This window comes from Almyronema sp., assembly GCF_052168255.1.
GTDB lineage: Bacteria > Cyanobacteriota > Cyanobacteriia > Phormidesmidales > Phormidesmidaceae > Sphaerothrix > Sphaerothrix epifaneia.
Genome location: NZ_JBQLZL010000039.1, coordinates 1 through 57,671 on the forward strand (window position 1 = coordinate 1; position 57,671 = coordinate 57,671).

The 57,671-nt window shown below is 50.6% G+C and carries 47 protein-coding genes (1 of these 47 running past the window's edge); 29 read left to right on the forward strand and 18 right to left on the reverse strand.

The window, feature by feature from the left end; translation table 11 throughout:
* The first annotated feature begins 471 nt into the window (after nucleotides 1-471).
* Both ACTS3T_RS08675 and ftsE read left to right on the forward strand, forming a co-directional pair.
* Nucleotides 472-1,176 carry an LmeA family phospholipid-binding protein gene (locus ACTS3T_RS08675; RefSeq protein ID WP_377964060.1) on the forward strand — a complete coding sequence of 235 codons (705 nt, stop codon included), beginning with the start codon at nucleotides 472-474 and terminating at the stop codon, nucleotides 1,174-1,176.
* Nucleotides 1,177-1,456: 280 nt separating this feature from the next.
* The gene (gene ftsE, locus ACTS3T_RS08680) at nucleotides 1,457-2,185 is read left to right on the forward strand and encodes a cell division ATP-binding protein FtsE (RefSeq protein WP_377964249.1); all 729 of its coding nucleotides are present in this window, start codon (nucleotides 1,457-1,459) and stop codon (nucleotides 2,183-2,185) included.
* Between the two features lie 12 nt (nucleotides 2,186-2,197).
* On the opposite strand, the gene tatA is transcribed toward ftsE, so the two are convergent.
* The 5 genes from tatA to ACTS3T_RS08705 all read right to left on the reverse strand — a co-directional run bounded on the left by tatA (nucleotide 2,198) and on the right by ACTS3T_RS08705 (nucleotide 8,592).
* Nucleotides 2,198-2,380 (reverse strand): twin-arginine translocase TatA/TatE family subunit, encoded by a 183-nt coding sequence (tatA, locus tag ACTS3T_RS08685; RefSeq protein WP_377964062.1) that lies wholly within the window; start codon nucleotides 2,378-2,380, stop codon nucleotides 2,198-2,200.
* 73 nt (nucleotides 2,381-2,453) lie between these two features.
* Nucleotides 2,454-3,656 carry an aspartate aminotransferase gene (locus ACTS3T_RS08690; RefSeq protein ID WP_377964064.1) on the reverse strand — a complete coding sequence of 401 codons (1,203 nt, stop codon included), beginning with the start codon at nucleotides 3,654-3,656 and terminating at the stop codon, nucleotides 2,454-2,456.
* A complete protein-coding gene (locus ACTS3T_RS08695; protein ID WP_377964066.1) occupies nucleotides 3,653-4,804 on the reverse strand; it encodes an iron-containing alcohol dehydrogenase family protein in 1,152 nt (383 codons plus the stop codon). Before ACTS3T_RS08695 ends, ACTS3T_RS08690 begins: the two co-directional genes overlap by 4 nt.
* Before the next feature lie 150 nt (nucleotides 4,805-4,954).
* Nucleotides 4,955-5,491 (reverse strand): Ycf51 family protein, encoded by a 537-nt coding sequence (locus tag ACTS3T_RS08700; protein WP_377964068.1) that lies wholly within the window; start codon nucleotides 5,489-5,491, stop codon nucleotides 4,955-4,957.
* A gap of 173 nt (nucleotides 5,492-5,664) precedes the next feature.
* A complete protein-coding gene (locus ACTS3T_RS08705; protein WP_377964070.1) occupies nucleotides 5,665-8,592 on the reverse strand; it encodes a right-handed parallel beta-helix repeat-containing protein in 2,928 nt (975 codons plus the stop codon).
* A 321-nt stretch (nucleotides 8,593-8,913) separates the two neighbouring features.
* Here ACTS3T_RS08705 and ACTS3T_RS08710 point away from each other — a divergent pair, with 321 nt between their 5' ends.
* Together ACTS3T_RS08710 and ACTS3T_RS08715 are read left to right on the forward strand one after the other, a co-directional pair.
* Nucleotides 8,914-9,531, forward strand: coding sequence for a hypothetical protein (locus ACTS3T_RS08710; RefSeq protein ID WP_377964072.1), 618 nt, complete (start codon nucleotides 8,914-8,916; stop codon nucleotides 9,529-9,531).
* A 175-nt stretch (nucleotides 9,532-9,706) separates the two neighbouring features.
* The gene (locus ACTS3T_RS08715) at nucleotides 9,707-10,093 is read left to right on the forward strand and encodes a hypothetical protein (RefSeq protein ID WP_377964074.1); all 387 of its coding nucleotides are present in this window, start codon (nucleotides 9,707-9,709) and stop codon (nucleotides 10,091-10,093) included.
* Here the strand turns inward: ACTS3T_RS08715 and ACTS3T_RS08720 are convergent.
* Both ACTS3T_RS08720 and hmpF read right to left on the reverse strand, forming a co-directional pair.
* Nucleotides 10,090-10,305, reverse strand: coding sequence for a glycogen debranching protein (locus ACTS3T_RS08720; protein WP_377964076.1), 216 nt, complete (start codon nucleotides 10,303-10,305; stop codon nucleotides 10,090-10,092). The genes ACTS3T_RS08715 and ACTS3T_RS08720 overlap by 4 nt on opposite strands.
* 199 nt (nucleotides 10,306-10,504) lie before the next feature.
* A complete protein-coding gene (gene hmpF, locus ACTS3T_RS08725) occupies nucleotides 10,505-12,265 on the reverse strand; it encodes a pilus motility taxis protein HmpF (RefSeq protein ID WP_377964078.1) in 1,761 nt (586 codons plus the stop codon).
* A 593-nt stretch (nucleotides 12,266-12,858) separates the two neighbouring features.
* Between hmpF and ACTS3T_RS08730 the strand changes: the two genes are divergently transcribed.
* The 6 genes from ACTS3T_RS08730 (at nucleotide 12,859) to ACTS3T_RS08755 (ending at nucleotide 25,768) form a co-directional block, all read left to right on the forward strand.
* Complete coding sequence (locus ACTS3T_RS08730; protein ID WP_377964080.1) at nucleotides 12,859-14,127, forward strand: response regulator; 1,269 nt, start codon at nucleotides 12,859-12,861, stop codon at nucleotides 14,125-14,127.
* 230 nt (nucleotides 14,128-14,357) lie between these two features.
* Entirely contained in the window at nucleotides 14,358-14,723 is a 366-nt protein-coding gene (locus tag ACTS3T_RS08735; protein WP_377964082.1) for a response regulator transcription factor, read from the forward strand.
* A gap of 33 nt (nucleotides 14,724-14,756) precedes the next feature.
* Nucleotides 14,757-15,287, forward strand: coding sequence for a CheW domain-containing protein (locus tag ACTS3T_RS08740; RefSeq protein ID WP_377964084.1), 531 nt, complete (start codon nucleotides 14,757-14,759; stop codon nucleotides 15,285-15,287).
* Nucleotides 15,288-15,329: 42 nt separating this feature from the next.
* A complete protein-coding gene (locus ACTS3T_RS08745; RefSeq protein WP_377964086.1) occupies nucleotides 15,330-18,167 on the forward strand; it encodes a methyl-accepting chemotaxis protein in 2,838 nt (945 codons plus the stop codon).
* A 163-nt stretch (nucleotides 18,168-18,330) separates the two neighbouring features.
* Nucleotides 18,331-24,669, forward strand: coding sequence for a response regulator (locus ACTS3T_RS08750; protein ID WP_377964088.1), 6,339 nt, complete (start codon nucleotides 18,331-18,333; stop codon nucleotides 24,667-24,669).
* Between the two features lie 232 nt (nucleotides 24,670-24,901).
* Nucleotides 24,902-25,768, forward strand: a complete 867-nt coding sequence (locus tag ACTS3T_RS08755) for an NAD(P)-dependent oxidoreductase (protein WP_377964090.1) — start codon at nucleotides 24,902-24,904, stop codon at nucleotides 25,766-25,768.
* Between the two features lie 6 nt (nucleotides 25,769-25,774).
* On the opposite strand, the gene ACTS3T_RS08760 is transcribed toward ACTS3T_RS08755, so the two are convergent.
* Both ACTS3T_RS08760 and ACTS3T_RS08765 read right to left on the reverse strand, forming a co-directional pair.
* The gene (locus ACTS3T_RS08760; RefSeq protein WP_377964092.1) at nucleotides 25,775-26,542 is read right to left on the reverse strand and encodes an isoprenyl transferase; all 768 of its coding nucleotides are present in this window, start codon (nucleotides 26,540-26,542) and stop codon (nucleotides 25,775-25,777) included.
* 30 nt (nucleotides 26,543-26,572) lie between these two features.
* Complete coding sequence (locus tag ACTS3T_RS08765) at nucleotides 26,573-27,562, reverse strand: ferritin-like domain-containing protein (protein ID WP_377964094.1); 990 nt, start codon at nucleotides 27,560-27,562, stop codon at nucleotides 26,573-26,575.
* A 181-nt stretch (nucleotides 27,563-27,743) separates the two neighbouring features.
* On the opposite strand from ACTS3T_RS08765, the gene ACTS3T_RS08770 reads away from it, so the two are divergent.
* Entirely contained in the window at nucleotides 27,744-30,116 is a 2,373-nt protein-coding gene (locus ACTS3T_RS08770; RefSeq protein WP_377964251.1) for an NB-ARC domain-containing protein, read from the forward strand.
* Here the strand turns inward: ACTS3T_RS08770 and ACTS3T_RS08775 are convergent.
* Nucleotides 30,113-30,901, reverse strand: a complete 789-nt coding sequence (locus tag ACTS3T_RS08775; protein WP_462934911.1) for a lysozyme inhibitor LprI family protein — start codon at nucleotides 30,899-30,901, stop codon at nucleotides 30,113-30,115. The two genes, ACTS3T_RS08770 and ACTS3T_RS08775, sit on opposite strands and share 4 nt — an antisense overlap.
* Nucleotides 30,902-31,163: 262 nt before the next feature.
* Here ACTS3T_RS08775 and ACTS3T_RS08780 point away from each other — a divergent pair, with 262 nt between their 5' ends.
* The 3 genes from ACTS3T_RS08780 (at nucleotide 31,164) to ACTS3T_RS08790 (ending at nucleotide 33,545) form a co-directional block, all read left to right on the forward strand.
* Nucleotides 31,164-31,505, forward strand: coding sequence for a hypothetical protein (locus ACTS3T_RS08780; RefSeq protein ID WP_377964098.1), 342 nt, complete (start codon nucleotides 31,164-31,166; stop codon nucleotides 31,503-31,505).
* Between the two features lie 5 nt (nucleotides 31,506-31,510).
* The gene (locus ACTS3T_RS08785; protein WP_377964100.1) at nucleotides 31,511-32,830 is read left to right on the forward strand and encodes a recombinase family protein; all 1,320 of its coding nucleotides are present in this window, start codon (nucleotides 31,511-31,513) and stop codon (nucleotides 32,828-32,830) included.
* Nucleotides 32,831-32,960: 130 nt separating this feature from the next.
* Entirely contained in the window at nucleotides 32,961-33,545 is a 585-nt protein-coding gene (locus tag ACTS3T_RS08790; RefSeq protein ID WP_377964102.1) for a type I restriction endonuclease subunit R, read from the forward strand.
* Here ACTS3T_RS08790 and gntT read toward each other — a convergent pair.
* Entirely contained in the window at nucleotides 33,535-34,851 is a 1,317-nt protein-coding gene (gntT, locus tag ACTS3T_RS08795; RefSeq protein ID WP_377964104.1) for a guanitoxin biosynthesis MATE family efflux transporter GntT, read from the reverse strand. The two genes, ACTS3T_RS08790 and gntT, sit on opposite strands and share 11 nt — an antisense overlap.
* A gap of 110 nt (nucleotides 34,852-34,961) precedes the next feature.
* On the opposite strand from gntT, the gene ACTS3T_RS08800 reads away from it, so the two are divergent.
* Nucleotides 34,962-35,336, forward strand: a complete 375-nt coding sequence (locus ACTS3T_RS08800; RefSeq protein WP_377964105.1) for a DoxX family protein — start codon at nucleotides 34,962-34,964, stop codon at nucleotides 35,334-35,336.
* A gap of 59 nt (nucleotides 35,337-35,395) precedes the next feature.
* On the opposite strand, the gene ACTS3T_RS08805 is transcribed toward ACTS3T_RS08800, so the two are convergent.
* Entirely contained in the window at nucleotides 35,396-36,151 is a 756-nt protein-coding gene (locus tag ACTS3T_RS08805) for a HEAT repeat domain-containing protein (RefSeq protein ID WP_377964106.1), read from the reverse strand.
* A 124-nt stretch (nucleotides 36,152-36,275) separates the two neighbouring features.
* Entirely contained in the window at nucleotides 36,276-37,595 is a 1,320-nt protein-coding gene (locus ACTS3T_RS08810; RefSeq protein ID WP_377964108.1) for a tRNA nucleotidyltransferase/poly(A) polymerase family protein, read from the reverse strand.
* A 177-nt stretch (nucleotides 37,596-37,772) separates the two neighbouring features.
* On the opposite strand from ACTS3T_RS08810, the gene ACTS3T_RS08815 reads away from it, so the two are divergent.
* From ACTS3T_RS08815 to nblS, 6 genes are all read left to right on the forward strand, one after another.
* On the forward strand, nucleotides 37,773-38,054 hold the full coding sequence (locus tag ACTS3T_RS08815) for a Ycf34 family protein (protein ID WP_377964110.1): 282 nt from the start codon (nucleotides 37,773-37,775) through the stop codon (nucleotides 38,052-38,054).
* Between the two features lie 3 nt (nucleotides 38,055-38,057).
* Nucleotides 38,058-39,878, forward strand: a complete 1,821-nt coding sequence (locus ACTS3T_RS08820; protein WP_377964112.1) for a protein kinase domain-containing protein — start codon at nucleotides 38,058-38,060, stop codon at nucleotides 39,876-39,878.
* Nucleotides 39,879-40,093: 215 nt separating this feature from the next.
* Nucleotides 40,094-40,993 (forward strand): S66 peptidase family protein, encoded by a 900-nt coding sequence (locus ACTS3T_RS08825; protein WP_377964114.1) that lies wholly within the window; start codon nucleotides 40,094-40,096, stop codon nucleotides 40,991-40,993.
* A gap of 65 nt (nucleotides 40,994-41,058) precedes the next feature.
* Nucleotides 41,059-41,745 carry a rhomboid family intramembrane serine protease gene (locus tag ACTS3T_RS08830; protein WP_377964116.1) on the forward strand — a complete coding sequence of 229 codons (687 nt, stop codon included), beginning with the start codon at nucleotides 41,059-41,061 and terminating at the stop codon, nucleotides 41,743-41,745.
* Nucleotides 41,746-41,846: 101 nt separating this feature from the next.
* Nucleotides 41,847-43,028, forward strand: coding sequence for a transaldolase (locus ACTS3T_RS08835; protein ID WP_377964118.1), 1,182 nt, complete (start codon nucleotides 41,847-41,849; stop codon nucleotides 43,026-43,028).
* Nucleotides 43,029-43,151: 123 nt separating this feature from the next.
* The gene (gene nblS, locus ACTS3T_RS08840) at nucleotides 43,152-45,125 is read left to right on the forward strand and encodes a two-component system sensor histidine kinase NblS (protein WP_377964120.1); all 1,974 of its coding nucleotides are present in this window, start codon (nucleotides 43,152-43,154) and stop codon (nucleotides 45,123-45,125) included.
* On the opposite strand, the gene ACTS3T_RS08845 is transcribed toward nblS, so the two are convergent.
* Entirely contained in the window at nucleotides 45,103-45,456 is a 354-nt protein-coding gene (locus ACTS3T_RS08845) for a zinc ribbon domain-containing protein (RefSeq protein WP_377964122.1), read from the reverse strand. The genes nblS and ACTS3T_RS08845 overlap by 23 nt on opposite strands.
* Nucleotides 45,457-45,515: 59 nt before the next feature.
* A complete protein-coding gene (locus tag ACTS3T_RS08850; protein ID WP_377964124.1) occupies nucleotides 45,516-45,824 on the reverse strand; it encodes a TIGR03792 family protein in 309 nt (102 codons plus the stop codon).
* A gap of 303 nt (nucleotides 45,825-46,127) precedes the next feature.
* Here ACTS3T_RS08850 and ACTS3T_RS08855 point away from each other — a divergent pair, with 303 nt between their 5' ends.
* The 4 genes from ACTS3T_RS08855 (at nucleotide 46,128) to ACTS3T_RS08870 (ending at nucleotide 49,130) form a co-directional block, all read left to right on the forward strand.
* Nucleotides 46,128-47,369 (forward strand): HhoA/HhoB/HtrA family serine endopeptidase, encoded by a 1,242-nt coding sequence (locus tag ACTS3T_RS08855; protein WP_377964125.1) that lies wholly within the window; start codon nucleotides 46,128-46,130, stop codon nucleotides 47,367-47,369.
* A gap of 373 nt (nucleotides 47,370-47,742) precedes the next feature.
* A complete protein-coding gene (locus ACTS3T_RS08860) occupies nucleotides 47,743-48,066 on the forward strand; it encodes a phasin family protein (RefSeq protein WP_377964127.1) in 324 nt (107 codons plus the stop codon).
* Nucleotides 48,067-48,105: 39 nt separating this feature from the next.
* Nucleotides 48,106-48,663, forward strand: a complete 558-nt coding sequence (locus tag ACTS3T_RS08865; RefSeq protein ID WP_377964129.1) for an FKBP-type peptidyl-prolyl cis-trans isomerase — start codon at nucleotides 48,106-48,108, stop codon at nucleotides 48,661-48,663.
* Nucleotides 48,664-48,818: 155 nt separating this feature from the next.
* Nucleotides 48,819-49,130: a hypothetical protein gene (locus tag ACTS3T_RS08870; protein ID WP_377964131.1), complete on the forward strand. Its 312-nt coding sequence runs from the start codon at nucleotides 48,819-48,821 to the stop codon at nucleotides 49,128-49,130.
* Between the two features lie 33 nt (nucleotides 49,131-49,163).
* Here the strand turns inward: ACTS3T_RS08870 and ACTS3T_RS08875 are convergent, their stop codons facing one another.
* The 3 genes from ACTS3T_RS08875 to ACTS3T_RS08885 all read right to left on the reverse strand — a co-directional run bounded on the left by ACTS3T_RS08875 (nucleotide 49,164) and on the right by ACTS3T_RS08885 (nucleotide 53,646).
* A complete protein-coding gene (locus ACTS3T_RS08875; protein WP_377964133.1) occupies nucleotides 49,164-51,137 on the reverse strand; it encodes a TolC family protein in 1,974 nt (657 codons plus the stop codon).
* Nucleotides 51,138-51,238: 101 nt separating this feature from the next.
* Nucleotides 51,239-52,633, reverse strand: coding sequence for a TIGR03279 family radical SAM protein (locus ACTS3T_RS08880; RefSeq protein ID WP_377964135.1), 1,395 nt, complete (start codon nucleotides 52,631-52,633; stop codon nucleotides 51,239-51,241).
* A 41-nt stretch (nucleotides 52,634-52,674) separates the two neighbouring features.
* A complete protein-coding gene (locus ACTS3T_RS08885; RefSeq protein WP_377964137.1) occupies nucleotides 52,675-53,646 on the reverse strand; it encodes an undecaprenyl-diphosphate phosphatase in 972 nt (323 codons plus the stop codon).
* Between the two features lie 220 nt (nucleotides 53,647-53,866).
* On the opposite strand from ACTS3T_RS08885, the gene ACTS3T_RS08890 reads away from it, so the two are divergent.
* The 4 genes from ACTS3T_RS08890 to nadB all read left to right on the forward strand — a co-directional run.
* On the forward strand, nucleotides 53,867-54,586 hold the full coding sequence (locus ACTS3T_RS08890) for a DUF3120 domain-containing protein (protein ID WP_377964139.1): 720 nt from the start codon (nucleotides 53,867-53,869) through the stop codon (nucleotides 54,584-54,586).
* Between the two features lie 270 nt (nucleotides 54,587-54,856).
* Nucleotides 54,857-55,873 (forward strand): FHA domain-containing protein, encoded by a 1,017-nt coding sequence (locus ACTS3T_RS08895; protein WP_377964141.1) that lies wholly within the window; start codon nucleotides 54,857-54,859, stop codon nucleotides 55,871-55,873.
* Nucleotides 55,874-56,021: 148 nt separating this feature from the next.
* The gene (psbU, locus tag ACTS3T_RS08900) at nucleotides 56,022-56,450 is read left to right on the forward strand and encodes a photosystem II complex extrinsic protein PsbU (protein ID WP_377964143.1); all 429 of its coding nucleotides are present in this window, start codon (nucleotides 56,022-56,024) and stop codon (nucleotides 56,448-56,450) included.
* A 116-nt stretch (nucleotides 56,451-56,566) separates the two neighbouring features.
* Nucleotides 56,567-57,671, forward strand: partial view of an L-aspartate oxidase gene (gene nadB / locus ACTS3T_RS08905; RefSeq protein ID WP_377964145.1) — the 5' portion only. It continues 578 nt past the right edge of the window; 1,105 of the gene's 1,683 nt are visible here — the first part of the coding sequence; it begins with the start codon at nucleotides 56,567-56,569; the stop codon falls past the right edge of the window.

Sequence of the window (57,671 nt, forward strand, 5' to 3'; positions counted from 1 at the left end):
GTTGAGCTTTAATTTAAAGTCTGGCTAAAAAAGCCGGGAAGGCGATCGCTTTCCTGGCTTTTTTCAGTTCTGATCTTCTTTGTTTTCGCCGCGCTGGACTATCGCTCAAGGCAAAATGCAGAGGGTAGAAGCAAAGCTTTTCTATCAGCGGTTTTTAGCCGTTGCAGTGGCTACAGCAATAACGCTTTTGTATCAAGCTGGGGGTAATACCAATTCTCGATTTTGGATTTTCGATTTTGAATTGAACAGTCTTGGCTCTGCAGACGTTTCGTCAGTCTCATCTGTACCTTTCTTTTGAAGAAGTGGTCTAAATCTTGATTGCTTGTGGGCTGAAGTTCGCCGAACTTACTCAGGTTGACCAAAAAGGGATGAAAAGTCAGCCCTTAGCCTGAGGCGAGGACGAAGAACTGCCTTAGTGTGTGAAGGGAGGTCATATACTAGCCTCACGTTCTCGAAATCAAAGTGGCTGTCATGTCAGTGAAAAAAATTGTCGGTTGGATGCTGCTAGCGGTTGCTGTAGCGCTCTTTAGCAGTTGTATTCCCAATGGACTGGTTGAGCGAGGCATTGAGCGAGAACTGCCCCAGTACATTGGCCCAGCCGCAAATTACGATGTTGATATTGATGGGCTAAAAGTGCGATCGGGTGAGGCTGATCGAATTTTTGCCGTCGGAGAGCGGGTACAGCCGACAGGTGCTCCTGTGATCGATCGCCTCGAACTCGAACTGCAGCAGGTTAAATACAACCGGGCTGAAGAACGCTTAGACAGCGTTGGTAGCGCTCAGGCCACAGCGCGAATCTTGCCTGCCGACCTGGCTGATTTTCTAGAGAGCTACCGCAATGTCCGAGAAGCCGCGATCGCCTTACAGCCGCCTAACCAAGCTACGCTCAGCGTTCGCCCTGAGGTGGGTAACCTGTATGCGCCTGCAGGTATTACGGTGGCTATTACTGGGCAACTCGTGGGCGAGGGCAGCTTACTTAGCTTCAATGTTTCTGATGTCAGTGCTGCCGGAATTAGCTTGGGTTCAGAAGCGGCGCGACGTATCTCCCAGGTAATTAATCCGCTAGCCGACCTTTCGACGCTGCCGATCGCCTTGAATATCCAGAATATTCGGGTAGAATCCGCAGCCATTTTTCTAGAGGTCACTGCCGATCCCACCAGTTTTCAACTACCGTAAGCAAAGCTAGGTTATTCTATCAGTGCGATTCCATGCGATCGCGCCCCTTTTCAAATCGTTCAAATTGTTTAAAAGGTTGATAATTGCGCTGATTGCGCTTCAGTCCAGTAAAATAACGGCTCATAGCGTGCTTTGGGTGCCTTCACACGGCTTTACATATTTGTTTCACCCTAGCTAGTTCGACTTAGGTGTCTGTATGACTTTTGTCGCTCCTCGTTCTGATAGCAGCCAAACTCCCCTTGCCAAAAACGTTCGCGAAAGATTAGAACAGCGTCTCCAGATGGTCTATACACCAGATGCAGCCGCTCAGAACGAACCCTCAGAACCTCAGCCATCCGTGCCGCCGATGGTGGCGTTATCCAACATCAGTAAAACCTACCGCAACGGCAGCAAAGCGCTGGTCAACATCAATCTGGAGGTCAAACGGGGTGACTTTTTGTTTGTAACCGGGCCTTCAGGTTCAGGAAAATCTACCCTGCTCAAGCTGCTTTATGGGCAAGAGCGTCCCTCAGAAGGCGCAATCGTGGTCAACGACCATGACATGACTAAAGTAAGAGGCAATCGCCTAGCCAAGCTGCGCCGCCGCATTGGTGTTGTGTTTCAAGACTACAAGCTGATCCCCCGTCGAACGGTAGCCGAGAACGTAGAATTTGTTCTCTGGGCACAAGGGTTTACCCGTAAAGAAATTAACCGTCGCCTTTGGCCAACCCTCAAAATGGTTGGGCTACAGCACAAGGCTCGGTGTTTCCCCGATGAACTCTCCGGTGGTGAACAGCAGCGGGTTAGCATTGCCAGGGCTGTCGTCAGCACTCCACCCCTGCTTTTAGCCGATGAGCCGACGGGCAACCTCGATTCAGACAACTCTATGCAGGTGATTAGAATCCTCAAAAAGCTGAACTCGATTGGCATCACTGTCATCGTCACAACCCATAACGAACAACTTGTGAGAATGTCCAATCATCCTGTTGTCCAGCTTTATAACGGCTACCTCCATCAAGTCCGCCGATAATTTTCGGAGGCTTTAATCGTCATCGTCGTCCTCATCTAAAAACGTCTGCTCATCATCAGGGTTGTCTAATTCTTCTTTGAAGCCCCGTAGCGTTTTGCCCAAAGCGCTACCCAGTTCTGGAATCTTCTTTGGGCCGAAAATTAAAACCGCCACAATAATGATGATGCCAACTTCCGGCCAGCCTAAACCAAACATGAGCCTCCTGGGTTAAGTTTTCAACACTATACTGTGGAATTGGCACTCGCAGGTTAAGCGCCTTTGGGCTATCTCAAACACCTGCTGGCTCTGGCTGATAGCGAATATTGGCTTTACGCAAACGAGCCACCGCTTCACCGAGGCGATCGCAGTCGGCAATTAGGCTAACTCGCACATAGCCTTCACCGCCCCGGCCAAAAGCATTGCCAGGGGTGACCACAACGCCTGTTTGCTGTAGCACCGATAAGGCAAAGTCGGTTGAGCTAACGCCCAGCGGGCAAGGCACCCAAAGGTACATTGTGGCTTTGGTTTGAGGCACATCCCAACCCAAGCTAGCAAACGCCTGAATCAGAAAATCACGACGCTGACGGTAGCGCGTTTGAACTTCACTCAAGTAGACATCTGGGAGTTGCAAAGCCGTTTCTGCTGCCCGTTGCAGGGCAGCAAAGATGCCATAGTCTAAGTTGGTTTTGAGCGTTCGCAAACCCTGAATAATATGGCGATTACCGACGACAAAGCCAACTCGCCAGCCAGCCATGTTGTAGGTTTTGGAGAGGGTATGAAATTCCACGCCAATTTCTTTGGCACCCGGAATTTCTAGCAGGCTGGTCGGCTGGTAGCCGTCAAACGCTAGCTCAGCGTAGCAAAGATCGTGAACAAGGATAATTTCGTGCTTACGGGCAAAGGCAACCACCTCTTCAAAAAACTCACGCGGAGCGGTGGCTGCCGTTGGATTGCTAGGGTAGTTGAAGTAGAGAATTTTGGCGCGATCGGCCACCTCGTCCGGAATCTGAGCCAGATCGATTAGCCAGCCATTGTCAGGTTTAAGAATTAGATCGTAAATTTTGCCGCCTGCGATCGCGGGCCCGCGAAAATGAGCCGGATAAGCAGGCGAAGGCACCAAAACAACGTCTCCCGGATTGATGTAGGCCAGGGCTAAATGGGTTAACCCTTCTTTAGAGCCTAACAACGGCAGGGCTTCTCCTTCTGGATCGAGTTCGACGCCATAGCGGCGATGGTACCAAGCTGTAATCGCTTGGCGAAAACTGGCAGTGCCTTCAAAAGGCGGATAGCCATGATTGGCCACATCTTGAATAGCAGCCATTGCCGCTTCAACTACTGGGGTTGGGGTTGGGCCATCCGGATTGCCCATGCCCAAGTCAATCAGGTCAAGTCCCTGTTCGCGCGCGCGGGCTTTCAATTCGTCTAGTCGGGCAAATACATAGGGAGGCAAAGCGCTTAAGCGCTGGGCTGGCTGAATCCAATCGAGGCTCATGGCTGCACCTCCTGAGCGGTTTGAGCAACTTCACTCTGTAACCGAGAACGGCTGGCACTCACAGGTACCGTCGTTGAGACCATCGCCGCTACAAGCTGTTCCGGGGTAACGCTAAAAGGCAAATGGTGAATATCAGAACCCGGACGACAGGCCATCTCGGCAGCATAACGGAGTTCGGCCAATGAAACGTCAGCTAAACCCAGATCTTCAAGTGACTTAGGCAACCCAATCTGGTCATAAAACTGCGTTAACTGCTGGCGAGCCGAAGCGGCCAAAGAGTTTCCCTGCCCCATTTCCTCAAGTCGGAGCTGCACTAAAATGCCATAGGCCACTTTTTCGCCATGCAAGGCTGGGTGACTGGCAGCTAAATGGGTTAGCCCATTGTGGACAGCGTGAGCCGCTACTGTACGGCATTGCGCCCCACCTAAACCGCCAATCACACCCGCCAACAGCACCGATGCATCTACAACTTCGCGCCATTCAGCCCCGCCGGGTTCTTGCAGCGCTGCCTGAGATTTTTGAAAGAGCAAATCACGCAGCACGCGTGCCTGCTGCACCGCTGCCACAATCAGCGAGTTTTGCGCGTGGCCGCTGCTGACTGAGGCTTCGTACCACTTGGCTAAGGCATCACCAATGCCCGCCACCAGCGTTCGTTGAGGTGCTGTGGCAACCAGGTCGTAGTCTAGCACTAACAAACGGGGACACTGGGGCAAACCCACATCGTACTGAAAAGCCCCCTGATCGGAATAAACGTTAGAAAGGGCTGTCCAGGCTGCGCAGGTAGCCGCCGAGGTAGGAATCGTAACGACGGGTAACTGCTGCTGGTAAGCCAGCAGTTTAGCGGCATCTAGAGCCTTGCCGCCACCGACACCCAAGATGACATCAGCCTGGTGGTCAATAACAGCGGCTTGTAAGCTGCGTTGTGCTGACTCACTGCAGTCTGCCCCGTAAACCGCTCGCGCCACCGCTAAATTTGCCAGCGGCTGGCTCAGCCAAGGCTCGACTAGAGCCAACGTGCGATCGCCAGCGACTATCAGCGGTCTTTGCCCCAACCGGGCGATCGCATCACCTATATCCGCCAAGATGCCAGAACCGCGCAGCACCTGAGCTGGTGCAATGGTTAAAGGAGCCAATGTGAGCTGAGTCATACGCCAACGTTTACGCAAATGAGTGACACAGAGGATGAAAACAAGGCGATCGCAGATTTGGGCTAATGGCTATGCCTCAATCTTCGAGGTGATTAAAGTGACGCCCGTTACAAAGCCTTGAGAAGTGATCTTAGCGGCTAGAGACTCACTTTAACTATCCTTTGCGCTCAAGTCTGTCATTTTAGAGATTTGAGCTAGACGGCTCTGATCAATCCGGATGGTTTGAGGTGCTCCGGTTTGCTCATCTGGCACAGGCTGTAGCTGACCCAAATAAACCAAATCTGAAATCCCGTCTGGACGATGGACAATCGTTCGGGCGCGGATAGTGGGAATTTGACCGGGTGGGCCTAAACGTCCGGGCTTGAGTAAGTTACTAGCGGCTTGCTGCAGCGTTGCGGCTAGCTCGGATTCTGTAATGGTCTGCGGCACCTTGATCACAATTTGAGCAGCGCCAGAGTCAAACACGGTGGTATAAGGAATAGCCCCTGGAATGCTGGTTCGGGTAAACGGCTCAAAGCTCAATCCCAAAAATCCCACCGTCAAAACCCCCATAAAGCCCGTTGCCCCTACTAGCCGGAAACGAATGCCCCACTGCGCAACAAAGGCGATCGCGGTTATACCCGCCAGCACTAAGGTTAAAATTGCAGCCCATTGGGTAGCTTCTAAAAAATCAGCAGGAGTTGGCATAAGTCACACAGAAGAGTTCGAAACGCGCCGTGTTTTTGCAGGTCAAATTAAGACGCGGCTTTTCTTGATCCTATCAGTCAAAGCCCCCCTCGCTGTTCGGTCTTCGATCCAGGGCGCGGCCAGACTCAAGCGGCTAGACTTAAAAAGCTGTTTAGCCCTCAAGCTGATTGAGGTTACGGCGTATTGCACGTATTCGCAGGAACATTAGCGGCGATCGTTGCCATATTGTTAGTGTTGCCAGACAGCGGTTCTAGCTGAAACTGGCCGTTGTTGGTACGAATTAAGCTGGTGGTATCTTCGTTGACATTGTTTTGCACGCGTAGGCAAACTGTGCTGCCAATCGCCGTGCCATCGGCAACTGCTCTAATGTCCGTAGCGTTGGTGCTGAGTGTATTAGACTCAATCGCTACATCAGCTCTAGAAACACCTGCTACAGCGCCGCCAGCAGCATTGCGCTGAGCCTGAAGGTTAATCCCTTGGCCGCTGCCATGACCTTGAATCGTATTGCCTGTAATCAGCGCCCTAATCTGCGGATTACCCGCCAAAAGATTACCAACTCGCAGGTCAATGCCATCATCGACATTGTTGGCAATCAGGTTATCTGCAATAGTCAAGCTGGCGAGGTTGTTCACGCCTTCAACCGCAACTTGAATGCCGTCTCCCGCTAGGGGCGAATTGGTACCGTTACCTTCAATTTGGTTATTGGTGATGGCAATGTTGCCCGTAGCGGTTCCTCCAATCACGACCACAATGCCGTCCCCAGCGTTGTTATCGCTAGGATTAGCTCCCCCAATCGTATTATTGGCGATCGCTAAATTCAGATCCCCAGAGATATTGCCAACGGCAATAGCTTGGCCTTCAATCCGCGGATTACCATTGCCCGTAGCGGTTCCAATAACCGTGTTGCCCGCAATTCTGGCGGTTCCGGTGACTTGGTTAAGATAAATAGCGGCTGGGCGTGTCGTCGCCAGATTGTTCGTCCCTAAAGTAGCAATGCGGCTTAGCTGATTGTCTAAAATCTCGACATCTACCGCATCAAACACCCCAATGCCGACGTTGCTAGCATCAAAAACCTGATTCCGCTGAATCAAGGCTCCATCAGAACTGGTGAGCAAAATAGGGGCAACGCTAATGTTAAAAATCTGGTTATCTTGTATCAACAAATTATCGGCTGTCAGCGCATTAATTCCTTGCTGGGCATTAAAGAGCCGATTGTTTTGAATCACACCATCGGTTACCGTATCTAGCGCGATCGCGGTGGTATCCACCTGAGAAATGTCGTTTTCCTGCAAGCGCACGTCAGCCACGTCGCTGACTACAAGGCCAAACTGTGTATTTGTAATTGTGTTTTGCGCAACGGTGGCTTGATTCGATCCGGCGGCTAACGTAATGGCGGTTTGATCAATTTGCGAAATTTGATTGCCTTGAATTAACAGCGCAGGCGCATTAGTTGCAGAAATACCAAACTCAGCATTGAAAAGTGTATTTTGCTGAATCAGGCTATTTTCAGCATTTTCCAAAACAATAGCAAAATCATCAATCTGCGAGATTTGATTATTTTGCACAACTGCATTGTCAGATCCTGACAAAACTGCAATCCCTAAGCGATCGTTTGTCAGGATGTTGTTTTGCACCAGAACATTGTCAGCGTTGTTTTGCACCACAATGCCCGTGCCGCTCATTTGGGCAACCGCATTGTCTTGTACAATCGCCCCTGAGGCTCCGCTAACCGTAATGCCATTCACCGCATTGCGAATATCAAAGCCCGCCAGGATATTGTTACCCTCAATCAGCGTTACCCCACCGTCTATGCGAGGCAGTGTACCGCGATCGCCAAAATCTGGTAACACAATAGCTGTCAGCTCACTACCAATTTCTACTGGCAAGCTTTGCTCAACGCCGCTAGAGCGCACCTGTAGATTGCCTGGAATCGTAAAGCCACCGCTGAGCGGATTGCTCAGCGAATCGCCCGGTCGAACATAGACAACATGGCCTGAACCAGCAGCCGATAACGCCGCTACGAGGGTATTGACCGGATCTTCAACGGTGCCGGTGCCAGCAGCGCCACCAGGCGTCACATGGACAAAGAAATAAGCTTCCCCCGTACTTGGGTTGATGGCCACCTGATCAGCTTGAAAGTTCAGGTCAGTTTGCTTTTCAACCACAATGGCCTGATTGCGAGTCAAGCTCTCAGCCGCTCTTGCCCATACCAGCCGTTCTGGCGTTACATCATCAGCCGCTGGCAGGGGGGTGGGGCTACCGAGACGGGTGTTAACCGAGAAAAAAACGTTAGTGCCAAACAAATCATCATGCTGTACACCCAAACCAAAGCGGAGATTCTCTTGTAAGCGATAGTCTAAACGCAGCCGTACACCCAAACTATCGTCTGATTCGTTGCCACCATAATAGTAAAGACCCGAATAAGCCCATAAATTACCCCAGCCTTCGGGCAGTTCCAGCAGACGAAAACCTGCATCAACGTCAACTCCGCCTAAAGCAGCTTCAAACTGATTTAAACGACCTAAATCAAATATCAGTTGATTGCCCTGAAAGCGAGGATTCAAGGGAGTACGGCTCGTATCGCCGTCACCAGATACCTGATTACGGGTATCGCCAATGGGTAAATAAGCGTTGAGATGGATATCCCAAACATCACCAAAGGCTTCTAGCCCTGCTGCAAATTGGGTAAAATCACTGCTGCCAGTATCGCGAAAATCAAACCCAGCATACCCCCCTAACAACGTACTACCCGCCAAAAATCGGTAGCCTGCCAGTAAGCTGCCAGCCAAATTGGCCTCATCATCTAGACTGATACGCGGCACCCAGTAAATAACATTCTCGCCAGGAGTTTGTTGTAAAGGAATAAAACCTTCAAATCCGGTGAAGCCATCGCTATATCCGCCGTTAGCACTGTTGTAGTTAATGTGCCAGCGGGGACGAATGCGTAGATCAGTCGCTGTGGTTGAAGCCGATTCAGAACTTTGCGTTAGCAAGACCGCTTGAGGCACTGTTTGAGCCAAAGCGGGGGCAATCGTTAACGTGACCGCCAAAAGACTGCCTAAAGAAAGGCTGCGACAAACAGCAGAAGCATAGAATGACATAGCAATTGGAGGTAGTTTACTTGGCAACAAAGCGTCAACGAGCTTACCTAGAGAATTCCCATAGAAAATACGCGATCAGCAGTATCACGATGAGACAACTACAAAGATCCCTGATTCTTCTTTAAGCTTTGGAAAAGTAGGGAAGCCACGGGCCTAACGATAGTAAACTGCTCTCGGCTGAAATAACTACGACGGGCTAAACTCATAATCATTGCTTGTACCGTGAAAATCTCAGAGTTTCTCAACCAGACTCTGTTTGCTATCACCGTCGGTTTATGAGGAACGGCTTGAGCCATACAACATCACTGAAGGAGAGTGTTCATGCTGCAGATTCGCCCCCGCGCTCTAATGGTTCCAGCGGGCATCGCGATCGCCCTTACGTTGGCTGGTTGTGGTGAGTCCAAAGTAACCCAATGTAATCGGCTAGCTGAGGTCGTCAACCAAACTCAAGGCTTTATGCAAGAGTTTGAGACAGAAATTCAAAGCTTTAGCAGTAATGCAGCGTCTGTCCAAAACCTGGACGACATCAAAGCGGCTGCTGGGCAATACACCACTGCTGTCGATACGGTGGTTACTAACTTAGATGGTCTGGTTACAGATTTAGAAGAAACCGATCTGGCTGACGAAACGTTAGTTCAGTTTCGAGACGAGTACGCGACGGTGGTTCAAGGGTTTAGCAGTGCCTTACAACAGGCCAGTCAAGCGATGGAGCTTGTTGTCAATGTAGAATCCGAAGCAGAGCTTCCAGCCAGCATCGAAGCTTCTCAGCAACAGACTGTAGAAGCTGTCAACCAAATTGAGCAGCTCTCCCAAACTGAATCCGAAATTATCAACGAAGTTAACACTTACTGCGGCGCGGCTACCCCAGTAGAACCCGCTGAAGGGAGCAGCGTCGAAGGGGAAACCCCAGCCGTTCCTGAAACCGAAAGCGCTGAATAACCAGCGTCCGCAAAACCCAGAGGGAAACGGCTCTGAGCGCAACCCTCTGGGTCGAGTAGCTAAAAAAAAGCTAAGGGTCTCGCTATTTTAGCGATATAGCTGTCTATGCTGGACACGACGAAGTGATCGGAGTTATTCCCTCGGCTATCTAGGTTTGAATCAGGAATCTTTGCTCGTGAGCCAACAGCCTAAAATTATTCGTCTTGACATGCTTGATACTGATTATGTCAAGCTCACAACTGGCGACAACATTCCAGAAGATCGAAAACGAAGACTTGCCGCCGATCATTACAACATTGAACTTTTAAGTCGTCATCTGATTCGCTATCAATATGCCGATCTTGACCAGCAAGGACGAGACGATGTTCTTTGCAAAATTGGCACAACAGCAGACCTGTTCACCCCTGCCGATATGGAAGCAATGGACGATCGCCTACGCACGACAGGGCAATTCTTTCTTACCCAGGGTGAACGGCAACAGGTCGTTAACTGGCTGCAAGATGAGTTGGGGGTTACAGTCGAGCTAGGCGAGCCGGGAACAACCGATGATAAGGCTTGTTAGTAGCTAATTTTGAGCGCGGTTACGGGGACTTCATCCCACGATTCAACCGTCCGTAGGCAGGTTGTCCACCCTTCTTGCTTTTGGTCTGCGGTTAAATTTTGCTCGAAGGTGATATGACATTCTCGCGCTTGGGCTTCGTCGTAGCAAGCAATGCAGGAATAAACGATACCGCAGGGATCGATCTGTTCATTAATCCAAATAGGTTTGGCCATTGTTCCGGGAGAGATAGCTAAAGTCAGAAGGCAGAGTGAAAGGTTTTTGGCAAAAGGCTATCAGGAGTTTGAGTCTTAACTTTATGGCAGCCGCGATGCGCTTCGGCTAGAGACTGCTGCTAGGGCGGATTGCTCATCGTTTATCTAATCGCTAACGCCAGCCAGCGATCGTCCCAGGCGCGTTACCTGAGCGAAACCCCTAAGAAGTGGCCAGTTCCGGCGACTGCTCACCCGCAACACTGTGAATGATTTGGCGCATTTCGGCGATCGCTTGGAGCTGGTAGTCGCTGGCTTCTTGAAACTTGCCAACCTGTTCAGACAGCGTTTCTAAGCCTTGCCGTACCGCTCCTAGCTGTTCTTGAATCGGCTGTAGCAGTTCTTCGCGCAGCTCTAAACGTCCAAACAGACGAGCAACTTCGCCACGCTTTTCCTGAAGCTGAGTTTCTAGCTGCTGCGCTTCTTCACGCTGAGTCGTTTGAGCCGTTGTTTGCTGATCGACCTGTTGCTTTAGCTCAGCAATTTTTTCTTGTAGCTGTTTCGTTTCAGTTTCTAGGGTCTGGAGATCGCTAGTTGTCTTTTGCCGCAAAACTTCAATTTGGTTGAGCACAGGTTCGAGGTCAACCGGGACAGCGGGAGCTTCTTCAGTGCTCAAACCCTGGCGACGCTTAAGCAATGCCTGATGCTGGCTGAGAATCTCTTGGCGTTCTAGCAGATTGCGGCGCTGACCCACCAGTGTTTCATTCAGCATCCGGTAGCGATCTTGTTCTTCGTCTAGCTCAGTTTCTAGCTGGAGGCGATCGAACTCGCTGACCTGCTCCATTCTGGATTTGAGATCGTCAATCGCCTGCTGTTGCAAATCGAGTTCTTCTTCTTGATCGCTAACAAAGCGCGACACTTTTTCAAGATCTTTTTCCAGTTCACTCACAAGGGCTTCTAATGCTTCAATCGGCATGGCTTCCAGGGCTGCCATATCGACCTTGTTGCCCAAGCGAACTTTGTCAGAAGTATTGAGTAGCTGATAAATCTGCTGATAGAGATTGCTTTGATCCTGAAGCTGCTCAGATAAAGCTTTTGCTTGCTGCTGCTTAAGATCGAGGCTTTCCTGGCACTTTTTTAACTCTGATCGAGTGGTAATTAAAGTGCTATTGGCCTCATGCCAAGCCTGCCAGCGATCGCGAATTGCTTGAGCCGTCTGATCGGTTTCTGCTTGTTGGTGCTGAGCGGCTTCGCGTTGCTGTTCGAGGGCTTGTAAAGATTCATTCAGTTGCCCTTGCTGCTGATCCACGCGCTCAAAGGCCGCATTAAGCTGTTCTCGTAAAGATTCAGTCGGTGCGATCGCGCCAGTTAGCCGATTTAGAGACTCCTGAAGCTGCTGCTTTTCGGCTTCACCTAAACCGCCTTGCTGTTGTAGCTCGCCTTGGCGCTCTTCTAAGCGCCGCATTTCGCCATTTAGATGTGCCCAAGCGCCATCTAGCTCCTGCGTTTTGCGCTCTAGCTCTTCGCGTAGCCGATCAACTTCACCACGAGACTGCTCAACCTCCTGCCGTTGAGATTCGATTTGCTCAATATCTGCTTCAGCTTGCTCGACCTGCTCTTGCCGAGCTTCTAGCTCCATTTCACGGCGATTTAGCTCTTGACTTTGAAAGGTGAGTGACTGCTTCCACTGATCAATTTCTTCTTCCTGAGTTTTAAATTTTTTGCTCAGGTTAGAAAAATTTTGCAGGATTGTCACTAGCTGACGACCTGCTTCAGAATGGCGCTGCACCTGGCGATTGTTGCTCAAATCAACCATCACTAGGGCACCCGCATTGTAGCCAGCGTCGTCGGGTGCCGGAATGATTTCCTCTCCCGGTACCGAACTCCAACTTTGCTCACCGCGCTGACACGCAAGCAGCTTGAACTCTGCTTTGCCGCCACTCATGAATCCGCTCTTTCTCTGTACTTCAGCTAGATACAGCACGCTGATCGTCCTCTTTCTTCTGTCTCTGTACCCGGATGGAATATCTACCCTGTATGTGCTTATCCATAACAGTGACAGATATTTACCTAACTCCCCTTAAAGATTCTAAATAGGTCTGAGGGCTGTATAAAGGTTTTACAACTGATGGCTAGGAAAGTCATCACGCTCTCAAGCTGTAATCATGTTGTAACCTGTTTCAGACCCTTCTGGAACAGTAAAGCTAGCTACTGAAACCCAAAAGCTTGATTCATAATGCCTGTAAGCGCAAAAAGTATAGAACCTTGAGCCGCGCAAAAAACGGCATGGCTTTGGTCATCTATCCTATCCTCATATCGACTAAAATGACTAGCGATCGATCAGGATCTGTGCTAGCGGCAAGCTTGACTACTTCAACTCGCAAACTTTGCCAAAACCACGCCTCTGCAGCTCAGCCCACCCTCAGACAGCGGCAGCTACTACCAGCCGAATCCATCAAGTTTTAATTAACTAAAACCAATATTTGTTGCTATCGTGAGGTGATCTAGCCACAATGCGGGTCTAGCCTCGTGTTGCCTATTAGATAATATTGCTATACATCTGCACACTGATAAAACATGCAGGGTCAGCTAAGCGAAATTGATATCCGGAGTATTCTGCAGCTCATCGAACTGGGGCAGCGGACAGGAGAACTCTATGTTGAAACCTATCGCCCGTCCTCTCACCTGAGAACTTCAGACCGAATTGCTTTAGCGCCGACCCAAGCTTGGTTGATGTTTTTCTTAAATGGCCAAATTGTCTATGCAGGAGATACCAGCGGTAATCTAAATCGTTTGCGAGACTATTTACACGCTTATCGACTCGACGGTTCTTTAGATACGACGGTTGTTTCGGCGATCGCCTCTTTCAACTCCCCTGAATATGGCTATCTCTGGACTTTGCTAGAACGTCATATCCTCTCACCCGATCAAGGCCGCACCATTTTGCAAAATATGGTGCACGAAACCCTGTTTGATTTGCTCAGCCTCCACCAAGGAGGCTTTGTCTTTAAGCTGAGTTCAGCCCTAAATCCTCAGCTAATGACGCTAGAAATTGAGCCACTAGTGGTGAAGACGATGAAGCAAATCCAAGAATGGAAGCAATTTCATTCTTATATTCAGTCTCCCCAACAGTGCCCTGTCATCCTGGAACCGCAGCAGCTCCAAGATATGATGCCTTCCGCCGCCTTTAGCCGCTTGTCTAAATGGATGGACGGACAAACCTCTCTTAGGCAAATTTCACGCTACCTAGGTCGCGATCTGCTAACCGTCACCAAAGCCATTTATCCCTACATTCAAAAAGGCTTCATTCAAATGACAGCCGATACTGCCGACTTAGAACTTTTTCCAGACGAAGCAGAAGTTTGGCAAGAGAGTGCAGTCCCTCGCATTGTCTGCATCGATGACGGTGCTGCAGTTCGTCAAACCGTTGAACAAATCCTCGATAGTAGCGGCTATGAAGTGACCTCAATTAGCAATCCCCTCAAAGCTCTTAGCCTGCTCTTTCAGCTTAATCCCGATCTAATCCTCTGCGATATTGCCATGCCTGAGCTAGAAGGGTACGAACTGTGTGCCATGCTGCGCCAGTCTACCGCTTTTCGCCAGACGCCCATCGTCATGCTGACTGGCAAAGACGGTTTTATCGATCGCGTCAAAGCGGGTATGTCTGGCGCTACCGACTACCTGACCAAGCCCTTTGGTGCCCATGAACTATTAACGTTGGTAGAAAAATACGTAGGCTCTGGCAATCCTCAGCGGCCTTTACCCGAAAAACTACTGGCAGAGGCTATCCAAGATGAACTCGAACTTGATAGTCTCGATCAGCCCTCTCAAGTTTCACCTTCATAAGCTCTATCTTCGCTTTCGGCCTAGTCAAACTAACCAAGCAGGGCGATCGCCAGACGCCTGAATACCTGGTAGAGTAATTTTCTTGAAAAATTTAGCAATCAGTAGATTTAGGGGTACCTTATTAGTCACAGGGCACGCCTAGCGAGCTTTGAGTTGTTGAACATCCCTGAGAACGGCTAAAGAGTGGTGGCATTTTTTCCCTATAAGGGTTATCAACGGGTTGTGGAAAGATGAGCACAGTTCTAGTGGTAGAAGACAGCGCTGCTCAGCGGGAGATGATTACCGATCTGCTGAGAAAAAGTGGACTCAAAGTCACTGCTGCCAGCGATGGCGTCGAAGCTTTAGAAAGCATCCAAAGCCACCTGCCAGATCTCATCGTGCTCGACATCGTCATGCCGAAAATGAATGGATACGAAGTTTGTCGGCGAATCAAGGCAGATCCAGCCACCCAAAATGTGCCTGTCGTGATGTGTTCTTCTAAAGGAGAAGAGTTTGATCGTTACTGGGGAATGAAACAGGGAGCAGATGCTTACATTGCAAAGCCGTTTCAGCCAACTGAGTTGGTTGGGACTGTCAAGCAATTGCTGCGAGGATAAGGTCGAGATGCACACAGTACAATGCGCTGAATTATGGTAGGAAATCCAGATTTCCAAACAGGTCGCGGCCAAGATCAAGCTCCGGAGCTTCAAGAACTTGAAACTCCAGAAGGCGAACTACACTTGCGCTTCTACATCTCCTCAGGAGAAGAATTTGCGCTTCCGGCCACTGGTATCCGGCGAATCATTGAGCAAGCTCCTGATCGCATTACCCCCGTGCCGAATGTTTCTCCTCTTTTGCTCGGTACACTCAACGAACAAGGACGGGTCATCTGGGTCGCTGACCTGGGGCAATTTTTGGGATACGGATCGCCCCTCAATACAGATCGTTCAGAAATTCCTGTGATTGCTGTCGAAGATCAAGGAACTATGCTAGGCTTAGCCGTTAACCGGATCGTTGGGACCGAGTGGTTAGATATCGATGAGCTACAAGTGTCTAGAAACTATCCGGACGCAATGGCCCCTTTTTTAAGGGGAGAATGGGTAGTAGATCCCGACCATAACCGTACGCTCCGGCTGCTAGATCAGGTGGCAATTCTGCGCTCAGCCCGGTGGGCAGCTTAAACTGATGACGATTAGGGTATTTGCACTGGCAGGAGAAGGCAAATGGCTTCAGGCACAGACTACTCTCAAGCATATCAGAAAGCTGAGAGAGCCTATATGCAGGGCAGCTACGAAAACGCAGCCGCTACTATTGATCAGCTAGCAGAGGAGTATCCCACTGATCCCAACGTGCTACTGCTGCGGGGGCATATCTATTGCTATGGCTTACAGCAGTACGAGGTTGCTTGTGAGCAATATAGATCTGTCTTGCAGCTAACCTCCGACCCAGAGTTTGTAGACTATGCCAACAACGGTTTAGCCTACGCCAGTCAATTTGCCGATGCTCAAGGAAGCAACGGTGCTGATGCCGTTGACGCCTTAGACGACGACCTTTACGGCGATGATAACAACGCCTGGGCAGCATCCGGATCGGAGTTGGCAGGTGATGAGCTGGTAGATGCTGATTTAGATTTTGCCGACCTGGATCTAGAAAGTTTTGAAGGATCTGGCGATCCCTTTACGCCTTCAGAGGCTGATCAAGCCGACGTCAATCCCTTCGCAGTCAGTTCAGAAGCCCAATTCGATGAATTAGATACCAGCCCAGAAGACGATTTCAACGACTTTGACAATCCCTTCTCGTCTGCCCCTAACGATAGCCCGGGTTCAGTTGATCCGTTTGCAGCTAGTCAACCAGATGTCTTTGTCGATCGCCCTGATGACAGCGATAACCCTGATTTTGATGCCGACTTTTTTGATGAAGCATCGGCTGGTTTTTCCGCCGATGCTGCAGATCCTTTTCCCGCGTTTCAGGATGAAGGAACCTATAACGACTTTGCCAGTGAAGAACTGACCCACGATTTGAGAAACGAGGAAACTACCTTTAGCGTCCCCAGAGTAGACAACTACGAAGAGCCGCAAGCTGGAGGCTACGAAGACGATCAAACGCTGTTTATGCCTGGGCCTGAAGCAGAGTTAGAGAACTTCTCTGAAGCTGAATCTGAGGCGCTTGATTACACACCTCCAGGAGCCTACGGGTCGGAAGATATGACTTTCGTAGCCTCGCCAGAAACGGGTGCCCCCGGCCTCGATCGCGACTATGAAGACGACTTCGGCGAAGACTTCTCAGATAACGGGGCTTCAACCAGCTTTTCAGAAGAGTTAGAAAGTGATCAAAGCAATGTTGACTTCCTAGACGAGTTTGATGAGTTTGACGATCTAGGGAGTCTACCTGATTTTGAACTTTCTGATAGCTCTGCTGGGTTCACCAGTCCTTCGGTTGGGTCATCGGGTATTGGCAGTGACGAAAGAATTAGTAGCAACGGGTCTGGATTTGACCTGGTAGATAGCAGCGAAGTCTCTGCCCTAGGAGATGACGAAGTTTTTGGCATTTCGGGCACCGTAGAGCAACTGCCTGTTTTTGCCCAGGAGGAACCCGACGAGGAAATTAAGCCAACCGTCGAGCAGGGCTGGCTAGCGCCGCTAGAAAATGCTTCGTTTGACACCAAGCGGCTGTTAGTGGCAGGTGCAGCTGGAGTGGTTTCTGCCCTGGCCGTTGCCTTGGTGAACTTTGGCTTTGCCAGTCGAGCCACGTCGGAAGATACAGCCCCTGCCAACTATTCTTTGTATCGAATTTCGATGGTTGGAGCCGCAGGGCTAGCTAGCTTTGGCGCGGCAGTCGGTATGGGATATTTGGCTAACCGCCGCATTAAGCAATCTGTAGAAGACCTCAAACAGCAGTTTGATCTGGTTTCACAAGGTAACTTGGGGGCTAGGGCAACTGTTTACACCGACGATGACTTGGGGCAGCTAGCTCACAACTTTAACCAAATGGCACGCGGGATTCTCACAACTACCAGCGAGGCTCAGCGCAAAGCTCAAGAACAAGAACAAGCTAAAGAAGATCTACAGCGGCAGGTCATTCGGCTGCTAGACGACGTAGAAGGGGCGGCGAGAGGTGACCTGACGGTACAAGCAGAAGTAACTCCTGACGTTTTAGGCGCTGTTGCAGATTCCTTCAACTTGACGATTCAAAACTTGAGGGAGATTGTGCAACAGGTAAGTGTGGCAGCGCGGCAGGTGAGTAAAGGTTCGGTTGAAAACGAAATGTTTGCGCGTAGCTTGTCGTCTGACGCGCTGAGACAAGCTGAAGAGCTAGCCGTTACGCTCAATTCAGTTCAAGTGATGACAGATTCTATTCAGCGGGTAGCTGAAAGTGCGCGTGAAGCAGAAGACGTGGCGCGTTCTGCTTCCTCTACCGCCTTGCGGGGCGGAGAAGCCGTAGAGCGTACGGTGGCGGGTATTCTTGAGATTCGCGAAACGGTGGCCGAAACGACTCGCAAGGTGAAGCGCTTAGCCGAATCTTCTCAAGAAATTTCTAAGATTGTGGCGCTGATTTCTCAAATTGCTTCTCGAACTAACCTGCTTGCTTTGAACGCCAGTATTGAAGCGGCGCGGGCGGGTGAAGCAGGCCGGGGTTTTGCTATCGTGGCGGATGAGGTACGCCAGTTAGCAGACCGCGCCGCGAAGGCGTCTAAGGAAATTGAGCAAATCGTCCTGCAAATTCAAAGTGAAACCAGCGGCGTCATGACGGCGATGGAAGAAGGAACACAGCAGGTAATTGAAGGAACCCGACTGGCCGAACAAGCCAAGCGATCGCTAGAAGATATTATCCAGGTTTCTAACCGAATTGATGTTCTGGTGCGTTCAATTACGGCTGACACCGTTGAGCAAACGGAAACTTCCCGGGCTGTTGCTCAAGTTATGCAGTCTGTTGAGCTAACAGCGCAAGAAACTTCTCAAGAAGCCCAGCGCGTGTCAGCCTCGCTCCAAAACCTAGTTGGCGTTGCCCGCGATTTGCTGACCTCAGTTGAGCGATTCAAGGTCGATCCAGAAGATACATGAGGTGCTTAAATACCTCGTCTTGCCTAAGATTCGCTAGATTGGAGCCAATAGACTTTTACTTTCCCAAGCCAATCAGCCTCATCAGGAATCTTGGCAGACCAGCCACAGCAGTTTTAACGGCCCGAGTCTGGAGAATATAGCAAGCACTTAGGGGGAAACCGCGATGTTGCCAGAACAACAACAGCGAATTATGGGCTACTTTATTGAGGAGGCTAAAGACCACCTCAATACGATTGAGCAAGGCTTGCTGAATCTTCAGGCGACGATTGAAGACCCTGAAATGGCTAACGAAGTCTTTCGGGCAGCTCACTCTGTTAAAGGGGGAGCTGCGATGCTCGGAATTGAGAGCATGCAACGAGCCTCCCATCGTTTGGAAGACTACTTCAAAATCCTCAAAGAGTCGCCAGTTCGCGTTGATCGGGCCTTGGAAACCATGTGCCTACAGGTTTTTGATGCCTTGCAAGAGCTTTTAGAGCAGCTCCAAGGCCCCTTTGGTCTGACCGAAGACAAGGCTCAAGAGATCATGACGAATGTAGAGCCTGTTTTTGGTCAGTTAGACGCGCACTTGAATAGCTTGGTGCAAGAAAATGCAGCTGCCCCTGCTGCTGCCGCTGTTCAGCCTGCTGTGAGACAACCCTCAGTCGTTGCCAATCATGCAGAGCAAAGTGCCTTAAAACTGGTCTTTAAGAGCGATGTTCCCAGTCATCTGCGAGAGATGCTGAGTCTCTTTAAGCAAAATGATTCACCCGCTACCCGGCAGCAGTTGCAAGAAGTGTGCGATTCGCTTAACGGAGTTGGGGAGCAATTTGACCTGGCTAGCTGGTGTGATTTGGCTAAAACGGCTAAAGCCGCGATCGCCTGTACAGACAATACCTATCGTGCTTTAGCCCCTGTTGTGATCAAAGATCTCAAGCAAGGCCAAGATCTCATCTTGTCAGGTCGTGCTGCTGAAGTGAGCGTGTCTGAAACGTTACAGCAGATGCTGCCTGAAGACAGCCTACTGTTAGACGAGTCTGCGGCGCTAGAAGACCTCCTAGATGATGACGAGGTAGCAGTCGATGCTGATCTAGGCGATTTGTTTGAAGATGCAGCCGAACCCGTAGACAGTCTTGATCTCGGCATTGATAATGCTGATTCAGCCGACTTTTTAGCCGCTGATGATTCATCGCTAAATGGCGATTTAGCGGGTTTAGACGATGCGGCTGATCTCACTACCGATGATTTGATAGCTGCAGGAGCGACTGAACCCCCCTTACACCCCACCACCACCCACAACGGCCCAGAAGTCGGGACGGCTGAGTTGAATAGCTTGGCCGATCTGTTTGAAGGCGATATGGAGGCGCTTGATACCACCTGGCAAGAGGAAGTCGCCGAAGACATTTTGCTAGAAAACCCGGATGCCCTAGACGTTGATATCTCTAATGATTTTTCTGATTTGTTAACCGAAGGGGCTGCTGACGAAGATCAACAGATGTTGTCAGCTACAGACGATCTCGGTGAGCTGTTTGGGGAGGATACCTCTGATCTAGAAGCTCCAGATGCGGTCACTCACGCTGGTGAACCTGAAGCAGATATGTCTGATTTATTAGACATGTTTGATGGCGAGTCGGCTGCAAGTGAAAGTGCTGCACCAGAAGCTGAAGCCGATCTAACGCTGTTAGAGACAGCCGCACCAAGTTCAAAGACGCCAGTGGGAATGAGCGAAGGGCTAGATGAGCTAGATGACTTTTTTAACGAATTTGAAGGAGATGCTGCCGTTGGCTTGCCACCAGCAGCAAGCGCTTCAGACCCAGTTGCTACCCAAGATTTCGACGATGTCTTTGCTATGGCAGAGGCAAGTGCAGCCGACAGCCTACCCGATAGCACAACTGCTGAGGGAGAACCAGAGGCTCTTTTTAGCGACGAGCCAGCAGTAGATGGTTCTTTAGAGCCTGAAACGACTCGTTTGTCTGAGTTAGACGCTGATTTAGAAAGTGATTTGTGGTCAGATGACGTGAATCTTTCTGACTCCAATTTTGAGGATGCTGCTGTTGCTTCGCTAACTTTCGAGCCTGAAGAAATTAGTGATCCTTGGGTTGCTGAGACTCAGGCAGCTTCAGGGATAGACCTCGACTTGGAAGCTGATACCAGCAATGAAATGCTAGATTCTTTACTGCCAGAAGATATGGCTGATGAAGAAGCTTCCCTGGATTTAACCGCAGATCTTTTCACGGCGGCAGCAGAAACCGAAAACTTAGAGTTAGAGACACCTGATTGGCCATTTTCAGCCGAGTCTACCCCGCTAGAGAGCGCGGATGAAGCCGCTGAGCTTAACTTCGACCTCGACAGCTTTGACACCCCAGAACCAGAACTCAGCGCTGCGGGAGAGACCTCCTTAGAAAGTTTCGAAGATCTGCTGTTTGAAGAGGTTTCAGACCCTGCCGAATCGTTGTCTCCCGATACCGCAGGCAGCGATAGTGATTTAACGTTTGAGCTAGATAACGTCGAAACTTTAGACACTTCAGATTTGGCAGCGGTAGACGAATTCAGCCTAGACTTCGACGATATTGGCAAATCAACCGAGCCATCAGCAGACGAGAGTACTGCCGACTTTTCTTTTGCCGACACTAGCGAAGGGCTAAATGGGGCTGAGGCAGATGACTCCAGTTTGCTGGAGCTAGAAGCTACTGAAGAAGATTTTTCTTCTATCTTTGACGAAGAAGAGGCGGATAACACTGAAATTCAGGTTGGTGACAGCGACGAAGATTTCTCTGGGTTGTTCGATCAACCCGAAAGTTCACAAGCAATTGATGAGACAAGCTTTGAGGAACTTTCAGAGACAGCCGCAGCAGGGATAGATGATTTCTCCGAATTGGCTGTAGCCGATGAAGAGCAGACCGATGAGGAGCTAGATGGGCTTTTTGCCAATAGTCTCTCCTCTGAGGCAAGCGAAGATTTCCTGACTTTAGAAGAGGATGATTTAGAGTTAGCGGCGATCGCCTCGGCAGAACCCATCGCTACAGCAGCGGCAGCTTCTGAAGAGATCAACACAGAAGCATTTGATAGCCTTTTTGCTGAAGCGGATGAAGCAGCTACTGATGATTTAGAAGCTGACTTTGATCTAGACACCACCAATCTAGAAGATGACTTCAATCTAGACGAAATTAGCTCAGAAGATAGCTCTACAGACAGCGCAGACTCTTTGGAAGCGCTGTTGGCAGATTCATCTGACGAGCTAGCAGAGTGGCCCAACCCGGAAGAAACGGCATCTGAGTTTGACAGCCTGCTAGACGATTCCTTAGAGACGCTAGAAGACAATGCCACAGACCCAGAAGGGGCAGCCTTTGCTGACTTGAATTTAGAAGATTTAGACGAATCTGAATCAACCGCAACAGACTTAGACGGTTTGCTAGATGAACCTTTTGATCTAGAAGCTGAGGAGGTGTCTCCGGCTGAGCCATCAGCGGCAGAAGCTTTAGAGGATGACCTGTGGGATAGCCCTGAGGGAGACGCAGAATTTAGCGAAAGTATCGATGCGGCTGATGCCGACTTATCGTTGTTCAGTGAAGCTGAAGATTCAGGCGATTTTGCCGACTTATTTGCCGCCGATACGGACGAAACAACCACCGCCGTCGAGGATGAGTTGTTGGTTGAATCATTTGATGTCGCCACCGATGAAGCAGATGTCATCGACCCTGATTTTTCGCTGGAAATGTTGGATGATGAACTAACTGATGCAGATGACGAAGCTAACGCCACAGCAGCGTCTTTGGATGATTTAGACTTTTCAGCCGATGAGGATCCGGTTGAACCATCGGAGGTGAACGCTACCTTTGAAATCAATGATGATGAGTTGACTGCGTTTGAAACTCAGTTTGCTCAAAACCAGGTTGAGCCAGAAGCATCCGTCGATGATTTAGATCTGTTGTTAGCGTCTGACCAAGCGGTGACGGAGCTAGATGAAAATAGCGGTGCAGACGATGAGCTGAATTTTCTAGACGGAGATTTTGATGCAGCCGATTTAGCAACTTCGATTTCTTTGACGGCAGCTACCGACGCAGACTTGGGCATGGCAGGTGAGGTAGCTGCAGAACCCCTCGAAACACAGCTAGAGGGTGTGGAGAATGAAGCTGATGAGGCTGATTTTGCGGAGTTAGATTCTTTGCTCGAAGAGCCAGCAGCGGCGATCGCAGATGCCACGGAAGTAGGTGATGATTTCAGCGATTTAGAAGCGCTTTTAGATGACTCTACAGCAGAAGATCAGCCTGATACGACAGCTAACGTGCCGCTGGCTGAGCACTCAGAAGCAGATACTGACTTTGCTGACCTAGAAGCCTTGCTGGATGAAGAGTCTGAGATAGCCGATAACAGTACGTTTGCGGCAGCAGAAATTACCGATTCAGGTAGCGATTTTGAAGAAAATGGCAATGAATTTGAGGATCTAGAACGCCTGTTAGAGGAAGCTGACCAGACCCTAGGTGGCGGCGGATCAACGGCAAGTTTACGGTCTGCGCCCCAGCGATCGCGACGTCCGGCTCGACGCGGTAGCAGCATTTTAGGCGAACAGACCATGCGGGTTTCGGTCAAGCACCTAGATAACCTGAGCAACCTAGTTGGGGAACTGGTTGTCAACCGCAACACCCTAGAACAAGACCAAGAACGTCTACGGCAGTTTTTAGACAACTTGATGTTCCAGGTGCAGCAACTCAATGATGTCGGCCAACGGATGCGGGATCTCTATGAGCGATCGCTCCTAGAAAGCTCTCTGATTTCTAGTCGCCAAAGTTATCAAATAGCTGGTAGTCGCCGTCCGGAAGAAAAAGCCAGCCACTCCACCGGAGCGACTTTCGATGCTTTAGAGATGGATCGCTTTACAGGCTTTCACACGCTCTCCCAAGAAATGATCGAGCTGATCGTCCGGGTGCGAGAGTCAGCCTCTGACATCGGCTACACAATTGAGTCGGCTGACCAGGTGACACGCCAGTTCCGCCAGGTAACGACCCAGCTACAAGAAGGACTCAACAAGGCTCGCATGGTGCCTTTTGCCCAAACTGCCGATCGCTTGCCCAGAGCAGTACGCGATATTTCAGTCAAGTGTGGCAAAGAGGCTCGCCTAATTGTCGAAGGCCGAGACACGCTAATCGACAAAATGATTTTGGAACAGCTTTATGACCCGATGACCCATCTGGTCAACAACGCCATTACCCACGGCATTGAACCGCCAGAAGCCAGAGGTGCCCAAGGCAAACCTCGAGAGGGTCAGATCACGGTTCGAGCCTTTTACCAGGGTAACCAAACCGTTATCTACGTTGCTGATGATGGCGGCGGCATTGATGCCGAGTTAGTCAAAGAGAAAGCCGTTCAAAAAGGATTAATTACCTCAGTCGAAGCCCGCAATATTTCCATTCATGACGTGTATGAGCTGCTGTTCCACCCCGGCTTTAGCACTCGTGACCAAGCTGATGACTTTGCTGGGCGCGGTGTGGGAATGGACGTAGTACGCACTTACCTGGCGCAAATTCGCGGCAACATTACAATTGACTCTGAAATTGGTAAAGGAACTAGCTTTACGATTCGACTACCGCTGACGCTGAGCATTTCGAAGGCACTAACCTGTATCAGCAATCAGGCGCGTATTGCCTTTCCGATGGATGGCGTCGAAGACATGATTGACGTGCCCAAAGAGCGTATTCAAGAAAATGATCAGGGACAAACCTGCATTCTCTGGCGCGATACGTTGTTACCTTTTCAACCCCTTTCTGATTTGCTGCAGTTTAACCGCACCCTTGGCAGGGGACGTATTTATGGCGGTAATCAAGATGATGAGGTCATCTCGATTGTAATTTTGCGTAGCGCTAGCACCAACATTGCCCTGCAAGTCGATCAGGTTATTGGCGAACAAGAAATCGTTATTAAACAGCTCGAAGGGCCAGTTCCTAAACCGATGGGAATTGCGGGTGCTACGGTGCTGGGTGATGGCCGCGTGATGCCAATTGCCGATGTTTTAGAATTGATCGATCTCTCCATGGGACGGGTTCGTCGCGAACCGAACACTTCTCTGTGGGGGCAATTAGAAGAAGCTAGAGCGGACGTACCTGTAGAACCGATTAAGACAGAGCCGACAGTGCTGATTGTCGATGATTCGATTACCGTGCGTGAGCTATTGTCAATGAGCTTTAACAAGGTTGGCTACCGAGTTGAGCAAGCCCGCGACGGTCAGGAAGCATGGGAAAAATTGCGATCGGGGCTACCCTGTGATCTTGTATTCTGCGATATTGAGATGCCTCGAATGGACGGCTTAGAACTGCTATCGCGGATGCAGAAAGATCCTAGCCTGAGTGAGATCCCCATTGCGATGTTGACTTCGCGCGGTGCCGATCGACATCGACAGATGGCAGTTGACCTCGGCGCTAGTGGTTACTTTACCAAACCTTATTTAGAAGAAGTGCTGTTAGACGCGGCTCAACGGATGCTCAATGGCGAAATTTTGGCCAGCGGTAAAACCGAGAGTGCCTCTAGCTAGCGGCTTGCCTGAGCGGCCACGTATGCTTGTCTTTTAGCGCCTTAGCGGTTTAAACGTTTGAGGCGCTTTTATCGCTAAAGAAAGGCGAGGACAAAAGGAAAACTTTTCTGCCAGTGGCGTTGAGTCATTGACGTGTCTCAACGCTTGTGGCTACAGCTATATCTATAGAGCAGCCCCACAAACTTGATTAATCTGCCTAAGATACAACCAGACATAAAACAGGATATTTGCCGTGCAAGTCAGCCTCTTCGGGACAGGATTGATGGGGCAACCAATGGCCCTTAGACTTAGTCAAAAAGGTCATCAAGTGACTGCTTATAACCGTACCGCTGCCAAACTTGCAGATTTGGAGGCCGCTGGGATTTCTGTCACCACGCTGGCTAAAGAAGCTATTCACGCTTCAGACTGTTTGATTTTGATGTTGGCGGATGCCGCTGCTATTCACCAAACTCTGCTGACCCCAGAGGTAAAAGCAAGCTTAGGCGATCGCAGCGTTATTCAAATGGGCACAATTGCGCCTGAGCAAAGCCGTGCGATCGCAGAAGCGGTGACGGCTGTGGGCGGAGCCTATTTAGAAGCGCCTGTGCTGGGCAGCATTCCGCAAGTCAAAGCTGGTAGCTTGCAGGTTATGGTGGGTAGCACACCTGAACAGTTTGCCCAATGGTCGCCGCTGTTGCAAATCTTTGGTCAGCCAATGCACTTAGGCTCAGTAGGAGCCGCTGCCGCCACCAAGCTAGCCATGAACCAACTCATTGGCGCTCTAACAGTGGGGTTTGCTCAAAGTCTGGCTTTGGTGCAGCGAGAGGGCATCGAAACTGAAAAGTTTATGGCTATCGTGCGAGAAAGCGCCCTCTACGCACCGACTTTTGATAAAAAACTTGATCGAATGCTGGATCGCAACTTTGACGATCCCAATTTTCCGACCAAGCATTTACTCAAAGATATGAATTTGTTTATTGAGGCAGCTCAGTCAGCGGGACTCAAAGCTGACTTGACCGAAAGCGTTAGCCAGATAGCCCAAACTGCGATCGCCAGTGGACTTGCCGACCAGGACTATGCGGCTCTTTATGCAGTCATTAACCCCGTTGATGACGAATAACCCAGCTTACGCAATCAAAGCCGGAGCTTGGGAAATTTGACCAAAGCGGCGATCGCGGCTTTGATATTGCCGTAGAACCTGGTGGAAAACTTGCCGATCAAAATCGGGCCAGTGGACTTCGGTAAAGACCATCTCAGCATAGGCGAGCTGCCACAGCAGATAGTTACTCAAGCGCTGTTCACCACTGGTCCGAATCAGCAAATCGGGGTCAGGGCAATCTCGGGTGTAGAGCGTGCGACTAATCAGCGTCTCATCAATAGCGGTGGCGGAAAGTTCTCCCCGCTCTACCTGGGCTGCTAAGGCTTGGCAGGCGCGGGCAATTTCGTCGCGGCTGCCATAGTTTACTGCCACATTTAGCGTTACAGCCTGATTGTGAGCGGTTTCGGTGGTGGCCCAAGCGATCGTTTGCTGAAGCGACAGCGGTAGTTCTGCCAGATTACCTAAAAACTGAATGCGCACGCCTTCTTGCTGCATTTCAGCCAGCTCTTTACGCAAAAGCCGCTCAAACAGCCCCATGAGAAAATTGACTTCTTCTAACGGACGTCGCCAGTTTTCGGTAGAAAAGGCATAGGCAGTCAAAACCTGAATACCCCAGTCTTTGCAACAGCGCAGCAGATTTTTTAGAGCCTCAGCGCCGCGACGATGGCCCATGATTCGAGGCAGACCGCGACGTTCAGCCCAGCGGCCATTACCATCCATAATTACGGCCACATGATGAGGCAAGCAGCGAAAGTCAAGATCGTCAGGAAGTTGATGAGTCATGGTTTTAATCAAGGTTTGAAAAGAATTTTTGATGGACAGAGATTACATTGGGTTTAGGGGTTGACCCAAAAGCCTTTGCAATTCGGCTGAAGTTAAGCCCTGGTTCCACTGCCATAGGCACTTCATCACTTGGCCGAGAGCATACAGAAACGTCAGACGATGTTGCCATGACCACTGCGGCCAGCCCAGCACTTTTTTCATTCGATGTAACGTGTGGCATAAACTTCCCTGGCGATGAGGATTATGCAGTTTTTCATAGAATGCCCGCATGAGGATTTGAGCGAGAGACAGCAGCGAAGCAGTTGGAAACAACCAGCGACCAAAACCCCAAAATTTGGTCATGTGATTAATTTCATCCATCAAGAGTTCTGCCAAAACGGTTCGTAGCGCTCCGGTGGCATAGACCATTAGCCACAGATATAAACAGGTAGCACCATATTCAGTGGCAACTCGGTGCAAGCCGTGGCGGTAAAGATCTTGATAGGGATCACCTGTCGGCTGATAGGGGCGAGCGACGTGAGGCTTCAAAACAGGGGGCTGACCCGCTAGCTGGGTGTAGAGCTTTGTCAGAACTGGGGTGTGGCGTTTTTCTTCCAGTTCCCAAAGTCCTAAGCGGACAAGGTGGCCGTTTTCGTCTACCGTTCCGCCGACGAATTCAGCCATTGCCGGATGCAGCTTTGTTAGGTATTGGCGGCTGGCTTGGGTATAGCCCCGAATGGGGGTTTCGGTTTCGATCGCCCCTTTGAGAATAAGCAAAAAAATATCGGCTTCTAGGCCGATAATCTGTTCGCGATTAATTTCAGTCCACCGAATTTTTTGCCACGGACGCGGACGTGGCGTTTGCCACTGAAGGGGCAGATCGGCTAGGCGATCGCGCAAAATATCTGCTCTGAGATACTGTTGCACTAAGTCCCGAATCTGCTGGAAGGACTGGTGGAGGGACAGCGTAGGCGACTGGGCATTGAGTTTAGCCTCAATGGGTTGATCAAGGTGCTGGGCGGTTGGTTGAGACAAGGTGGCGCTATCATTCATTGGCACTATTAGCATGACTAGGGCTTGAAGCTGCTTAGTAAACTTCAATACCACCCTAAACAAACGCGATCGCCGCGTCAGTCGGGCAAAGTCGGCAATTTAGTCGGATAAAGTCGGCATGGCCGAAATGAGTGCCAATAGGTAGGCTAAGAGAGTGCAAACTTTGCCAGACATCGGCCATATGGGGGCAGAGGCAGCCTTACAGCTTGCAGAAAAATTACTGTTGACCGCCACCGGAAAACCGCTGAACGATTTGCAGCGGGTAATTTTGGCTGAAGCTTGGCGGGGGCACAGGTATGGCGAAATCGCTTTACGCTACGGTTGCACTGAAGGTCATGTCAAAGATGTCGCTTCGCAGCTCTGGCGATCGCTTTCGCTAGCTTTAGGCGAACGCGTGGCTAAAAACAGCTTACGGGCAGCCCTAGCGCGACGGCTAGAAGTAGAGCGTCTGCCTTTAGCCTTGCAGCTACCGCTACCGGAAAATCCTAATTTTGTCGGGCGCTTGGCGGCGATCGCCGCGATTGATCGGCTCTTAGCCCAAGGGCATAAAGTCATTGTAATTCAAGGCGAGGGGGGCATTGGCAAAACTACGCTAGCCCAGCATTATCTCCAATTGCGAGGCTTTGACCAGGTATTAGAGCTGATGATGGCTAAAGAACCGCCAGACATTCTACCCGTCGAGCGAGTAGTGGAAGAGTGGTTGCGGCAAGACCTCAATGAAGAACCCGGACGCGAGTTTGGCGTGACATTGGGGCGACTGAAACGCCATTTGCAAACCCGGCGAATTGGGCTATTGATCGACAATTTGGAACCCGCTTTAGACAGCCACGGTAAGCTGATTTACAGCCAGCGGCGCTACCTAGAACTGCTGCGGGTTTTGGCCGACTGGCGAGTCCAATCCGTAACGCTAATGACCAGTCGCGATCGCCTTTGTGAGCCAGCCCTTGCCGTTGAACATTATCGGCTCCCTGGCTTGTCGGTTGAGGCTTGGCAGCAGTTTTTTAGTGCGCATCAAATTTTTATTGACTCAAACTTGCTGCAAGAAGTCCATAGCGCTTACGGTGGCAACGCCAAAGCCATGGGGCTACTTTGCGGCGAAATTCGAGCCGATTTTGATGGCGACGCCGCCGCCTACTGGCAAGAATATCAATCGCAGCCGCTCGGCGTTACGACCCTCGGCAATCTGGTGATGACTCAGGTAAATCGCCTAGCTCAGCTAGATGCGATCGCTTATCGTTTGTTCTGTCGCTTGGGCTGCTATCGCTATCAGGCTGTAGCACAAGTACCCAGTACCGCCTTAGCCGCTTTGCTGTGGGATGTTGACCCAACTCAACACGCGCAAGTGATGGCAGCTTTAAGAAACCGTTCATTAGTGGAATATCATGCGGGGCACTACTGGCTGCATCCGGTGGTGAGGGCAGAAGCGATCGCCCGCCTGCGTCAATCTCCTGACTGGGAACTGGCCAATCGGCGAGCCGCCAAATTTTGGTCAGCCAGCGTCGAGCGTATTACCACTTTGCCTACGGCGCTTCAAGCCCTAGAAGCCTATTACCACAACATCGCGATCGCTAACTTTGAGGCAGCGGCAGCCGTCCTGCTGCAAAGCCGCGATAATCAGTGGGGGCAATATTTACCCCTAGCCAGTAGCCTGTATCGCATGGGGCTAATTCAACCCGTGATTGAAGCGATTACCCTAAGCCTGGAGAAAATTCAAGATCCGCAGCAGATTGGAGAACTGCACAATATTTTGGGCGATGTATTTTGGATTACAGGCCAAATTCATCAAGCCATTCGCGCCCAAGAGCAAACGATTCACCTGGCTCGGCAACACTTGGCTCAGCTTCGCTCTGAACCAGATGATGCTCGCCGCCACTACTATTTTCGTATGCTGGAGGTGGATGCTTTGCTCAGTATTGGGCTGTATCAACTTGATCTCGGAGAGCTAGAGCAAGCTACCCAGCAGTTTTCTCAGGTGATTACCCTAGCTCAAGGCAGTAAACATCAGGCTTGGGCCGAAAAAGCTTACGTTTGCCTCGCCTTAACCCAGGCTCACCTTGGCCAGTTTCAACTGGCTCAACAACTCGCCGAGCAAGGGTACCAGGCTTTACTTTCGGAAGCAGCAACGGCTTCTCCGGGGCGCTATGCCTATTTCATTCAGCGCTTGGGTCAAACTTACAGCTTGTTACGCCAGAGCACCAAGGCTCAAAAGCTTTACCAAAAAGCAATTGTCTTTGCCGAAGAAAGCCACTATATACAAATTAAGGCTAACGCTTTGAGTGGGTTAGCTGCGCTGTATCGCTGCGCTCAGCAACCGCAACCCGCTATTGCTTATCACCAGCAGGCGATCGCCCTCTTAGCTAAACTTGGCGCTAAGTGCGACCTTGCAGAAGCCTACTATCAGTTTGGCTTAACCTATCAACAGTTCGCAAAAGCTAACCTATCAGCCGATTTTACTCAACAAGCTACCCACTATTTAAATCAAGCGATCGCGCTGTTTGGCGAAATTCAAGCCCCACGCCAAGTAAAAAAAATTGAGCAAGTCTTACTCCCTTAGAGCGATCGCATCGCCGCCTGCTCTTCGAGCTGGTTAGTGCGAGCCAACGTTAATCGAGCCAGACAATCTTGGGTATTGCCTTCGTAGGCACAGTTACTATCGCGGTAGTCTAACCAGGCTAGCTGAGCGGTGGTTAAAGCTGATTTGCCTGATTCTGATAGATCGCTTTTTAGGGCTTGATAAACCTGATTGAGTTGTTGATCGGCGGTTGCATAGCTCACATTTGTCGAGGCCGGATCTTGCAGTTCAGCGGTACGATCTGCCGTCACCTGGGCTAGGCAACTGTAGTAGATGGTCGGCTGCAACGAACCACCCTCATACTGCGCCGCTTCAAAGTCGCAGTTCGTATCACGAAACTCAATCCAGGCGAGTTCTGCTTCTGTTAGCTGCGCTTGCTGATTCGCTTTGAGACTAGGTTTAAGCTGGTTGTAAACTCGGTTGAGCTTCGCGTCTTCTTGGTCAAACCAGGCTTTGGCGCACTGGTTCATCTCTGTTTGGGTTTGAGGGCTTTCGCAGTCCACCCCAGCCAAGCCAGCCGTCGGCAGATTGTCTGCAACGGCTGTGTCCGGTTGCTCAGCAGACGGTGCTGCTGGTGGCGGAGTATCTGATTGAGCAGGCGATTCGACTTCCTCATTGGTTTGAGGCGTCGAAACTGTGGGATCGCCATTGCCGCCAGCGGTGGAGGGATCGTTGGGGGCTACCGTCTGAGAGCCACAGCTAGCGGTCAGTAAAACCAAAAGCCCAAGGACAACACCACACGATGGCCGGAAAAAAGGGAGCACCATAAACTAAATCAGGGAAGCTTATTGTTTCAGCATAGATCGACAGCTTAGATCAGTGTCTGTTTCTACAAATATGAAACAATGAAGTCATCGCGTTGGTCTTTAACAGGGGGGCGTTTGCCTGCCCCAGCATTGCTTGAATCACTGGAAAGCGAAGAAGCCTTAATCTTAAAAGCAGAAGGTTAAAGACAGCAGGTAAAATGAAAGGCTTTCTATTAAAGGCTTTCAGCAATTTAGGTATCTCAACTCTAGTGGCAACAGCTATATGAACCGACTCAACACCCTTGCCAGTACGATGATGGGACTGAGCGCGATCGCGCTTCCGGTTCAGGCAGAATCACCTGGCGTTTATTATTCCTGGCGATCGCTAGAAACGGATATTACTCAGTGCCTAGTGCGCTCAGAAGCAGCGCTGGCAGAATCGGGGTTGGTTGGTATTGCAGTAGATGGCAACAGCGTATCAGGTCGGGCCGAAGCCGCTACAGCCGTGTTTATTTGTTTAGAAAACGTTGAAGCGCTAGAAACCATCACCGTGATGCTTGTGGTTGCAAGCAATGAAGATGAATCTGCTTTAACCCTGCGTGAAGCCCTTAAACGAGCCTTTTAACCAGCGTGAAGGTTTATGCCTATCTCTTGAGCGATCCCCTGCTTGATCCGCCTGTCAATGCGGCGATATGGGGCTGGGAGGTTGATAAAGTCTATTGCGACATTGCTCATCAGTCTGCAACAGAGTTTCCACCACAACTCAAACAGCTTTTGGCCGACTGCGCCCAAGCTCCGCCTGACTATGTGCTAATTCGGCGGCTAGAAGAACTGGGTAGCTCTATTACGCTCATCAGCGATCGCCTACAGCAGCTAGAGGCGCTGGGAATCACTGTAATGGCAACGCAGCAAGACTTTTGCAGTGGCTGCGCTCAGCCAGTTTCCCCACCCGTTAACCTCATGCCGCTGTTGGGCGAAATTCAGACTTATCAACGTCGTCGCCGCCTCCAGCAGGGGCATGCCCAAAATCGGCTCAAAGCCCTCCCACCACCGGGCAAAGCGCCCTATGGCTATCGTCGTGGCAAAGAACGCTACAGTCTCGACCGGGCGACTGCTCCGGTGGTAAAAGATTTTGTGGAGCAATTTTTGCTGTTTGGTTCACTGCGGGGAGCGGTACGTTATCTAGAGAAAAAATACGGCAAAAAAATTTCGGTTTCTACGGGGCGTCGCTGGCTCACTAGCCCGGTCTATCGGGGCAACTTAGGTTACCAAAACCAGCAAGTTGTAGCCGATACCCACCCCGCAATTATTACGCGAGAAGAAGCCGCGCAAATCGATCGCCTGCTGCGCCGTAATCGCCATTTGCCGCCACGAACCGCCAGCGCGCCGCGATCGCTGGCAGGGCTGGTCACCTGCTCGGCCTGTCAGTCATCAATGAAGGTAACACGCGTGACTAAACCCCGCCGCGAACAAGCCTATCTCTACCTGATTCCCAGCGCTTGCCCGCAGCGACCCAAATGCAAGGCGATCGCCTACGAGCAAGTTCTAGAGCGCACAATTCAAGCTATCTGTGCTGAGTTGCCGCAGGCGGTAGCGGCTTTGCAAATGCCGCCAATGGCAGCCATCAAAGGGGAAATTGCCCAGCAAATTCAGCAAAAGCAAGCGGCTTTACAACAGCTTCCTGACTTAGTTGAGTCGGGTATTCTCGATGCTGAAACGGCTGATTTAAGAGCTTACAAGCTCCGCACCGAAATGGCCGAAATTCAGCAAAAGCTAGCCCAGTTGCCGCCAGTGAACCTGATCGAAACTGTCCAAACGGTTTCAATTCCGCAATTTTGGCTAGATCTAACCGAATCTGAGCGGCGCTTTTACTTGCGCGAATTTATTCGCCAAATTCAAATTGAGCGTACTGACGCAGACTGGACACTACGCTTGAATTTCATTTTTTAGGCATCAGCAGGGTTTGATAGTTTACTTAAGATAAAAGTCAGTAGGTTTAGAACGTTTATACCTTCATGGCGTGAATTATCGCTGTTACAGACGCCATTAAAAACCTGTCAACCCGAGAGGCAAGCTTGGCTTGCAGCGCAATGTAGATCCCAACTTTTTCCCAGAATGGCAGCGTGACCTGCCGCAACTGACAGAAGCTGATAACGCTGCGATCGCGACGCTCTGGCGTCGCCTGAGCTATCACCGGGCAGCCGGAAATTTACTAGAAGGCGCTGTTATGTTGCTGGTGGCCTCACCTTTACTAGAAGCCGCAGGTTTCTACGATCCGCCCTTTCGTATGCAGGCAGAAACTTCGATAGAGCTAGCCGTTGACGATGGCGAAGAAGTCCTCAGAGGCCATATTGATGTCTTGATTTTGCAGACTCAATTCTGGGTACTGGTACTGGAATCTAAGAAAACCACCATTTCTCTGCGCTCTGCTCTGCCGCAGGTGTTGGCTTATATGATGGCAAGTCCAGACAAGCCCACAGATCTTTTATTTGGCTGTTTAACCAATGGAGACGATATTTTATTGATTAAATTAGTCAGTCAACCCACCCCTCAATACGCCCTATCACGGGTTTTTTCTTTGTATACAGTCGTTGCTGAAGTGGCGATCGCGCTACAAATTCTCAAACAGATGGCTCAGTTTACCTCAAGGTTGGTCAAGTCTTAGGGGAGGGGTGAGATGACAGCGTTGCCGAGACACCCCAACTGAGGGTAATTGCCCGCATTGCCATAAAGCAGGTTAGAGCTAGCCACAAAAGCTGGACATTTTTAAGTTGTAAAGCCAGCCAAGCCAGCGGCAAAAAGCCAATGGTGGAGGCTAAAAGGGTAGAGTTCCGCAAAGCCGCCCCAGCCGTGAGGCCGAGAAAATAGCCATCAAGCATAAAGGCGATCGCCCCAAAACCTAAAACAGGCAACAGCCACCACACATAGCTTTCAACTTGATTGAGTAGTACCGTATGGCTGGTCATGATGCCAAAAAGCCCCTGTGGCAAGAGCGCAAAGCCGAGTGCAAAGCCGACGCCTAAGACCAAGCTGGTACCGCCTGCCAGACGAATCAAAGTCTGTAGCTGACGGCGATCGCCCTGAGCGTAAAATTCTCCAGCAAAGGTTTCGGTGGCAAAGGCAATGCCGTCGATAAAGTAAGCCGCTAACGTCACCACCTGTAGCAGCAGCGTATTCACCGCTAAAACGGTTTCGCCCAAGATAGAGCTGAAGTTAGTAAACAGGGCAAAACTAATCACCAAAGCAAACGTCCGAATCAAAATATCGCGGTTAAGCAAAAACAATCCTTGCAAAGCCTGAGGCTGCCATAAGTGCGGCCAAACAGCTTTGACCTCACCTACAGTAACTTCTGCAATGAGTAACCCTAGACCAATCATGAGCATGGCATATTGGCTCAGAGCAGTAGCCAAGCCTGCCCCAGCACTGGCCCAACCCAGGCGATTGATAAACCAGTAGTCTAAAACTACGTTGCCGAAGTTTGCCACCATTGACAGCAATATCACCGATCGTCCCTGCGATCGCCCTAGAAACCAACCCAATAGCACATAGTTAAGCAAAACAGCCGGAGACCCCCAAATACGGGCGTTATAAAAGTCAACTCCGGCAGCTTGCACGTCTGGAGTGCCGCTAAGCAAGGCAAAGCCAATAAGCCGCAAGGGAACCTGCAACAGCAAAATGATCACCCCCAGCCCCAAAGCAATTAAGGCGTTGCGTAAACCCACTAACAAAACTTCTGAGCGATCGCCGCGCCCCATTGCTTGCGCCGTCATTCCGGTGGTGCCCATACGCAAAAAGCCAAAGCTCCAGTAGATGACGTTGAAAATCAAGGTTGCCAGCGCCACCCCCGCTAAATAGTGAATTTCTGCCAGGTGACCCAGAAATGCCGTATCAACAATGCCTGCCAGCGGCACCATCAGGTTAGAAACAATATTGGCGATCGCTAGCTGACTAAATCGCCGCGTCAAAGGCATTGTGTAAACTTTCCTGAACTTCTAGACAGTTCGTTGACAGACTGAAAAACTGCTGAAGTCCACCTCCTAAAATGAGTCGAGTTGATCTATTCATTTAGCAAGTCTTCTTTATGCAGTCTTACCTTTCTCTAATCGGCAGAATTTTGATAGCAGCTTTGTTTCTCAGAGCGGGGATCAACCATGCCATTAATTTTGTGGGCACTCAACAGGCGATTGCTTCTCAAGGATTACCTGCAGCGGGTCTTCTCGCTATTCTGACAGTTATTGTTTTAATTACTGGTAGCTTGGGGGTTTTAATCGGCTACAAAGCCCACATCGGCGCTTGGTTGCTGATTGGCTTTTTAATTCCCACAACGATTGTCTTTCACCTGAGTGACCCGACTCAGTTCTTCAAAAATCTGGGTCTGATAGGAGGATTGCTGATGGTGGTTGCCTATGGCCCAGGCCCGATTTCCCTAGCGGCAACTCGAACGCCTGAACGGTAAATCAGGAAAGTTTTTAGCCAGCGTTGCAGCAGGAAGGCGATCGCGCTGATAAGCCTACGCTAGCTAAACCAGCCGTCTTGTTCTAGCTCTTCGATGGTTTGTAGGCCGCGAGTGTCGCCTAGCTTCAGCAAGGCGGCGCGGGCATCTTCTCTAACGCCTAGTTCTTCTTCTTCGGCAAAAGACTCAATCAAAGCGTCAATTGCCGTGGCATAAACGACGTTGGAGGGCAGTTCTCGGCAAAGCTGACCAATCGTCCAAGCGCAGTTACTCCGAACGGCGGCAACTGGATCACGACGTAGCGCTTCAATCAGCGGTGGTAGGGTTTTCAGCACAGCCCCATAGCCCACTTCACCCGCCTGCGCTAACGCACTAGCTGCCCACAAACGGACAGCCGAAATATCACTTTTGAGAGCATGAATGAGGGGGTCAATCGATCGCTCGTCGTGACAGTTGCCTAAAGCCCAGACAATTCCTTTGCGCACATAGCCATTCCAGTCTTGCTGCAACTGGTGGATTAAAGGAGCGATCGCGGTACTGCTAGGATTACGCCCCAACGCGTAAGCAGCACTGACTCTAACCAAAGGACACGGATCGTTGAGAAGATGAATGAGCTGAGGAATGGCGCGTTCATCCTGTAGCTCACAAAAAGCTCTAGCAGCTAACATGCGCTGAGGCGTCTCTGGCGAGGAGAGCAACGGCAGCATTTGGTCAGGATTGTACTGTGGCTCTTCGGCCTCGCCAGGAGGAGCCATCCGATCTAAGGGGCTTTCTAGATCGAGTTCAGTATCTAGCGTGGTGAGGTCGTCGTCATACATACTGTCACTTTACAGCACGAATTTGTCCTAAGGCGACTCTATTTTTGCCGAGTTATGAACTTTCGATTGCGGTGCTATGACCTGTCATGGCAACGATTACAGCCACAAACAAAGGCAGCTTGATTTAGCGATCGCGCCGCAATCCATAATTTTTTGAAACGGATATTTCCTGATGCTGGATCGCCAGTTGAGCCCAATCTAGCGCTTCAGCCGCGTTGGTCACTTTCCCCTCTGCGTGCGCCAGTTGAATTGATTCTAAAAGCTGACCAATGTGCCGACCAGGGCGCAGTTGTAGCTTTTGCATCAGCGTGCGCCCAGAAATCAAAGTCGTGGGGTGAGCCACCGGATCGGCAGGGTTTAAAAAACGCTGAATCAAAGCATAAACGCGCTCAGCCGGATATTGCAGCGCGAGGGCTAAGATTGAGAGGCTTAAAAAACTTTGGCTGGTATCTCGAAAGAGATCGTACTGTTCTCGGATAGACAGCGATCGCACCTGCAAAGGCGTCAACCGGGTTTGATTGCGCAGCGTCGCCAAAACTACCTGCTGCTCAGCGCGACTGTACTTGAGGTGAATCAGTTCGGCTTCGGCGATCGCTTCATCTAGCGTCAAAAGCTGGCTGAGTTTGGCGGCCTTTAGCCAACTGCGGTGCATACCAGGAACACTTTGCTCTTTAAACCAGCCCGTAACCAGGCTGGCATATCCCGGCCAGTGGGTTTGTAAATCACTATAGGCTTGATCGATGGCCGCCACCGTCTGTAGTGAGTCAGCCGTAATTTGCGGTAGCCATCCCTGCAACAAGCGATCTTGGCAGCAAGCCTTGAGCTGAGCAGTGCCCGCTGGCTTGCTGAGCAGGGCATCGAGTTCCCCCCGAACGCGCTCAGCAGCGACCTGGGTGAGCAAATCTGCCAGACGACGAATAGCCACCTGTGTCTGCGGTTCTACCCTAAAGTCAAGCTGAGCCGCCTGACGGTAAGCCCGCAGTAGCCGCAGCGGATCGGCTGCTAGATTGTCCATCGAAATCATCCGCAACAACCGCTTTTTCAAATCCTGCCCTCCCTGGAGCGGATCAATGAGCTGGCGTGTATGGGGATGATAGGCGATCGCATTAACGGTAAAATCGCGCCGCCGCAGGTCAGTTTCTAAAGAGGGGCCAACCTGCTGGGCAAAATCAACCGTAGCTTGCGGAAAGACAACCCGAGCAATTTTATGATGGGCATCGAGCACCACAAACCCTACTTGATAGTGTTTAGCAATGAGCTGAGCTGTTTCAATGGCCGCCTCCGGCAAAACAAAGTCTAAATCTAAATAGTCCGCCTGCCTTTCGAGCAGTACATCGCGAACGCTACCGCCGACAAGATAAGCCGAGGTTGGCAGTAAAGCTAACTCAAACGGCCAGGTTTGAGGAGATAAAGCAGCAGGTAGGGTATTAACAGGCAGTGTCAAGGGCCGATCTCATAGAAAATGTAAAGGAATACCGATGCCTCAGTCGCCGTTATTCTCCTTACTAACAAAGGAGCCAGATAACGAAGCACGGCTTTTCATTTTGCAACATCTCTAGCCCCTCCTGAAAGCCTAACCAAAAGTTGAGCTAAATTAGCAGAAAGGGCCTGGAAGAGATCTATGTGTATTTGCATTAATTGCCACTACGTCGATCGCTGCACCACCTACCACGCGGTTGAAACTCAGCATCAGCAGCCACACCTGAGCGAAACGCCTGATTTTGACCCGGTAGAACCCACCATCAATGCCAATATTAAGCCGCCCAAAGTGCGCATTGAAGGCGATCGCATTGTGCAAGATGACGACTTTGGCTTTGAGTACGATGTTGTCGGCTGTCAGAGCTTTAAGCTAGAAAGCGGCAAGTGGGCTAAGCTCCGCCCAGGGGAGCTGATTCCGACTTAATCTATGACCCTATGCCTGAATCCGCTCTGCCCGCAGCCTCAAAATCCAGCGCACCATCGCTATTGTCAAAGCTGCGGCAGAGCGCTACTGCTAGGCGATCGCTATCGTCCACTCCAGCAGATTGGGCAAGGTGGATTTGGCCGTACGCTGCTGGCGATTGATGAAGCCACTCAAAGCCATTGCGTTATTAAGCAATTTTTGCGATCGCCTGAGCCACAACGCTTTCAGCAAGAGGTCAAACAGCTAACTCAGTTAGGTCAGCATCGGCAAATTCCGCAACTGCTAGAGGCGTTGACCACCGCTGAGGGCAGCTACTTAATTCAAGAATTTATTCAGGGAACTGATTTAGAAACGCTGCTACAGCGTCATGGAGTTTTTACCGAAGCCCAAATTCGCACGCTGCTGGTTCAGATCTTGTCGGTGCTGGCTTTTGTGCATCAAGCTCAGGTAATTCACCGCGATGTCAAGCCCGCCAACATCCTTTATGTAGAATCCAGCCAAACTTACTATTTGGTGGATTTTGGCGCGTCTAAATATGCCGACGGACAAGAGGCGCTCAAGCAAAAGGGCACTGTGATTGGCAGCGCTGGCTACGCCGCCCCTGAACAAATGCTGGGGCAAGCTGTGTTTGCTAGCGACCTGTACAGCCTAGGGGTAACCTGTATTCATTTACTTACCGGACAACACCCCTTCGACCTGTATTCTATCGGTGAAGACCGCTGGGTCTGGCGGCCTTACGTGCGCCAGGGAGTGAGTTTGCAGTTGGGTCATATTCTAGAGCGATTGTTGAGTCGTTCTTTACAACGTCGCTATCGCGCTGCCGCTGACGTACTGAGAGATCTGCAAACTTTAGGAACGCGTCATCAGCTAAGCCAGCGTCGCCTACAGCCGCCACGTTTAGCGGCACCACCGTCCCTTAATTGGCGGTGCGTGTTCACGCTGCCACAGGCAGGCAGCATCATTAATACGCTGAGCATTAGCCCAGACGGGCGGGCTGTGGCTACAGGCAGTACGGATAAAGCGGTTCGGCTCTGGGATTTGCGCAATGGTGAATTGATCCAAACCTTAGGAAGTGCTTTGCCGCTGCTGAACAAACGCCATCGTGGAGCGGTCAATGCCGTTTTGTTTAGTGCCGATGGCCGCAGCCTGTTTAGCGGCAGCAGTGACGGTACCGTCAAGTGGTGGGATCTCACCGACTATAGCCTGGTGGCGACTCTCCCCGAACCGGGATGGACAATTACCGCGATCGCGCTGACACCTGACAATCAGTTTTTAATTGGCGGCGGTGGCGAAGGTAAACTGCGGCTTTGGCAGCTAGAGACGCTAGCGCTGGCGGGCACCTTTAGCCAGCACCGAGAACAAATTAGCGGCTTGGACGTGGTTGGTGAATCTGATCAGCTCATCAGCAGCAGTTGGGATCAAAGCCTGCGACTGTGGCATTTGCCCACGGGCCAGTTGCTCAAAACCCTCAAGCGGGCACACGAAGCGGCGATTACCTGCTTAGGGCTACGGCAAACACTCGTCGTTAGCGGCGACGCCGCCGGCATCGTCAAACTGTGGGATTGGCAACACGATTGGCGCAGCCAGACCCTCAAAGCCCATAGCGATACCGTCACCGCGATCGCTTTAAGTCCAGACGGTCAGTTTTTGGTCACAGGCAGCGACGATAGCACCCTGGTTTTTTGGCACCTGCCCACCGCCAAACGGGTGGGGCAACTCAACCATGCCTGGGGCATTCGGGCGGTGGGGTTTACCCCTGATGGCCAAACCTGCGTGAGCAGCAGTGCCGATGAAACCCTTAAAATCTGGCAGCGACTGCCATAACTGGGTTCGTTACATCAATTCTCGATTTTGGATTTTCGATTTTGAATTGAACAGTCTTTGCTCTGCAGACGTTTCGTCATTCTCATCTGTACCTTTCTTTTGAAGAATCGGTATTACATCAACTTAAGATCAGCAGACTGGGCTGAGGTTTCAGCTACGATAAGAATCCCGAACTGGGGTGATTTAATTTTCGCTACACTTGGCCACGCCCGCTTATGCAACCTATTTTTTGCCAACCGCCACCGCCCCTGACTCCTGGCGATCGCCTCTGCGTAATTACACCTAGTGGAGCCTTACGAGAGTTTGAAAAATTTCAACAAGGGGTTGAAATTTGGCGATCGCGTGGCTACGAAATTGAGATGATTCCAGGGTTTGATAGCCAGTGGGGCTATTTAGCGGGTAGCGATCGCGATCGCCGCCAGCAGCTTGATAAAGCGCTGCAAGATCCAGGCTGCCAGGGTATTCTGTGTGCCAGAGGCGGCTACGGGGGTACCCGCCTTTTAGAAAACTGGCAGTGGCCGCAAGGCAACAAATGGCTTATAGGCTTTTCCGACATCACCAGCCTGCTGTGGAGTTTAAGTCAACAGGGCATTTCTGGGCTGCACGGCCCGTTGCTCACCACCCTTGCTGATGAACCCGACGGCTCAGTACAGCGCCTTTTTAACTGGCTAGAAGGTCGTCCCATTGGGCCGCTACACGGCAATGGCTGGGGCGGCGGCTGTGTAGAAGGCAAGCTGATGCCTGCCAACCTAACTGTCGCTACCTGTTTGCTGGGTACCCCAGCAGAACCAGCTTTAGACAATGTAATTCTGGCTTTTGAAGATGTTTCAGAAGCCCCCTATCGGATTGACCGCATGCTGACCCAATGGCGCATGATGGGTAAGTTTAAGGCGGTCAAAGGCATTGCTCTCGGACGCTTCAGCCAGTGCGAAGCCAAAAAACTGCCGAGTTTTAGCGTCGCTGAAGTTTTGCGCGATCGCTTAGGCGACTTAGGAATCCCTGTGGTCTCCGATCTGCCTTTTGGCCATGATGGGGTGAACGCCGCCTTGCCCGTTGGCGTAGCCGCTACCCTTGAAGGCGATCAAGGAACGCTCACAATTCAACCCACCCTTTAGCGCCTTCTTGAGATCTATCTCAAAATAACCGCCTACAATCAAAACGTACCTTCGCTAGTTTCCTTGTGGTTCCTCTACGTGACGAGAATCCTACCTACAGCAAATCGTACGTTACCTACGGTTTAATTGGCCTTAACATTGCCATTTTTTTATTTGAAATTGGCCTGTCGTCTCAAGCGCTAGAACTCTTTTTCGATCGCTGGGCGGTTGTTCCAGCGCAGCTAACTGCCAGCTTTCAAGGTTCTGGCCCTAACCCGGTGCAAGAATGGTTCACCCTCATCTCTTCCCAATTTTTGCATGGGGGGTTTTTGCATTTAGGCGGCAACATGCTCTATTTGTGGGTCTTTGGTAACAATATTGAAGACCGCTTGGGTAAGGTCAAATTCATTATTTTCTATCTGGGCTGCGGTATTTTGGCAGCGCTAACGCAATGGTTCTTTGAACCAGGCTCTAGCGTACCTACGGTTGGCGCGAGTGGGGCGATCGCGGGTGTGATGGGCGCTTATATTCTGCGGTTTCCCAAAGCCCGCATTTTGACGCTGATTCCCTTGTTCTTTTTCATCACCACCATCCGCATTCCAGCGCTGTTTTTCTTGGGCTTTTGGTTTGTACAACAGGCGCTCTACGGCATCGCCAGCTTAGGAGCCGATGCCCAGATGGGTACAGGGGGGATAGCGTACTGGGCACATGCGGGCGGCTTCGTCTTTGGCATTGTGCTAGGGCCGCTGCTGGGGCTTTTTTCAGAAGAATGACCCCGCCAAGGTACGAAGCCGCTTTTTAATCTCTGATTAACAGCAATTCTGAATTACCTCACTACAATAAAAGCTATCAAGGCACTGCTGAGGAGCAAGTCATGGCACAGAGTTTGCTAGAGCAGCTACGAGAAATGACCATCGTGGTTGCTGACACAGGCGATATCCAGGCGATCGAGCAGTTTAAACCGCACGATGCCACGACCAATCCCTCCTTGATTACAACAGCGGCTCAAATGCCTCGATATCAAGAAATTGTCGATGAAACGCTGCTGAAAGCCAAAGCCGATGCGGGGTCAGATGCCAGCGACAAAGACATTGCCAACCTGGCCTTTAAGCGGCTAGCGGTGGCTTTTGGGCTGAAAATTTTACAAATTATTCCAGGACGAGTTTCGACTGAAGTAGACGCTCGCCTATCCTTCGATACCGAAGCTACGCTGGCCACCGCCCGCGATTTGATTGCCCAATATGAAGCGGCTGGCGTCTCGCGCGATCGCGTTTTGATCAAAATCGCTTCTACCTGGGAAGGGATTCAAGCCGCTAAGGTACTGGAGCAAGAAGGTATTCACTGCAACCTCACCCTTTTATTTGGCTTGCACCAGGCGATCGCCTGTGCCGAAGCAGGCGTAACGCTGATTTCGCCCTTTGTCGGTCGCATTCTTGACTGGTACAAAAAAGAAACCGGACGAGAGGCTTATTCTCCCGAAGAAGACCCCGGCGTGCAGTCAGTCACTGAGATTTATAACTATTACAAGAAGTTTGGCTATTCTACCGAGGTCATGGGGGCTAGCTTCCGCAACATTGGCGAAATTACCCAGCTAGCGGGCTGTGACTTATTAACTATTTCTCCCCAGTTGTTAGCCCAGCTCCACGAAACTGAGGCCGACCTGCCCCGTCAGCTTCAGCCTGCAACAGCCGCCGCCGCTGAAATTACCAAAATTTCTATGGATCAAGCCACTTTTGAGCAAATGCATCAGCGCGATCGCATGGCTTCAGAAAAACTCCAAGAAGGCATTCGGGGCTTTAGCAAAGCGCTAGAAACGTTAGAAACGATGCTGGCAGAGCGGCTACGTTTGCGCCTTCAGGGCGAAAAGCTGGTGACTCAGGCGGCAGAAGAGGTTTTTCAGGCTTACGATTTAGACGGGGATGGCTTTATTACCCGTGAAGAATGGATGGGAACCGATGCTGTTTTTGACGCGCTCGATCGCGATCACGATGGCAAAGTCACCCCCGACGAAATTAGTGCTGGCTTAGGGGGTGGCTATCAACTCGTCCCCGTATAGCGGTTTATTGGCTCTTCTAGTTGAGTGAGTCTGTGAAGCAACCTGCGCGCCCAGGGATGTTCGTGCAAAAATAGAAATATATTTTTGAATAAACCGCAATAAGGCTTACGGCACAGACAGGCTTTGATTAAAATTCTCAGCAAGCTCAGAGAACTCATCGTTCGCTGGTGGGGCGATTTTACCCTCCAGACTCGTTTGATGGCGGGGGCAACGCTGGTTGTTTCTCTCGTCATGAGTGGGCTAACTTTTTGGGCCGTCAACACCATTCAGCAAGACGCCCGCTTAAACGATACTCGCTTTGGCCGCGATTTGGGTCTGTTGCTAGCCGCGAATGTCGCCCCGCTGGTACACACTGGCGATCGCACTGAATTAGCTCGCTTTTCCTATAGCTTTTATCAAAGCACTTCCAGCGTTCGCTACATGCTTTATGCTGACTCCGAGGGCGATATCTTCTTTGGCATCCCCTATTCTGAGCCAGCCGTACAAAACTCTCTGGCTATTCGGCGGCGGATGCAGCTTCCCGAAAACTACGTCAGAAGTTCTGATTTGCCAATGGTACGGCAGCACATCACCCCTCTCGGCGAAGTCACCGATGTATTTGTGCCGCTCAACTACGAAGGCGAGTATTTAGGCGTCTTAGCGCTGGGCATCAATCCCAATCCTACCGTGGTCACTTCCTCGCACCTCACCCGCGATGTTACTGTAGCCGTCTTCGTTTCCATTTGGGTGATGGTAATTTTAGGCGCGGTATTTAATGCCCTGACCATTACCCAGCCAATTAAAGAGCTACTGGTTGGGGTCAAAAATATTGCGGCTGGCAATTTCAAACAGCGAATTAACCTACCGCTTGGCGGTGAACTCGGCGAACTGATTCACAGCTTTAACGACATGGCAGAGCGCCTTGAGCGCTACGAAGAACAAAACATCGAAGAACTAACGGCTGAAAAAGCCAAGCTAGAAACTCTGGTTTCAACCATTGCAGACGGTGCCATCTTATTAGATACCGAAATGCGAATTGTGCTGGTCAATCCAGCCGCGCGGCGTCTCTTTGGGTGGGAGAGCAAACAGCTAGAAGCCGAAACCGTTTTAGAGTATTTGCCCAACTCGGTTGCTATTCAGCTAATGCGTCCGCTTTATCAGGCAGCAGCGGGTGAATCTGAAGCTATGGAGTTTCGTTTGGTTTTGCCAGAGCCTGCTAGCCGTACGGTGCGCATTTTGCTCAATACCGTTCTCGATCAAGCGCGAGAAAACGTCAAAGGCATTGCCATTACCGTGCAAGACATTACCCGTGAAGTAGCGCTTAACGAAGCGAAAAGCCAGTTCATTAGCAATGTCTCTCATGAACTCAGGACGCCGCTGTTTAACATCAAGTCGTTTATTGAAACGCTTCATGAATACGGCGAAGACCTGAGCGAAGCAGAGCGGCGCGAATTTTTAGAAACTGCTAATCACGAAACGGATCGTCTAACCCGTTTGGTTAACGATGTTCTTGACCTGTCTCGCCTAGAATCCAACCGCCGCTACCAGCTAAGCGGGGTAGATGCCACCCAGCCGATTGAGCAAACGTTGCGGACTTATCAGCTCAACGCCCGCGACAAGCAAATTGAGCTGATTTCAGAAATTGAACCCCATCTGCCGCTTGTTTTGGGTAACTACGATTTGCTGCTACAAGTGCTGGTTAATCTGGTCGGTAACGCTTTGAAGTTTACGATGGCAGGGGGCTGCGTTCTCATTCGAGCCTATCGATCGCCTCAGCAATCTTCCCACAGCGCCGCTAAAGCAGTGCGCATTGAAATTGCCGACACGGGTATCGGCATTGCCCCCGAAGACCAAGCCGCCATTTTTGATCGCTTCTTTAGGGTAGAAAATCGGGTTCACACCCTAGAAGGGACTGGACTGGGACTTTCAATTGTTAAAAATATTGTTGAGAAACACAGCAGTCGCGTTAATCTGGTGAGCGAAGTTGGTACAGGCACCACTTTTTGGTTCGATCTGAGTTTGTTTACGGCTAGTCCTGACAACGAATCTGCAGAAGCGTTAGCCCTCAACTCCGAAGCCACTCACTCCAGTTCGCCTATATTGCAATCAGCAGGCTAATCAACAACAAACCTGCTAGCACCCACCAAGCGAGGTTGCGTCTGAACCAAACCCAGCTCAGTTGTAAAGGGGCTGGCTGCGGAGCCGTAGAAAAGTCAGCAGCGATCGCTGATTGAGATTGGTAGAGGGTACAGGTTTTAGCCAGCGGTCGTTGCGGAAAGTTACAGGTATTGTCAGCGTGATAAGTACAGTCCGGGCATAAAAAACGGTCTGCTTCAGCCCGGTGTAGCTGAATACCCGGATGACCGTAAGCTTTAAGCGGCAGTTGACAACGCGGACACTGCAAGGTGGCGGCTTGAATAGACTGCTGGCAACGAGGACAGACAGGCATGGTAATCAAAAACGTGCGTATTGCTATCCTAACCAGATTTCTTCGGTGGCGGCGGATAGTTAGAAATTGGCGAACCGCCGCACCTGATATTCCTTAGACTCCAGCATTTCATAAGCAAAGCCCAAGCTCTGATCAAACGTTTGGGTAATTTTGTCTAGCTCGACCGCTGCGATCGCCTTCCACTGTTCTCGGCTGGCCCAGCGAATGACCAAAATTAGCTCCGAAGTATCATCTGGCGAAATCCAAACCTCTTTGCCTAAAAACCCTTCATATTTTTCTAAAGCCAGCGTCCAAACTTCGGCATCAATTTGGACATAGCGTTCACGCTGCTCGGCTGGCACTCGAAATTTCAGCCATTCAATCACCATACTGGCTATCCTCACCGCCCGTCGGGTTTATCCTCTCATAAAATTTGGGGCAATTTTTGGCTCAGTCTTCTATCGCTAAAGGTTAAGGAAAGACGAAAAACCTTTTTGTCAGTAACTTGCAGCTATTGAAGTATCTCAACGCGGGTGGCTACAGTGGGGGGCTTATGGCTGATTGTTTCCGTTTGTGCAGACGTTGCAGTATTTTCACATCAGCTCCACACCGCTGCCATGTCAACAACTTAAGGTAAGAACTGTAAGCCAAAAACTAGATTTTCACCCATTACCCCAGAGGTTGGTAACAACATGCAATCAGATAACGCTTCTCCAACAACTCAATCAGGTTGGCAGCAGTGGCTATCACGCAGTTCATGTCTGCTGTTGGGAGCCGGACTGGCAGCGACAGGGGGTTACTTTGCTTGGAATCCCCAATCTCCTCTCAACCAGCAGGCATACGCTCAGCCCAGCGTCACTGCTCCAGAACCACCAGCCGTAGCCCAAGCCATTCCAGGTCTTTCGGCAACAGGCGACAACTTTATCAGCCGGGTTGTAGACACTGCAGGGCCTGCAGTCGTACGGATTAATGCTTCTCGCACCGTTCAGCAAGCCGTACCCGAAGTTTTTAACGATCCTTTGTTTCGCAGATTTTTTGGGTCTGAAGTGCCCATGCAGCCGTCTGAGCGGGTGCAGCGGGGGGTCGGTTCAGGATTTATTCTCGACAATCAGGGGCACGTCTTGACCAACGCCCACGTAGTTGATGGGGCTGACCAAGTCCAAGTTACCTTAAAGGATGGACGCTCTCTAGAAGGTCAGGTATTGGGGAGTGATCCGGTCACTGATATTGCTGTCATCCGTGTAGAGGACGCGAATCTGCCAACTGTGCAGCTTGGCGACTCTGAGCAAATTCGCCCTGGACAATGGGCGATCGCGATTGGCAATCCTCTGGGACTAGACAACACTGTTACCGCCGGCATTATTAGCGCCACAGGCCGATCTAGCGGCGATGTCGGCATTGCTGATAAGCGAGTCGATTTCATTCAAACCGATACGGCAATCAACCCTGGTAATTCAGGTGGGCCTTTGCTCGACGAACAAGGGCGCGTCATTGGCATCAACACAGCGATTATTCAAGGCGCTCAAGGTATTGGCTTTGCCGTTCCGATCAACACCGCCAAAGAGATTGCCGACCAGCTCATTGCCACTGGCAAGGTAGAGCACGCCTACTTGGGGATTGAAATGGTGACTTTGACCCCAGAAACCAAGGCAGAAATTAACGCCAACCCCAATGCGGGTCTGAGGGTTGAAGAAGAAACAGGCATCTTAATTGTCAATGTCATTCCTAATTCACCAGCCGCTAGCGCTGGCTTAAGAGCCGGAGATGTAATTCGAGCAGTCAATCGTCAGGCCGTCGCTGACTCTGAAGCAGTACAAAGACAGGTTTCAGCCGTACAAGTCGGGGATGACCTGCGTTTAGACATTCGCCGTTCTGGACGCGACCTCACTATCACGGCTCAACCAGGAGCACTCCCCGTTAACCCCACTCGCTAAAAACCGCGATCGCAGTTTGTAACGTCTTTCGCTCGGCGATCGCCGAGCGAAAACTTGCCGTATCCGTGCTTTGCCTTTAGCCTGCTGTCTTTAGCTGTAGAAAAGCTTTCCGTCTGCTCTCAGCCCTTCTGCCTGCCTCGATCGATATCCGCTCAAAGTTTTGAAAGTTGAACCGGAGGTTGAGGCAGGTTGATAGATCCTCACTTCGCTATCCTGGCCTTTCTGTCTATTTCGACCCTTTAATGGCGTGAGAGGTTCGGACTTCCCTGCCTGTAAATTTCTGCGGGCGACTCCATCTTTTGTCAGAATAAAGCGGTAGGCTGAGCCTAAGCATCGGCACAAAGCGCTTCTAAGTTCGCAGCGGGAAAACAAGATGGACACCAACAATCTGCTTAGGCAGCTAATTATGATCGGCGTCGGCACCACTTCCCTGGTTGCCGAAAAACTCAGAGAAGTCACCGATGAATGGGTAAGAAACGGCCAGCTCAACTCTGACCAAGCTCGGCGCTTTGTGGATGATTTGATGGGGCAGCTCAACTCTGAGCAGGGCAAATTTGAAGAGCAGATGCAGCGACAGTTGCGAAACGCTATGCAAGATCTTGGCGTACCGCAACAGTCAGAAATGGACGAGTTAAGAGGACGGCTCGATCGCCTAGAGCGCAAACTGCGCGAGATCGAAAATCAGCTTTGGAAATAGTATGCTCAAGTTAGCTCACTGCTATTTGGGAGAAAACGCGTGCGAGATATCTTAATTAGCTTTGGTGTATTAGTCGTCTGCTGTGTCGTCCTGATTACCGCTCAACTAACTGCCGATCGCAACCCAGCGATCGCTGTCAATCTGCAGGCTGACCCCGCTGCGGTCGAGCAGCCAGCAGAAATCAGACTCGCTCAGTCGGCTGACGACTTAATGCCAGATGCTAACTCCTCTGAGGAAACTTTAATGCCCGAAGAAAACAGAGTCACAACCGACTCAGGCTTGCAATATATTGATCTAGTGGAAGGAACGGGTGCCTCACCCCAAAGCGGCCAGCGAGTGACGGTTCACTATACGGGTACGCTGGAAGATGGTACTAAATTTGACAGTTCGCGCGATCGCAATCGCCCTTTTAGCTTTACCATCGGCGTCGGACAAGTCATCAAAGGTTGGGACGAAGGGGTTATGAGCATGCATGTAGGCGGTCGCCGCCAGCTAATAATTCCGCCTGATTTGGGGTATGGCAGCCGGGGAGCAGGTGGGGTTATCCCCCCCAATGCCACCCTCATTTTTGACGTTGAACTGTTGCGAATTGGCTAAAGCCCTTTGAAGTGCCCCGTTGGGGTAAAAACTTTCAAGAGACGCTCTTAAACAGGGCGTCTCTTCATTTTAGAAATCTAAGAAAAACGCCCGCATTCCGGTTAAATCAGTCAAGACGGTGGATAATTTCAGAGGTTGAAATATTGTGCAGTTCTGTGAAGTATTTTTTTCTGTCAGACGGCTGGAGAGTAGGGCGAGTTTGGGAATTTGGTGGCTTGTGGAATGAACTTGCGTGGCAGCGCAAGCCCCATATTCAGCGCCTTTCTCTTTTTATCGAAGAGCAGCAAGAAAAACTTTGGCTCTACCAAGTCGAAGAGGCTGTACTGATGGTAGAAGTTAGACCCCTTGATCCGAACCATCGACAATCAATTGGTCAGGTGGTGTTAAAGCGCCTGATTTCGGCAGAGCAAGCGATCGCGCGTCTCTGCGAAGCAGAAACGCTTTCTAATCTAAAGAACCTCGAATAAACTAGCCCAGCCAAAAGGCTAAAACCAATAAGCTCAAAAGAGAGCTTCTGGACTGGTCGATTCTGGCAAGTTGGTGACGGCACGCTCTAAAGAAGCCAACGCTCGGTTGTAACCCAATACAGCCGTCACTAAGTTACCTTGAGCCTCGGTCAAGTCAGACTGAGCACTGGTAACTTCTAACTGAGTTCCTACACCTGCGTTAAAGCGAAGCCTAGCCAGTTCAAGCGCTTCGGTCGCTTGGTCAACTGCCAGTTCAGCTGTCCGAATGTTAGAGAGATTAGCTTCTAAGTTGGCATAAGCCTGCTCAACCTGAAACCGAATCAAATTGCGAGTTTCAGAGAAGCGAGTTTCTGCGATTTCAATATCCCGTTCGCGCTGAGCCGCTTGAGCAACGGCCTGTCCACCTTCAAACAAATTGATGCTAACTCTGGCTCCCAAAGAATAGGTATCCTCAAAGCCATCGCTATCATCTAAATTGTTTTGAACATTGTAGTTAGCAAAGAGGCTAACCTGGGGGCCTAAATTAGCCAAGGCAATGCGGCGCTGTTGCTCACTAATTTCGCGCTGGGTTAATTGTTGTTCTAGCTCAGCCCGATTTTGAAAAGCCAAAATAATACTTTCTTCTAAAGACAGCGGCCACGCATTGGCCAGTTCGGGCGGTACTGAATCCACTTCGATCACAGGGGGTAGGTTCAGCCGTCTAGCCAACTGTCGTTGGGCAATTTGTTTTTGACTAAGCGACTGGACTAAGCTTTGACGTGCATTGGCTACTTGGACTTCAGCAGTCAGCACATCAAAGCGAGTGCCGACCCCTACCTCTTCTCGCAGTTGTGTATCCTGTAGGTTTTGCTCTGCTTCGTTTAAAAACGACTGGTTAATCCGAATCTGTTCATCCGCTTCCTGCACATCGTAATACTCATTGGTGGTGTTGAGCCGTAGCTCAGCTCGACGGCGCTCAACTTCTAGCTGGTTAAAGCGCAATTGCTCTTCTGCCGCCCGAATGCTAGCGGCGCGTCGTCCCGACGTATAAAGGTTGTAGTTGAGGTCTAAGCTACCAGCAATCGTTGTCTGCAACTCTTCTTGGGTAGAAAATTGAGTGCCGCCGCCGGTAATGATCCCCCCTGAACCTAAAGATGTGGTTGTGGCCTGCCGAGAGGTGAGATCGCCATTTGCACTCACTGTCGGGTAAAGAGCTGCCTGCGCTTCACGCAGCGCGGCTTGACTACGCTCTAGTTCGAGGATTGCAATCTGCAGGTCTTCGTTGTTGCGATAGGCTAGCTCGATTGCTTGTTCTAAGGTCAGCGGCTGGGTGCCAATAATCTCAACTTCGTCAACCCGAGTGGGATAAAGCAGCGGATTGGGATCGGCATAGAGGGCTTCGGGCGCATCACCGGGTTCAGCAATTGACGGCTGGTTGGGCAATAAATCTCCCTCAATCGGGACAATTTCTGGCTCTAAGTTACCGTCAATCGGGTTAGCCTGAGCAGGCTCCAATTCCGGTAGTGCTTGTGCAACGGGCACCGCTTCGTCTGCAACTCGTTTCGTGGCCTCTTCAGCTAACCCATCTGCTTCAACTGCTGCTAGTGCATTGCTGGTTTCTTCGCTAGATAACGTTTCGATCCCACTAGCGGCAAGAGCGCGATCGCTGTATTCAGGTTCAGCCATTTCAGGTGTTAAGGGTGATGCACTCTGCAGGGGAGCCGCTGGCGTCAGTGCCGAAAATTCAGGCTGAGCCTGAGCCAGCACTGAAGCGGTTGAACGTTGTGATGACGCTGTAGATGCCCGGTGGGGGGATATTAAATTTTTGTCGCTGGCGATCGCTGCCGTTTCCATCAAGCCCGGACTGGCGGGTGCAGTGTTTTCTATCAACCCAATTACGGCTGGTTCAGCTTTGTGGGTTGTATGAGCTACATTACCGACTGCCGCAGTCGCATTGGGAGAGAGGCTGATAACGGTTCCCATGCCTAAACAGACTGAAGCCACTCGATATAGAGAAAGTGTTCGCATACAAACTCACTATAAGATTTAAGGCACTGCGAAGAGGTGATCGCTGGCAGGTCAAAAACCTGGCACAGTGAACAGCAACTCTAGAATACTGGACTGCAAGGCTAAGACTGGGTTAAACCGATGGTTTTCAACGACGTAGGTTGCTCAGTCTGCAGGCAGGCATTGATCAAAGTGGGAATATCATCCACCAGTAAAATTTTGCAGCCCAACTGCCGCTCCAATTCTGCCACACTCATATCATCTAAGAAGTAACTGTCGTCAGGAAGTTTCTGATCGCCTTGTTTCAACATCAGCGTGGGCAGCAAGAGGCCGTCCCCCAAATCCCGACTAGAAAGAGCCGTCAAGATGTCTTTTCCGGTTAGCAAACCTGTAACGGTGATGGTTTGCCCCCAATACTCACTGGCGATCGCAGCTAAGTCAACCGTTAGCCCTTCTACCTGGTTTAACCTTGCCACAATCGGCTCAAAAGCTTTTTCTACCGCATTGCCCACCACCCAGGTTAAACGTCGAGTTGGCCGCCGGGGCGCTGGCAGCAAAACCTCAGCACAATCTTCAAACTGGCGTAAAAACTGCCGAATCGACCCTACGCCATTGCCAATTTGCGGGTAATCTTCGTAGTGAGACTCAGGCGGTAAAGGCTGGCGGGCAATCAAAAACCACTCGTCTGCCAACCAGGCAAACACAGAACCGAAACGCTGACTAAACTCAGCCTGCAGCGCCTGTACCTGGCTAATGACCTCTTGCGCTTTTGCCGGAGAAACGGGCATGAGTTCATCTGCTGCCGGACGAAACCGAGTCAAGCCGACTGGAACGACTGCTACTGAAGCCACAGCAGGCGTTTCCCCCCGATGAAAGCGAGCCAAGTCTCTGAGGGTTCGTTCCAGATGAACGCCATCGTTGATGCCAGGGCAAACAACCACTTGCGCATGAATTTGCAGACGGTTGGCACGAAACCATTTCAGTTGTTCTAAAAGCTGACCTGCGCGCTCATTTTTCAACAGGCGACTACGCACTTCTGGTTCAGTCGCATGAACTGAAACGTACAGGGGCGAGAGACGCATCTGAGCAATGCGTTGCCATTCTGGCGGCGACAAATTTGTCAAAGTGAGGTAGCTACCGTAAAGAAAGCTCAGTCGATAGTCATCATCTTTGAGATACAGCGTCTGCCGCTTGCCAGGTGGCTGCTGATCGATAAAGCAAAAAGGGCAACGGTTATTGCACTGAATCAGGCCATCAAACAGAGCCGACTCAAACTCCAAGCCTAAATCTTCGTCGTAGTCTTTTTCAATGTCGATTCGGTGCAACTGGCCTACCGTATCCAGTACCGTTAGCTCTAAAGCCTCATCGGCACACAGAAACTGGTAGTCAATCAGGTCGCGAGGCTGCTGACCGTTGATTGAGACAAGGCGATCGCCGGGTTCAAAGCCAATCTCCTCAGCGATCGAGTTGGGCAGAACTCGAGTAACCGTCGCTGGTTGAATTGAAGACTTGCTCACAGGGTAGGTGAAATTACGCCAATCCCATCATGAATCATTTCTCAAATATTGGGCATGCGCTGAGTGGCGATCGCCCACAAAATGACTAATCCAAAGCCAATGCGATAAAACACAAACACCCAGGTTGTATGATCTCGCAAAAAGCGAATCAGCCAGTAAATCGCTAAATACGAAGAAATTGCGGAAGCGATCACACCAGCGGCGATCGCCAGCAAACCGATATCACCAGCTTCAACGTCTAGCAAATCTTTAGCCTCAACCAGACCAGAAATCAAAATCGCTGGAATCCCCATCAACAAAGAAAATCGAGCTGCCGTTGGGCGATCAAGTCCCATAAACAGCCCAGCAGTAATGGTGGAGCCAGAGCGAGATACCCCCGGAATCAAAGCGAGCGCTTGGGCAAAGCCCATGCCAATGCCATCCCATAGCCCTACCGCTTCATAGCCCCGTTGCCGCCGCCCAACTAACTCAGCCAATCCCAGTAAAAGGGCTAGGCCAATCGAAGTGATGGCGATTGTCAGCGAACTGCGGCCAAACAGATCGTACTGCTCGGCAAAAAACAGCTTCACCAGCAAACCCAACACCACAATAGGAACAGTCCCCAGCAAAATACCCAAGCCAATACGAAACTCGTTGCTCTGGTAATGCCCCTTGCTAACAGCCTGAACCATGCCCGCCGTCACCTGGCGCACATCATCCCAAAAGTAGCCCAAAATGGCACCAATGCTGCCCAACTGTACCACCGCCGTAAAGCCTACTCCCGGATCGCCCCAGCCCAGAGCTACAGGCACAATCTTGACATGGGCTGTACTGCTGATAGGCAAAAATTCCGTCAGCCCTTGCACTATGCCAACCACAATCGCCTGCCAAACATTGAACGGGGCTAGCACTTCAGACGACGCAGCCTGTGCCACTGGCAAACCATAAAAACTGATTACAGACTCTGAAAACAGCTGAATCATAATAATTGGCAACTGATAGCTATGAAGCCATCGGCAAAGTTTCATCGCCATTATCGCAAACCCCTTTGCCCAAGCCGCATCCTCTCTGCCAATATTTGCTAGATAGATAAGAGTTATTAAACTTCCAGCAAATTCGCCTGATTGTTTCCTCAAGCTACGGTACGGCTGCATTCTGGAAATTAAGCTATGATGACGGACAGATCCTTATCCCCCCCTGGGGGATAAAATTGTGTTATTGTTAAAAATAGTTAACCTTTTCTCAGGAAAACTTTTGGCTTATTACAGCACCTCAACGTCTTACCGTCAGTTGCCAACCGCTTCACCTTTTCTACAGCGGCTGGCTAAAATTCCTCAACGCTGGCAAGTCTTCGCGGCGGCGGTATTTCTGGTTGTAGTGCCTGTCTTTTTTCAAGCACCTTTGGTGCGGTTGTTGCCCTGGCTGAGCCTGCTGCTTTCGGGAGGCTGGTTTTTTGCAGGTCTGAGCTTGATCATGATGAGGTCAAATCAGACCAAGCCTTGGGGAGATTTGCTAGTTGGCTTTACTTGGACTTGGTTAGCTGGCTCAATCTACTGGGGCTGGCTGCGGTGGGAGCCTTTCATCCATTTGCCGATAGAAGCGCTGGGATTACCAATCGTAGTCGCGTGTTTATTGGCGCGGCGCGGCCCCATAGGTAGTTACTTTTATTTAGGTTCTCTCTTTGGGACGGCTATTACAGACCTTTATTTTTACTGGACTGATTTAATTCCCTATTGGCGACAGCTCATGCAACAACCCCCTGCACAAGCGGCTGATATTTTGCATAGTGCTTTATTACAGTTGCAAACCGTAGAAGGCGTTAGCCGCGCTCTTTTATTGTTGGGTGTGCTAGTTGTCTGCGGCTGTCTCCCATTGGCTTTGAGTCGTAGCCTACACTGGTGGGCTTTTGGTGGTGCCATTTTAAGCACTATTTTTGTAGATAGTCTGTTTTTGTTAGTCGCAGCGATCGCTTAACGAATTCAGGTGCCCCTCCGCATTTTTGCCCATCAAGTCTTTGCCTCAAGTCGGCTGAATGCAAAAGGATGATGAAGAAGGTCAAAAAACAACTTTGAAAAGGCTAAGGGTTCGATTAGATTTAAGCTAGCAACCATGCCTAGCAAATTCCACAATTTTCTTTGGCATAATAGGTGCAGGAATCTGGTGCCTGAGAGATTATGATTGGCCTAGCCTTTATTAGGGGATGTGAGAGTGGATTATTGATCCTATAGCCCTCTCCAACAGTCGATGAATAGTTCCAAGCCTGTGGTGACTACACAACCTGGTCCCTATCTGGTATTACAAACCGAGTCAGGTAGTCGTCACCTGTCTTTGATTGGGAGTAATTGCTGGACAATTGGGCGCAGTGATGACAACAACTTTGTTTTGCCCGATCGCTGGATTTCCCGTAATCACGCCATGCTGCAATGCATGGAAACGGGAGAATTTTATCTCATTGATTTGGGCAGCCGGAATGGTTCATTTGTCAACGGTCGTCGCGTTAGCGTTCCGGTGACGCTTCATAATGGTGATGCGCTTACCTTTGGACAGACAGAACTGAAATTTTACTGCCCCGCAATTGAGCCGCAAACTAATTCTGGCATCAATAGTTTAGACTCCCAAGACTTCACGGCCACCGCCACGCTGCACGTTCGCCGCCTCATTTCAGTCATGGTCGTTGATATTCGCGACTTTACGATCATGACCCGTCAACTTGACGAGAAAGTGCTTTCAGAAGTGATTGGCACTTGGTTTCGCTGTGCTGGCGAGATTATTGGAGAGTATGGTAGCTGGGTTGATAAGTATATCGGCGACGCCGTGATGGCGGTTTGGATTCATGGTACGCAAGGGGTTGATTCAGAAGAAATGCTGCAAATCGCCCGAGCCATCAGTGCGCTTCACAAAATGACCAGCCATTTACATGAGCGCTATCCGCTGCCTTTTCCCATTCGTATCGGTGCAGGCTTAAATACGGGCTATGCCATGGTAGGCAATACGGGGACTGGTGCAAGACCAGACTATACCGCTTTAGGGGATACCGTTAACGCGGCTTTTCGCTTTGAATCTTCTACTAAGCAGCTAGGGTTAGATATTGCTTTAGGCGAAACAACTTACGAATATTTGACTGCGATCGGCGCTAATGAGCAAATCTTTAAACGCTACACGGTCAACATGAAAGGCTATGACGATCCAATCCAAACCCATGCTGGTACTTTCTCAGATTTAGACAGATTTTTAAATCTGCACAGCAAGGCTTTTTCGTAAGTTAGCTGTACGTCAGAAAACCAGTATCTGCAGGTGTTAGAACTTTAGCTCTCTTGGAATGGGATCTCATCTGGGACAGCGAAAATGGTAGTCTCTAATAGATGCTGTGTATAGATCTTCGTTTAATGTGACGAGGGAGATTGTTTAGATGAAACGATTATTAGGCGTGCTGGTAGCACTGGGTATTTTGGTAAGTGGCTGGGTTGGGCTAGGTGCGACTCAAGCAGCAATAGCTGCTGACTTTAATGGGACAGCCTTTCGTTCAGCACCGTTGTTAGCGGCAGACTTTCGGAATGCGGTTGATGACAAGCTAAGAACTGAGTACGGCTCCAAAACTGACCTCAACAATGCTAACATCACGGCATTTACCAAATATCCGGGTCTGTATCCCACAATCGCCCGTAAAATTTTGGCAAATGCGCCCTTTGATTCCGTTGAAGATGTTCTAAAAATGCCAGGGCTGAGCGATCGCGAAGTTGAGCGTCTGAAAGCTAATTTAGACAACTTTACCGTAACGCCGCCTGATCCAGCACTGGTAGAAGGTGCCGATCGCTTTAACAACGGCGTTTATAAGTAAAGAAACTTGAGTGAGGCTGTGTCAGTCTCCAGAATCTCAAATTAGATCGCTCTTTATGGAGTAGCTTAAGTCAAAGGCACCCTGCTGACTAGATCTACCCTAAGGAGCGTTTTTCTTTGAGCCACGATTTTTCTGATTTGCTGTGTACAGACACGTTTGATGTGCTGGTAGTCGGTGGTGGCGCAGCCGGCCTCTATGCCGCTCTTTGTTTACCTGCTCACCTTAAAGTGGGGTTAATCACTAAAGATACACTCACGCTTTCAGCCAGCGATTGGGCCCAAGGCGGAATTGCAGCGGCGATCGCTCCAGAAGATTCGCCCACGCTACACGTTCAAGATACGCTGCGGGCCGGAGCCGGATTATGTGATCTGGCAGCCGTTAACCGACTGGTTGAAGACGCCGCTGACTGCATCCAAGCGCTCCTGCAAATGGGAGTTGCTTTTGATATGAAAGATGGCCACCCGGCCTTGACGCTAGAAGCGGCTCATTCTCGCCGTCGAGTCCTGCATGCCGCCGATACAACCGGACGAGCAGTCGTAGCCACCTTAGCCGATCAGGTACTCAAACGCCCCAATATTCAGGTCTTTTCAAAAACCTTTGTGCTGGATTTGTGGGTAGAAGCGGGTTCCTGCCGAGGGGTCAGCCTGCTCTTGGCAGAGCAGGTTTGCTGGCTTGCGGCCAAAGCCGTCATTCTGGCGACAGGCGGTGGTGGACAAGTTTTCGCTCAAACCACCAATCCTTCAGCCAGCACTGGCGACGGTGTAGCAATGGCATGGCGAGCAGGTGCCCTACTGCGCGACCTAGAGTTTGTTCAATTTCATCCAACGGCTTTAACTAAAGCTGAAGCTCCCCGGTTTTTAATTAGCGAGGCTGTACGGGGGGAAGGAGCCTACTTGGTCGATCGTATGGGGCACCGATTTACTTTTGACTATCATCCCAAAGGCGAGTTGGCTCCCCGTGACGTAGTCAGCCGCGCTATTTTTGAACATTTACAGAAAACAGAAGCAGAGCCATCTCAAGGCGTCGTTTGGCTAGATTTGCGCCCCATTGAGGCCGATCGCATTCGCTATCGCTTTCCCAATATTATTCAGGTCTGCCAGCAGTGGGGGATTGATGTTTTTCATCAATCTATCCCGGTTTCGCCAGCCGCCCACTATTGGATGGGGGGCATTTTTACTGATCTTGCCAGCCACACAACTTTGCCAGGACTTTATGCCGTTG

Excerpts from the sequence above, each read along its gene's own strand:
- ACTS3T_RS08675 (WP_377964060.1), top strand. The coding sequence starts at position 472 with ATGTCAGTGAAAAAAATTGTCGGTTGGATGCTGCTAGCGGTTGCTGTA.
- ftsE (WP_377964249.1), top strand. The coding sequence starts at position 1,457 with ATGGTCTATACACCAGATGCAGCCGCTCAGAACGAACCCTCAGAACCT.
- tatA (WP_377964062.1), bottom strand. The coding sequence starts at position 2,380 with ATGTTTGGTTTAGGCTGGCCGGAAGTTGGCATCATCATTATTGTGGCG.
- ACTS3T_RS08690 (WP_377964064.1), bottom strand. The coding sequence starts at position 3,656 with ATGAGCCTCGATTGGATTCAGCCAGCCCAGCGCTTAAGCGCTTTGCCT.
- ACTS3T_RS08695 (WP_377964066.1), bottom strand. The coding sequence starts at position 4,804 with ATGACTCAGCTCACATTGGCTCCTTTAACCATTGCACCAGCTCAGGTG.
- ACTS3T_RS08700 (WP_377964068.1), bottom strand. The coding sequence starts at position 5,491 with ATGCCAACTCCTGCTGATTTTTTAGAAGCTACCCAATGGGCTGCAATT.
- ACTS3T_RS08705 (WP_377964070.1), bottom strand. The coding sequence starts at position 8,592 with ATGTCATTCTATGCTTCTGCTGTTTGTCGCAGCCTTTCTTTAGGCAGT.
- ACTS3T_RS08710 (WP_377964072.1), top strand. The coding sequence starts at position 8,914 with ATGCTGCAGATTCGCCCCCGCGCTCTAATGGTTCCAGCGGGCATCGCG.
- ACTS3T_RS08720 (WP_377964076.1), bottom strand. The coding sequence starts at position 10,305 with ATGGCCAAACCTATTTGGATTAATGAACAGATCGATCCCTGCGGTATC.
- ACTS3T_RS08730 (WP_377964080.1), top strand. The coding sequence starts at position 12,859 with ATGCAGGGTCAGCTAAGCGAAATTGATATCCGGAGTATTCTGCAGCTC.
- ACTS3T_RS08735 (WP_377964082.1), top strand. The coding sequence starts at position 14,358 with ATGAGCACAGTTCTAGTGGTAGAAGACAGCGCTGCTCAGCGGGAGATG.
- ACTS3T_RS08740 (WP_377964084.1), top strand. The coding sequence starts at position 14,757 with ATGGTAGGAAATCCAGATTTCCAAACAGGTCGCGGCCAAGATCAAGCT.
- ACTS3T_RS08745 (WP_377964086.1), top strand. The coding sequence starts at position 15,330 with ATGGCTTCAGGCACAGACTACTCTCAAGCATATCAGAAAGCTGAGAGA.
- ACTS3T_RS08750 (WP_377964088.1), top strand. The coding sequence starts at position 18,331 with ATGTTGCCAGAACAACAACAGCGAATTATGGGCTACTTTATTGAGGAG.
- ACTS3T_RS08765 (WP_377964094.1), bottom strand. The coding sequence starts at position 27,562 with ATGAATGATAGCGCCACCTTGTCTCAACCAACCGCCCAGCACCTTGAT.
- ACTS3T_RS08770 (WP_377964251.1), top strand. The coding sequence starts at position 27,744 with ATGGGGGCAGAGGCAGCCTTACAGCTTGCAGAAAAATTACTGTTGACC.
- ACTS3T_RS08775 (WP_462934911.1), bottom strand. The coding sequence starts at position 30,901 with ATGGTGCTCCCTTTTTTCCGGCCATCGTGTGGTGTTGTCCTTGGGCTT.
- ACTS3T_RS08780 (WP_377964098.1), top strand. The coding sequence starts at position 31,164 with ATGAACCGACTCAACACCCTTGCCAGTACGATGATGGGACTGAGCGCG.
- gntT (WP_377964104.1), bottom strand. The coding sequence starts at position 34,851 with ATGCCTTTGACGCGGCGATTTAGTCAGCTAGCGATCGCCAATATTGTT.
- ACTS3T_RS08800 (WP_377964105.1), top strand. The coding sequence starts at position 34,962 with ATGCAGTCTTACCTTTCTCTAATCGGCAGAATTTTGATAGCAGCTTTG.
- ACTS3T_RS08805 (WP_377964106.1), bottom strand. The coding sequence starts at position 36,151 with ATGTATGACGACGACCTCACCACGCTAGATACTGAACTCGATCTAGAA.
- ACTS3T_RS08815 (WP_377964110.1), top strand. The coding sequence starts at position 37,773 with ATGTGTATTTGCATTAATTGCCACTACGTCGATCGCTGCACCACCTAC.
- ACTS3T_RS08820 (WP_377964112.1), top strand. The coding sequence starts at position 38,058 with ATGACCCTATGCCTGAATCCGCTCTGCCCGCAGCCTCAAAATCCAGCG.
- ACTS3T_RS08825 (WP_377964114.1), top strand. The coding sequence starts at position 40,094 with ATGCAACCTATTTTTTGCCAACCGCCACCGCCCCTGACTCCTGGCGAT.
- ACTS3T_RS08835 (WP_377964118.1), top strand. The coding sequence starts at position 41,847 with ATGGCACAGAGTTTGCTAGAGCAGCTACGAGAAATGACCATCGTGGTT.
- ACTS3T_RS08845 (WP_377964122.1), bottom strand. The coding sequence starts at position 45,456 with ATGCCTGTCTGTCCTCGTTGCCAGCAGTCTATTCAAGCCGCCACCTTG.
- ACTS3T_RS08850 (WP_377964124.1), bottom strand. The coding sequence starts at position 45,824 with ATGGTGATTGAATGGCTGAAATTTCGAGTGCCAGCCGAGCAGCGTGAA.
- ACTS3T_RS08855 (WP_377964125.1), top strand. The coding sequence starts at position 46,128 with ATGCAATCAGATAACGCTTCTCCAACAACTCAATCAGGTTGGCAGCAG.
- ACTS3T_RS08860 (WP_377964127.1), top strand. The coding sequence starts at position 47,743 with ATGGACACCAACAATCTGCTTAGGCAGCTAATTATGATCGGCGTCGGC.
- ACTS3T_RS08875 (WP_377964133.1), bottom strand. The coding sequence starts at position 51,137 with ATGCGAACACTTTCTCTATATCGAGTGGCTTCAGTCTGTTTAGGCATG.
- ACTS3T_RS08885 (WP_377964137.1), bottom strand. The coding sequence starts at position 53,646 with ATGGCGATGAAACTTTGCCGATGGCTTCATAGCTATCAGTTGCCAATT.
- ACTS3T_RS08895 (WP_377964141.1), top strand. The coding sequence starts at position 54,857 with ATGAATAGTTCCAAGCCTGTGGTGACTACACAACCTGGTCCCTATCTG.
- psbU (WP_377964143.1), top strand. The coding sequence starts at position 56,022 with ATGAAACGATTATTAGGCGTGCTGGTAGCACTGGGTATTTTGGTAAGT.